The 53376-nt window shown below is 70.6% G+C and carries 60 protein-coding genes (1 of these 60 only partly in view); 30 read left to right on the forward strand and 30 right to left on the reverse strand.

The window, feature by feature from the left end; genetic code table 11:
- From MKK68_RS10820 to xoxJ, 3 genes are all read left to right on the forward strand, one after another.
- On the forward strand, window positions 1-809 hold an 809-nt coding region (locus tag MKK68_RS10820; protein ID WP_409567216.1), incomplete at its 5' end, for a PQQ-binding-like beta-propeller repeat protein.
- Window positions 810-1015: 206 nt separating this feature from the next.
- Window positions 1016-1561, forward strand: a complete 546-nt coding sequence (locus tag MKK68_RS10825) for a c-type cytochrome, methanol metabolism-related (RefSeq protein ID WP_210247496.1) — start codon at window positions 1016-1018, stop codon at window positions 1559-1561.
- Window positions 1561-2415, forward strand: coding sequence for a rare earth element methanol dehydrogenase accessory protein XoxJ (xoxJ, locus tag MKK68_RS10830; RefSeq protein ID WP_147725791.1), 855 nt, complete (start codon window positions 1561-1563; stop codon window positions 2413-2415). Before MKK68_RS10825 ends, xoxJ begins: the two co-directional genes overlap by 1 nt.
- A gap of 77 nt (window positions 2416-2492) precedes the next feature.
- On the opposite strand, the gene folK is transcribed toward xoxJ, so the two are convergent.
- The 13 genes from folK to MKK68_RS10895 all read right to left on the reverse strand — a co-directional run bounded on the left by folK (window position 2493) and on the right by MKK68_RS10895 (window position 13182).
- Window positions 2493-2966: a 2-amino-4-hydroxy-6-hydroxymethyldihydropteridine diphosphokinase gene (gene folK / locus MKK68_RS10835; RefSeq protein ID WP_244030260.1), complete on the reverse strand. Its 474-nt coding sequence runs from the start codon at window positions 2964-2966 to the stop codon at window positions 2493-2495.
- The gene (gene folB, locus MKK68_RS10840) at window positions 2963-3337 is read right to left on the reverse strand and encodes a dihydroneopterin aldolase (protein WP_147725789.1); all 375 of its coding nucleotides are present in this window, start codon (window positions 3335-3337) and stop codon (window positions 2963-2965) included. The genes folK and folB overlap by 4 nt, the downstream gene beginning before the upstream one ends.
- Window positions 3334-4113 carry a dihydropteroate synthase gene (gene folP / locus MKK68_RS10845; protein WP_244030297.1) on the reverse strand — a complete coding sequence of 260 codons (780 nt, stop codon included), beginning with the start codon at window positions 4111-4113 and terminating at the stop codon, window positions 3334-3336. Before folP ends, folB begins: the two co-directional genes overlap by 4 nt.
- 206 nt (window positions 4114-4319) lie before the next feature.
- Window positions 4320-4685, reverse strand: a complete 366-nt coding sequence (locus MKK68_RS10850) for a hypothetical protein (RefSeq protein ID WP_147725787.1) — start codon at window positions 4683-4685, stop codon at window positions 4320-4322.
- A complete protein-coding gene (locus tag MKK68_RS10855; protein WP_147725786.1) occupies window positions 4666-5394 on the reverse strand; it encodes a hypothetical protein in 729 nt (242 codons plus the stop codon). Before MKK68_RS10855 ends, MKK68_RS10850 begins: the two co-directional genes overlap by 20 nt.
- Window positions 5391-6536 carry a pyrroloquinoline quinone biosynthesis protein PqqE gene (pqqE, locus tag MKK68_RS10860; RefSeq protein WP_147842604.1) on the reverse strand — a complete coding sequence of 382 codons (1146 nt, stop codon included), beginning with the start codon at window positions 6534-6536 and terminating at the stop codon, window positions 5391-5393. The genes MKK68_RS10855 and pqqE overlap by 4 nt, the downstream gene beginning before the upstream one ends.
- Complete coding sequence (gene pqqC / locus MKK68_RS10865; RefSeq protein WP_147842605.1) at window positions 6533-7612, reverse strand: pyrroloquinoline-quinone synthase PqqC; 1080 nt, start codon at window positions 7610-7612, stop codon at window positions 6533-6535. The genes pqqE and pqqC overlap by 4 nt, the downstream gene beginning before the upstream one ends.
- Before the next feature lie 151 nt (window positions 7613-7763).
- Window positions 7764-8663, reverse strand: a complete 900-nt coding sequence (gene pqqB, locus MKK68_RS10870; RefSeq protein ID WP_244030261.1) for a pyrroloquinoline quinone biosynthesis protein PqqB — start codon at window positions 8661-8663, stop codon at window positions 7764-7766.
- A 45-nt stretch (window positions 8664-8708) separates the two neighbouring features.
- Complete coding sequence (gene pqqA / locus MKK68_RS10875; RefSeq protein ID WP_055889187.1) at window positions 8709-8798, reverse strand: pyrroloquinoline quinone precursor peptide PqqA; 90 nt, start codon at window positions 8796-8798, stop codon at window positions 8709-8711.
- Window positions 8799-9009: 211 nt separating this feature from the next.
- Window positions 9010-9714, reverse strand: coding sequence for a response regulator transcription factor (locus MKK68_RS10880; RefSeq protein ID WP_244030263.1), 705 nt, complete (start codon window positions 9712-9714; stop codon window positions 9010-9012).
- Window positions 9711-11333: a sensor histidine kinase gene (locus MKK68_RS10885; RefSeq protein ID WP_147725781.1), complete on the reverse strand. Its 1623-nt coding sequence runs from the start codon at window positions 11331-11333 to the stop codon at window positions 9711-9713. Before MKK68_RS10885 ends, MKK68_RS10880 begins: the two co-directional genes overlap by 4 nt.
- 189 nt (window positions 11334-11522) lie before the next feature.
- A complete protein-coding gene (locus MKK68_RS10890; protein WP_147725780.1) occupies window positions 11523-12398 on the reverse strand; it encodes a formate/nitrite transporter family protein in 876 nt (291 codons plus the stop codon).
- A 43-nt stretch (window positions 12399-12441) separates the two neighbouring features.
- Entirely contained in the window at window positions 12442-13182 is a 741-nt protein-coding gene (locus MKK68_RS10895; protein WP_147725779.1) for a competence/damage-inducible protein A, read from the reverse strand.
- A gap of 122 nt (window positions 13183-13304) precedes the next feature.
- On the opposite strand from MKK68_RS10895, the gene sfsA reads away from it, so the two are divergent.
- Together sfsA and MKK68_RS10905 are read left to right on the forward strand one after the other, a co-directional pair.
- Window positions 13305-14021, forward strand: coding sequence for a DNA/RNA nuclease SfsA (gene sfsA, locus MKK68_RS10900; RefSeq protein WP_147859948.1), 717 nt, complete (start codon window positions 13305-13307; stop codon window positions 14019-14021).
- 81 nt (window positions 14022-14102) lie between these two features.
- Window positions 14103-14708: a Uma2 family endonuclease gene (locus MKK68_RS10905; RefSeq protein ID WP_147725777.1), complete on the forward strand. Its 606-nt coding sequence runs from the start codon at window positions 14103-14105 to the stop codon at window positions 14706-14708.
- A 50-nt stretch (window positions 14709-14758) separates the two neighbouring features.
- On the opposite strand, the gene MKK68_RS10910 is transcribed toward MKK68_RS10905, so the two are convergent.
- On the reverse strand, window positions 14759-15589 hold the full coding sequence (locus tag MKK68_RS10910; protein ID WP_147842613.1) for an FkbM family methyltransferase: 831 nt from the start codon (window positions 15587-15589) through the stop codon (window positions 14759-14761).
- 122 nt (window positions 15590-15711) lie between these two features.
- Here MKK68_RS10910 and MKK68_RS10915 point away from each other — a divergent pair, with 122 nt between their 5' ends.
- Entirely contained in the window at window positions 15712-16476 is a 765-nt protein-coding gene (locus tag MKK68_RS10915) for an alpha/beta fold hydrolase (protein WP_243934673.1), read from the forward strand.
- Between the two features lie 16 nt (window positions 16477-16492).
- Here MKK68_RS10915 and MKK68_RS10920 read toward each other — a convergent pair whose 3' ends face one another.
- Window positions 16493-16819 (reverse strand): hypothetical protein, encoded by a 327-nt coding sequence (locus MKK68_RS10920; RefSeq protein WP_147725775.1) that lies wholly within the window; start codon window positions 16817-16819, stop codon window positions 16493-16495.
- Window positions 16820-17179: 360 nt separating this feature from the next.
- On the opposite strand from MKK68_RS10920, the gene rpsD reads away from it, so the two are divergent.
- On the forward strand, window positions 17180-17797 hold the full coding sequence (gene rpsD / locus MKK68_RS10925; protein ID WP_244030266.1) for a 30S ribosomal protein S4: 618 nt from the start codon (window positions 17180-17182) through the stop codon (window positions 17795-17797).
- 315 nt (window positions 17798-18112) lie between these two features.
- On the opposite strand, the gene MKK68_RS10930 is transcribed toward rpsD, so the two are convergent.
- Window positions 18113-19060 (reverse strand): ABC transporter ATP-binding protein, encoded by a 948-nt coding sequence (locus MKK68_RS10930; RefSeq protein WP_244030268.1) that lies wholly within the window; start codon window positions 19058-19060, stop codon window positions 18113-18115.
- 30 nt (window positions 19061-19090) lie between these two features.
- Window positions 19091-19348 (reverse strand): hypothetical protein, encoded by a 258-nt coding sequence (locus MKK68_RS10935; protein WP_243934406.1) that lies wholly within the window; start codon window positions 19346-19348, stop codon window positions 19091-19093.
- 165 nt (window positions 19349-19513) lie between these two features.
- On the opposite strand from MKK68_RS10935, the gene MKK68_RS10940 reads away from it, so the two are divergent.
- The 6 genes from MKK68_RS10940 (at window position 19514) to MKK68_RS10965 (ending at window position 23856) form a co-directional block, all read left to right on the forward strand.
- On the forward strand, window positions 19514-19864 hold the full coding sequence (locus MKK68_RS10940) for a DUF2293 domain-containing protein (protein WP_243934404.1): 351 nt from the start codon (window positions 19514-19516) through the stop codon (window positions 19862-19864).
- An 87-nt stretch (window positions 19865-19951) separates the two neighbouring features.
- Window positions 19952-21007: a tRNA (adenosine(37)-N6)-threonylcarbamoyltransferase complex transferase subunit TsaD gene (tsaD, locus tag MKK68_RS10945; protein ID WP_244030270.1), complete on the forward strand. Its 1056-nt coding sequence runs from the start codon at window positions 19952-19954 to the stop codon at window positions 21005-21007.
- Complete coding sequence (locus MKK68_RS10950; protein ID WP_147729688.1) at window positions 21004-21960, forward strand: GNAT family N-acetyltransferase; 957 nt, start codon at window positions 21004-21006, stop codon at window positions 21958-21960. Before tsaD ends, MKK68_RS10950 begins: the two co-directional genes overlap by 4 nt.
- Window positions 21957-22961 (forward strand): NAD(P)H-dependent glycerol-3-phosphate dehydrogenase, encoded by a 1005-nt coding sequence (locus tag MKK68_RS10955; protein WP_244030271.1) that lies wholly within the window; start codon window positions 21957-21959, stop codon window positions 22959-22961. The genes MKK68_RS10950 and MKK68_RS10955 overlap by 4 nt, the downstream gene beginning before the upstream one ends.
- Entirely contained in the window at window positions 22958-23416 is a 459-nt protein-coding gene (locus MKK68_RS10960) for an opioid growth factor receptor-related protein (protein ID WP_147726024.1), read from the forward strand. The genes MKK68_RS10955 and MKK68_RS10960 overlap by 4 nt, the downstream gene beginning before the upstream one ends.
- 23 nt (window positions 23417-23439) lie before the next feature.
- A complete protein-coding gene (locus MKK68_RS10965; RefSeq protein ID WP_147726025.1) occupies window positions 23440-23856 on the forward strand; it encodes an EVE domain-containing protein in 417 nt (138 codons plus the stop codon).
- A gap of 72 nt (window positions 23857-23928) precedes the next feature.
- Here the strand turns inward: MKK68_RS10965 and MKK68_RS10970 are convergent, their stop codons facing one another.
- Window positions 23929-25476 (reverse strand): sensor histidine kinase, encoded by a 1548-nt coding sequence (locus MKK68_RS10970; RefSeq protein ID WP_147726026.1) that lies wholly within the window; start codon window positions 25474-25476, stop codon window positions 23929-23931.
- Between the two features lie 255 nt (window positions 25477-25731).
- Here MKK68_RS10970 and MKK68_RS10975 point away from each other — a divergent pair, with 255 nt between their 5' ends.
- The 5 genes from MKK68_RS10975 (at window position 25732) to MKK68_RS10995 (ending at window position 30451) form a co-directional block, all read left to right on the forward strand.
- Window positions 25732-26187, forward strand: a complete 456-nt coding sequence (locus MKK68_RS10975) for a (2Fe-2S)-binding protein (protein WP_147726027.1) — start codon at window positions 25732-25734, stop codon at window positions 26185-26187.
- A 99-nt stretch (window positions 26188-26286) separates the two neighbouring features.
- Complete coding sequence (locus MKK68_RS10980; protein ID WP_147726028.1) at window positions 26287-28503, forward strand: xanthine dehydrogenase family protein molybdopterin-binding subunit; 2217 nt, start codon at window positions 26287-26289, stop codon at window positions 28501-28503.
- A gap of 164 nt (window positions 28504-28667) precedes the next feature.
- The gene (locus tag MKK68_RS10985) at window positions 28668-29369 is read left to right on the forward strand and encodes a uracil-DNA glycosylase family protein (RefSeq protein WP_147726029.1); all 702 of its coding nucleotides are present in this window, start codon (window positions 28668-28670) and stop codon (window positions 29367-29369) included.
- Between the two features lie 12 nt (window positions 29370-29381).
- Window positions 29382-30101 carry an orotidine-5'-phosphate decarboxylase gene (gene pyrF / locus MKK68_RS10990; protein WP_147726030.1) on the forward strand — a complete coding sequence of 240 codons (720 nt, stop codon included), beginning with the start codon at window positions 29382-29384 and terminating at the stop codon, window positions 30099-30101.
- 5 nt (window positions 30102-30106) lie between these two features.
- On the forward strand, window positions 30107-30451 hold the full coding sequence (locus MKK68_RS10995; RefSeq protein WP_147726031.1) for a DUF1330 domain-containing protein: 345 nt from the start codon (window positions 30107-30109) through the stop codon (window positions 30449-30451).
- A 10-nt stretch (window positions 30452-30461) separates the two neighbouring features.
- Here the strand turns inward: MKK68_RS10995 and MKK68_RS11000 are convergent, their stop codons facing one another.
- Window positions 30462-31088, reverse strand: a complete 627-nt coding sequence (locus MKK68_RS11000) for a TetR/AcrR family transcriptional regulator (protein ID WP_147726032.1) — start codon at window positions 31086-31088, stop codon at window positions 30462-30464.
- Window positions 31089-31232: 144 nt separating this feature from the next.
- Between MKK68_RS11000 and MKK68_RS11005 the strand changes: the two genes are divergently transcribed.
- Window positions 31233-32003, forward strand: a complete 771-nt coding sequence (locus MKK68_RS11005) for an SDR family NAD(P)-dependent oxidoreductase (protein ID WP_244030272.1) — start codon at window positions 31233-31235, stop codon at window positions 32001-32003.
- Window positions 32004-32090: 87 nt separating this feature from the next.
- On the forward strand, window positions 32091-33839 hold the full coding sequence (locus tag MKK68_RS11010) for a methyl-accepting chemotaxis protein (protein WP_244030274.1): 1749 nt from the start codon (window positions 32091-32093) through the stop codon (window positions 33837-33839).
- A gap of 61 nt (window positions 33840-33900) precedes the next feature.
- Here MKK68_RS11010 and MKK68_RS11015 read toward each other — a convergent pair whose 3' ends face one another.
- The 5 genes from MKK68_RS11015 to MKK68_RS11035 form a co-directional block, all read right to left on the reverse strand.
- Window positions 33901-34098, reverse strand: a complete 198-nt coding sequence (locus MKK68_RS11015; protein ID WP_147726035.1) for a hypothetical protein — start codon at window positions 34096-34098, stop codon at window positions 33901-33903.
- A 353-nt stretch (window positions 34099-34451) separates the two neighbouring features.
- Entirely contained in the window at window positions 34452-35549 is a 1098-nt protein-coding gene (locus MKK68_RS11020; protein WP_147726036.1) for a Gfo/Idh/MocA family protein, read from the reverse strand.
- An 87-nt stretch (window positions 35550-35636) separates the two neighbouring features.
- On the reverse strand, window positions 35637-37433 hold the full coding sequence (locus MKK68_RS11025) for an NADPH-dependent assimilatory sulfite reductase hemoprotein subunit (protein ID WP_147726037.1): 1797 nt from the start codon (window positions 37431-37433) through the stop codon (window positions 35637-35639).
- Between the two features lie 186 nt (window positions 37434-37619).
- Window positions 37620-39392 (reverse strand): sulfite reductase flavoprotein subunit alpha, encoded by a 1773-nt coding sequence (locus tag MKK68_RS11030; RefSeq protein ID WP_244030276.1) that lies wholly within the window; start codon window positions 39390-39392, stop codon window positions 37620-37622.
- A gap of 111 nt (window positions 39393-39503) precedes the next feature.
- Window positions 39504-40019, reverse strand: coding sequence for an Lrp/AsnC family transcriptional regulator (locus tag MKK68_RS11035; protein ID WP_147725948.1), 516 nt, complete (start codon window positions 40017-40019; stop codon window positions 39504-39506).
- A gap of 234 nt (window positions 40020-40253) precedes the next feature.
- Between MKK68_RS11035 and MKK68_RS11040 the strand changes: the two genes are divergently transcribed.
- From MKK68_RS11040 to cysN, 3 genes are read left to right on the forward strand one after another with little or no spacing between them, the layout of a single operon-like run.
- The gene (locus MKK68_RS11040; RefSeq protein WP_147725949.1) at window positions 40254-41048 is read left to right on the forward strand and encodes a phosphoadenylyl-sulfate reductase; all 795 of its coding nucleotides are present in this window, start codon (window positions 40254-40256) and stop codon (window positions 41046-41048) included.
- Window positions 41045-41980 carry a sulfate adenylyltransferase subunit CysD gene (gene cysD, locus MKK68_RS11045; RefSeq protein ID WP_147725950.1) on the forward strand — a complete coding sequence of 312 codons (936 nt, stop codon included), beginning with the start codon at window positions 41045-41047 and terminating at the stop codon, window positions 41978-41980. Before MKK68_RS11040 ends, cysD begins: the two co-directional genes overlap by 4 nt.
- Entirely contained in the window at window positions 41980-43389 is a 1410-nt protein-coding gene (gene cysN / locus MKK68_RS11050; protein ID WP_244030278.1) for a sulfate adenylyltransferase subunit CysN, read from the forward strand. The genes cysD and cysN overlap by 1 nt, the downstream gene beginning before the upstream one ends.
- Window positions 43390-43531: 142 nt before the next feature.
- Here the strand turns inward: cysN and MKK68_RS11055 are convergent, their stop codons facing one another.
- Both MKK68_RS11055 and MKK68_RS11060 read right to left on the reverse strand, forming a co-directional pair.
- Window positions 43532-44548 carry a fumarylacetoacetate hydrolase family protein gene (locus MKK68_RS11055; protein ID WP_244030280.1) on the reverse strand — a complete coding sequence of 339 codons (1017 nt, stop codon included), beginning with the start codon at window positions 44546-44548 and terminating at the stop codon, window positions 43532-43534.
- 173 nt (window positions 44549-44721) lie between these two features.
- Complete coding sequence (locus MKK68_RS11060) at window positions 44722-45744, reverse strand: LLM class flavin-dependent oxidoreductase (RefSeq protein WP_244030282.1); 1023 nt, start codon at window positions 45742-45744, stop codon at window positions 44722-44724.
- Between the two features lie 184 nt (window positions 45745-45928).
- Here MKK68_RS11060 and MKK68_RS11065 point away from each other — a divergent pair, with 184 nt between their 5' ends.
- The 3 genes from MKK68_RS11065 to MKK68_RS11075 all read left to right on the forward strand — a co-directional run bounded on the left by MKK68_RS11065 (window position 45929) and on the right by MKK68_RS11075 (window position 48743).
- Complete coding sequence (locus MKK68_RS11065) at window positions 45929-47131, forward strand: pyridoxal phosphate-dependent aminotransferase (protein ID WP_243950293.1); 1203 nt, start codon at window positions 45929-45931, stop codon at window positions 47129-47131.
- Window positions 47132-47226: 95 nt separating this feature from the next.
- Window positions 47227-48090 carry an NAD(P)-dependent oxidoreductase gene (locus tag MKK68_RS11070; protein ID WP_147843061.1) on the forward strand — a complete coding sequence of 288 codons (864 nt, stop codon included), beginning with the start codon at window positions 47227-47229 and terminating at the stop codon, window positions 48088-48090.
- A 356-nt stretch (window positions 48091-48446) separates the two neighbouring features.
- Window positions 48447-48743, forward strand: a complete 297-nt coding sequence (locus MKK68_RS11075) for a hypothetical protein (RefSeq protein WP_244030284.1) — start codon at window positions 48447-48449, stop codon at window positions 48741-48743.
- 78 nt (window positions 48744-48821) lie between these two features.
- On the opposite strand, the gene MKK68_RS11080 is transcribed toward MKK68_RS11075, so the two are convergent.
- Entirely contained in the window at window positions 48822-49400 is a 579-nt protein-coding gene (locus MKK68_RS11080; RefSeq protein WP_147725956.1) for a type 1 glutamine amidotransferase domain-containing protein, read from the reverse strand.
- A gap of 145 nt (window positions 49401-49545) precedes the next feature.
- On the opposite strand from MKK68_RS11080, the gene MKK68_RS11085 reads away from it, so the two are divergent.
- Window positions 49546-49752: a hypothetical protein gene (locus MKK68_RS11085; protein WP_147725957.1), complete on the forward strand. Its 207-nt coding sequence runs from the start codon at window positions 49546-49548 to the stop codon at window positions 49750-49752.
- A 7-nt stretch (window positions 49753-49759) separates the two neighbouring features.
- Here MKK68_RS11085 and MKK68_RS11090 read toward each other — a convergent pair whose 3' ends face one another.
- Complete coding sequence (locus tag MKK68_RS11090) at window positions 49760-50149, reverse strand: hypothetical protein (protein WP_147843063.1); 390 nt, start codon at window positions 50147-50149, stop codon at window positions 49760-49762.
- 292 nt (window positions 50150-50441) lie between these two features.
- Between MKK68_RS11090 and MKK68_RS11095 the strand changes: the two genes are divergently transcribed.
- A complete protein-coding gene (locus MKK68_RS11095; RefSeq protein ID WP_147725959.1) occupies window positions 50442-50651 on the forward strand; it encodes a cold-shock protein in 210 nt (69 codons plus the stop codon).
- A 187-nt stretch (window positions 50652-50838) separates the two neighbouring features.
- Entirely contained in the window at window positions 50839-51075 is a 237-nt protein-coding gene (locus MKK68_RS11100; RefSeq protein ID WP_147725966.1) for an AsnC family transcriptional regulator, read from the forward strand.
- A 74-nt stretch (window positions 51076-51149) separates the two neighbouring features.
- Here the strand turns inward: MKK68_RS11100 and MKK68_RS11105 are convergent, their stop codons facing one another.
- Window positions 51150-51983: a 3'(2'),5'-bisphosphate nucleotidase CysQ gene (locus MKK68_RS11105; RefSeq protein WP_147725960.1), complete on the reverse strand. Its 834-nt coding sequence runs from the start codon at window positions 51981-51983 to the stop codon at window positions 51150-51152.
- Window positions 51984-52337: 354 nt separating this feature from the next.
- Here MKK68_RS11105 and MKK68_RS11110 point away from each other — a divergent pair, with 354 nt between their 5' ends.
- Window positions 52338-52862, forward strand: a complete 525-nt coding sequence (locus tag MKK68_RS11110) for a DUF6101 family protein (RefSeq protein WP_244030286.1) — start codon at window positions 52338-52340, stop codon at window positions 52860-52862.
- A gap of 4 nt (window positions 52863-52866) precedes the next feature.
- Here the strand turns inward: MKK68_RS11110 and ubiA are convergent, their stop codons facing one another.
- On the reverse strand, window positions 52867-53376 hold the 3' portion of the coding sequence (gene ubiA, locus MKK68_RS11115; protein WP_147725961.1) for a 4-hydroxybenzoate octaprenyltransferase. 441 nt of this gene lie beyond the right edge of the window; only the last 510 of its 951 coding nucleotides appear in the window; its start codon lies off the right edge, out of view — the gene reads right to left on this strand; it ends in the stop codon at window positions 52867-52869.

Raw genomic sequence — 53376 nt, forward strand, 5'->3', positions numbered from 1 at the left:
TCGGCGGCAAGGAGACCCCGCTGCTGACCCACTTCGACCGCAACGGCTTCGGCTACACCCTCAATCGCGCCACCGGCGAGCTCCTCGTCGCCGAGAAGTTCGACCCGGTCGTCAACTGGGCCTCCAAGGTCGACATGGACAAGGGGTCCAAGACCTACGGTCGCCCCCTCGTCCAGGCCAAGTACTCCACCGAGCAGAACGGCGAGGATACCAACTCCAAGGGTATCTGCCCGGCGGCCCTCGGCACCAAGGACCAGCAGCCTGCTGCGTTCTCGCCGAAGACCAACCTGTTCTACGTGCCCACCAACCACGTCTGCATGGACTATGAGCCGTTCCGGGTGACCTACACCCCGGGCCAGCCCTACGTCGGTGCGACCCTGTCGATGTACCCCGCGCCGAACAGCCATGGCGGCATGGGTAACTTCATCGCCTGGGACGGCGTCGAGGGTAAGATCAAGTGGTCGAACGCCGAGCAGTTCTCGGTCTGGTCGGGCGCTCTCGCCACCGCCGGCGATGTGGTCTTCTACGGCACGCTCGAGGGCTACCTGAAGGCCGTCGACTCCAAGACGGGTAAGGAGCTGTACAAGTTCAAGACCCCGTCGGGCATCATCGGCAACGTGATGACCTACCAGCACAAGGGCAAGCAGTACGTCGGCATCCTGTCGGGTGTCGGTGGCTGGGCCGGCATCGGCCTCGCGGCCGGCCTGACCGACCCGAACGCCGGTCTCGGCGCGGTGGGTGGTTACGCCGCCCTCTCGAGCTACACCAACCTCGGTGGTCAGCTCACCGTCTTCGCGCTGCCGAACTAATCGGTCGCACGAAGCCGCTCTGAAATGAGTGCCGGCGCGGGTTTCCGCGCCGGCATTCTTATGATTAGAATGCCCTCAAGAAGGCTGCGAAAGGCCGCCTGAGAGCGGCTCGACCTTCAGGTCCCAGGGAGATTTTTGCGTTGCATTACCTCAGCAAATCCGTCACGCGGCCGTTCCTGGCCGCCCTCGCCCTAGCGTCCGTCTCGATGGTCGCCGTACATGCTGAGGATGCCAAGCCCGCCGATCCCGCCCTCGCCAACTCGCTGAACACCGACGACAAGTCGGCCGAGCCCGACGACAAGCTCCTCAAGAAGGATGCCGCGGTGAAGGTCGAAGAGGGCAAGTACTTCGATGCCGAAGGTCACCCGACCTTCCACATCACCGACGCGGGCAAGAAGTTCGACTGGTACACTTACTCCGGCTACCGCCGCTATCACGCCGAGTGCCACGTCTGCCACGGCCCGGACGGCATGGGCTCGACCTACGCGCCGGCGCTCAAGGACTCGCTCAAGCACCTCTCCTACGAGGAGTTCATCGGCATCCTGGCCGGCGGCAAGCAGGACGTGAGCTCGTCCGACCAGAAGGTCATGCCCGCCTTCGGCGATAACAAAAACGTCATGTGCTACTCGGACGACCTCTACGTCTACCTGAAGGCCCGCGCCTCCGGCGCGATGGGCCGCGTCCGCCCGGGCGACAAGGAAGACAAGCCCGAGGCCGCCAAGAAGGCCGAGAAGGAGTGCATGGGCGGCTGATGCGCCGCGCACGCACCCACGCCGCCGTCGCGATCGCGCTCCTGCCTCTCCTGGTAGGGGTGCGGGACGCGGCGGCGCAGAACGTCCCCGATCTCGTCACCGCAGACGTGCTTCGCGTCTGCGGCGACCCGGGCAACATGCCGTTCTCCGAGCGCAAAGAGGACGGCTTCGAGAATCGCATCGCGGCGATCATCGCCGACGAGCTGAAGATCAAGGTCCGCTACTACTGGCTGACCCAGGGGCCCGGCTTCGTCCGCAACACCCTCGGCACCGGCCTGTGCGACCTGATCGTCGGGTCGGCCCTCGGCAGCGAGGGCGTCCAGAACACCAATCCGTACTATCGCTCGGTCTACACGCTCATCGTGAAGCAGGGCGATCTGGCGGGGGTGTCCGGGCTCGACGACCCCAAGCTCAAGGGCAAGCGCATCGGCGTCATCGCCGGAACGCCGCCGGTCAACCGGATGGGCGACCTCGGCCTGATCTCGAGCATGAAGGCCTACGCGCCGTATCAGCTCGACCCGGCACGCAAGAACCAGACGGTGGGTGCCGAGATCGTGTCCGACCTTGCGGCCGGGCAGATCGACGCCGCGGTGCTCTGGGGACCGTCCGCCGGATGGCTGGCCAAGCAGAGCGGCACGGCGATGGACGTGATTCCGCTCCTGAAGGAGCCGGATCGCCCGCCGATGAGCTACCGCATCGCCATGGCGGTACGGATCGGCGAGAACGACTGGAAGCGGTCGCTGAACACCATCCTGCGCAAGCGCCGCTCCGACATCGAAGCGGTGCTTCGCGACTTCGACGTGCCGCTGCTCGAAGAGGAAGAGAACAAGCTGCTCGCGCCGAACGCGCACTGAACGCGTCGTCGACAGGATATCATAACACTCGCGAAGGGTCGGGCGAACGCCCGGCCCTTCGTCGTTCCGGGATGCGTTCAGTTCCGCTCGATGCCGCTGCGGTCGAGCTTGGCCAGCGCGTCGGCGACGGTCTCGCCGCCGATGACGAGGTCGGGCGCGATCTCGGCGAGCGGCACCAGCACGAAGGCGCGCTCGCGGACGTAGCGGTGCGGAAGGACGAGGCGCTCGTCCGAGACCTCGGCGCCGGCATAGGACAGCACGTCGATGTCGATCACGCGCGGCCCCCAGCGGCGCTCGCGGATGCGGCCGAGATCGCGCTCGACGCCGAGGCAGGTATCGAGCAGGGCGTGCGGGTGGAGGTCGGTCTCGATGGCGAGGGCGCCGTTGAGGAACCAGTCCTGATCGGTCTCGCCCCAGGGCGGGGTGCGGTAGTCGGACGACCGCGCGGTGATCCGGATGCCGGGAACCGCCGCGAGACCCCGCACCGCGGCGGCGAGATGCCCGGCCTTGTCGCCGATGTTGCTGCCGAGGCCGAGATAGGCTTGCGTCATGCCCGGGCCTCCCGCCTGCGGGTGATCAGGACCGCGATCCCGTCGAGGTTCGCGGGAACCGGCGCGCTCGGCTTGTCGACCCGGACGGTGATCGCCTCGAGAGCCGGAAACCGCGCCAGGATCTCGCCGGCGATCGCCTCGGCCAGCGCCTCGATCAGGTCGAAGCGCCGCTCGGTGGCGATCGAGACCGCGATGGCGGCGAGGTCGGCGTAGCTCACCGTCCGCGTCACGTCATCGGAGCGGCCGGCGGGCGCCAGGTCGAGGGCCGCATCGAGCGACAGGTAGAAGCGCTGCCCGAGGCGCGTCTCCTCGGGCAGCACGCCGTGATGGGCGAAGACCGCGATGCGCTCGACGAGGATGCGGTCGCTCATCGGCGGTCTCCCGGGCGCAGGACGGCGTCGACCACGCGCATCGCGTCGACATGGGCGGCGACGTCGTGGACGCGGACGATGTCGGCGCCGAGCGTCGCGGCAAGCGCATGCGCCGCGAGCGATCCGTTGAGCCGGTCGGCCGGCGCGGTCTCGCGGTCGTGCAGCCGGCCGAGCAGCGACTTGCGCGAGACGCCCACGAGGATGGGGAAGCCGAGGGCGCGGATCTCGGGCAGGCGCCGCAGCGCTTCGAGGTGCTGGTTCCAGCTCTTGCCGAAGCCGATGCCCGGATCGAGCACGATGTCGCCGTCGGGGATGCCGGCCCGGCGGGCGATGCCGAGCGAGACCTCGAAGAAGCGCAGCATGTCCGAGACGATGTCGAGGTCGGCGTCGACAGTCTCGCGGTTGTGCATGATCATCACCGGCGCGCCGTGGTCGGCGGCGACAAGGGCGATGTCGGGCTCGCGCTGCAGGCCCCAGACGTCGTTGACGATGCGGGCGCCGGCCGCCAGCGCGCTCTCGGCGGTCGAGGCCTTGTAGGTGTCGATCGAGATCGGGACGGAGAGCCGGTTCGCCAGGGCCCGGATCGCCGGAAGGACGCGGGCCTGCTCCTCCTCGGCCGGCACCGGAACGTGGCCGGGGCGGGTGGACTCGCCGCCGATATCGACAAGCGCGGCGCCCTCGGCAGCCAGCGCGTCGGCCTGCCGGCAGGCGGCTTCCTCGCCGACGAAGCGGCCGCCATCCGAGAAGGAATCCGGCGTGACGTTGAGGATGCCCATCACGAGGGTCCGCCGGCCCAGTTCGGGCAGCAAGCCGGCGAGGGCGGCGGGTCGATGGCTCAAGGGGCGTCGCTTCTCTGGCTCGTCGCGGGCGGCTCCCGCCGCGTCGATGTGGCCGGTTTTTCCGGGCGAAGCAACGGCGCCCGTTGCCATGAGAAAAGGCCGCCCGGTACCGGGCGGCCTCTCCAAGGTTCCTGGGCGACGCCTCAGCCGCGGTAGCAGCGGATCTCGGCCTCGGCCTGGGCGCGGCGGAGGTCGGCGACCTTGTCGTCGAACACCTTGGTCGACTTGAACTCGTTCGAGCGCGCGCCGATGCCCTGGCGCATCGAGAGCACGGTGCTCGCCTGCACGTACTTGTCGTAGGGCAGGATCGCCGCGAGCTGGTCGATCGAGCAGGTGCAGCGCTGCATCGCCTCGCGGGTCTGGCCGTTGGCGGCCATGCAGCCGAAGACGTAATCGACGCGCGCGTCGGTCGGGTAGTCGTTCTCGGCATCCGCCGCGACGACCGGCATCGCCAGCATCGTCAGCGCGACACCGGACAGGGCAAAGCCCTCAACCAGCTTTCTGATCATAGCTCAGCCGCTCCTCCAAGAGTTCGCCGCCCTCGGCATTCTTCGATTGCGCCTCGATCGAGACGATCTCGCCGGGCACCTCGGGAGAGGTGACGAAGGTGTAGGTCATGTTGTCCATGCCGCGCATGCGCTGGGCCATCCCATCGCCGAGGAAGGGCCTGGACACCACCTGCCAGGCGTCGACCGAGCGGCCCTTGTAGTCGACCTTGATCGGCGTGACGGTGGCGCCATCGCGAAGGCCCTTGCGGATCGCGAGCTTCAGGTAGCGCGGGTTGGCCTGCAGCACCCGGGCGAGATTGGTCAGGTGGTTCTCCAGGAACAGCGGGATCACCGGGTTGCCGGACATGTCCTCGAACGGGCCGGCGGGGAACCGGTTGGTGCCCGAGAACATCTCGACGGCGATGTTGCGGCCGTCGCCGCCCGTGCCCGGCTCGAGGGTGAGCTTGATCGTGTCGTCGAGCGGCGGCCCGAACGGGCCCTTCGCGATGCCGGACCGGCGCAGGTAGTCGTAGGTCAGCGTCGAGCCGGCGGCGGCGTTCTTCAGCTGCGGCTGCTCGAACAGCAGGTCGGCCGCGCTCGGGGGCGCCGCGGCGTTCGCCTGTTCCGGCGCGGCTGCGGCGGGGGCAGGAGCCGGGGCGGCGGGCGCCCCCTCGACGGCGAGCGCCGGGGTCGCGGCAAGCAGCGCAGCGACGATCACGAAACACTTCACGAGAGGGCGTCCTCCTTGCGTGGCGCCGGGATGTTGGCCCCGATCGTCCGGTAGGTGTAGTCGGGCGGCGTCTCGGCCGCCTCCTCGACGGCGAGCGCCCGCACCTTGGCGTGCAGGGGCGACAGCGAGCAGGCGGGGTCCGTCGCCGCCGCATCGCCGGCGAGCGCCAGCGCCTGGCAGCGGCAGCCGCCCCAATCCTTCTCGCGCCGGTCGCAGGAGCGGCAGGGCTCCTGCATCCAGTCGGTGCCGCGATAGGCGGTGAAGGCCGGGGCGTTCGCCCAGATGTCGCCGAGCGAATGCTCGGTCACGTGCCAGAACTCGAGATGGCTGATCGTCTCGGCCGCATGGCACGGCAGCACCTTGCCCTGCGGCGTCACGTTGATCAGCTTGCGGCCCCAGCCGCCGGCGCAGGCCTTCGGGTACTTCGCGTAGTAGTCCGGCACGACGAGATCGATGACGAGCTGGCCCTTGAGGCGCTCGCGGGCCGCCTCGACGATGCGGATCGACTGATCGACCTGGGCCTTGTCCGGCATCAGCGCGGCGCGGTTGACGTAGGCCCAGCCGTAATACTGCGTGTGCGCCACCTCGAGGCGCTTGGCGCCGAGCTTCACCGCGAGGTCGATGAAGCCCTCGACCTCGTGGATGTTGCCGCGGTGGATCACCGAGTTCAGCGTCAGCGGCAGGCCGAGCTCGGTCACCTTGGCGGCGAACTCCATCTTCTGCGGCTGCGCGTTCTTCAGGCCGCCGATCTTCTCGGCGTTGGCCGCGTCCACGCCCTGCACCGAGAGCTGCACGTGGTCGAGGCCGACGTCGTAGAGCGCCTGGAGCTTGGACAGGGCGCCGCCGACGCCGGAGGTGATCAGGTTCGAGTACAGCCCGAGCTTGGCGCAGGTCTCGGTGATCTCGACGATGTCGTTGCGCGCCGTCGGCTCGCCGCCGGACAGGTGGACATGGAGCACGCCGAGGCCCGCGGCCTCGGTCAGCACCCGCTGCCAGGTCGCGGTGTCGAGCTCGCGCGAGCGCCGGTCGAGGTCGAGCGGGTTCGAGCAGTACGGGCAGCGCAGCGGGCAGCGGTGCGTCAGCTCGGCGAGCAGCCCGACCGGGGCCGGGATCGCCGCCGCGTTCGGGGTCAGCGCGTTCATCGCTCCAGCACCCTCTTTCCGGCGAGGTCGTTCAGCATGGCCAGCACGTCGACCTCGATCGCGCGCGGGTCGGCGGCGTAGGTCTCGCCGAGCCGGTCGGCGATGGCGGCGACGCTGGTCTTGCCGTCGACGAGGTTGAGGACCGCGACGGCGTTGGCGTCGAGGTCGAAGGTGCGCTCGGGGGCGAGCAGCACGTGCTTGTCGCGGGTCTGGTCGAACCGCATCCGCACGCCGCGGGGCAGGCGCGGCACGTCGGTCGCCGACAGGCGGCCGGTGCCGGGCGCCCCCCCTTGCGTCTCGGCGACGAGCCCGGTGCCGGGCGTCCAGGCGTCGGGCGGGATCATCCCGGGCGCGACGTAGGCGAAGTACAGCGCGTCGAGCTGGGTCCAGAGCACGTTGCACTTGAAGGTCAGCGCCGCCATCGCCTGACGTTGCAGCTCGGGCGTGGTGGCATGGCGCTTGACGTAGTCGAGGGCGAAGTCGGCGTCGCGCGGCGCCTGGGTCATGCGCTTCTCGAAGTACGCCAGCGTCTCCTTGGTGATGAAGTCGTAGTTCTTCAGCATGCCCGAAACGCGCTCGGAGATGATGTTCGGCGAGAACATCTCGGTGAGCGACGAGGCGATCGCCTCCAGCAGCGAGCGCTCCGCGACGAAGTGCACGTAGGCCTCGACCGAGAACTTGGTGGCCGACAGGATGCCGGCGGTCGACTCGACGTAGTCGCGCCGGAAGCCGACGCCCTCGGCGAGCTTCAGCCAGCGCTCGATGCCGCCGTCGCCCGGCGCATCGCCGTCGTGGTCGACGATGCGCTGGCGCCAGACGCGGCGGAGCGCGGCATCGGTCATCCGCGCCAGCACCGCGGCGTCCTTCACCGGGATCATCGCCTGGTAGTAGTAGCGGTTCAGCGCCCAGGCCCGGACCTGATCCTTGCTCAGCTTGCCGTCGTGCAGCAGGCGGTGGAACGGATGCAGGTTGTGATAGCGCCGGGCGCCGATGTCGCGCAGCGCCGCCTCGAGCTCGTCGGGGCTGAGCAGGCGCTCGGACGTGTCGGATTGAGGGGTCGGGAACACTGCGTTCATGGCGTCACCAAGCGTCCGTTCGGAGGCGTTTCCTGGTCGTCTGTCGATCACCGCGTCTGGCGGCGGCTTCGCGGCGCAATCGAATCGCGCACGTCCCGTCATGAGATAGGTCGCGGGGCCGACAAATGCCAACCGCGCCCGGTCGTCGCCGTCAGAGGCTCAGGGTGAGCCCGTCATGGGCGACGACCCATCCGTCCGCCTCGACCGCCGCGCGCTCGGGCGAGCCTTCGACGAGGACGGGGTTGGTGTTGTTGATGTGGACGAAGACGCGCGAACCGATCGCGACGTCCTTCAGGCCGGCGACCGAGCCGCCGTCGCCCCGCATCGGCACGTGCCCCATGCGCCATCCGGTCTTGGTGCCGACGCCGGCGCGGATCATGTCGTCGTCGTGCAGCACCGTGCCGTCGAAGAGCAGCGCGTCGACGCCGGCGATCCGGGCCTTCAGATCCTCGGTGACGCGGGCGCAGCCGGGAATGTAGGCGAGGCGGCGGCCGCCGGCCTCGATCATCGCGCCGACCGTGCTCTCGGATTCGGCGCCGAGCTCGAGATCGGCATCCTCGAGCCAGAGCGGGACCTTGCCGGGCACCGAGAACAGCGTGACCGCAAGTCCCGGCAGCGGCTCGAAGCGCTGGCCGAGCGTGATCGCCTCCCGGACGACAACGCCCTCGGCCATCACGTCGAAGACGCGGTTCTCGGCGACCGAGCCGAGGATGCTGCCGGTGCCGTAGAGCGTGTAGGGCTGGCCCTCGCGCAGCGTCAGAAGGCCGGCGACGTGATCGACGTCGCCGTTGGTGAGCAGCACCGCGCGGATCGGCGAGTGGCGCAGGCCTTCCCGCGGATGCATCGCCGGGTTGTCGAAGAGTTGCTGCCGGATGTCCGGCGAGGCGTTCACCAGGAGCCAATCCCCGCCATCGGTGGAGACGGCGATGCTCGACTGGGTCCGCGGCCTGACGCGGTCGGGCTCGCTGCGAGCGAGCCGGCAGTTCGGGCAGCGGCAATTCCACTGGGGAAGCCCGCCGCCGGCAGCCGAGCCGAGGATCAGGACGCGCATGGAGTGGTCCGATGCAGCCAACAACCCTCAGCTCGGCGCAACACCTCAGTTGAAGGTGTCGATCTCGGCGGACTCGTAGCTGGTGACTTCCATGCCGACGCAGATTTCGGAAACGATCGGGGCAGCCCAGGTCATGGTGTTTCTCCGTCTGATTACGAACATCCGGTGCCGAAAGGTAAACTTAAGAGTACCCTAAGACACTGATGGCGCTTTTGTTTTCCGGCGCGGCACGGGTATCCGCAATTCCGGCCCCGGCATCAAGCACTAAATTGCCTAATGCTCCCAAATTTTTTGTGAGCTTCGGCGTCGCAGGTTCCCGCGGGACGCGACGTCTCCGTGGCGAGCGTCAGTGCCGGTAGTCCGGCCCACGCGAGTCCATCATGAAGCCGCGGCCGCGCACCGTGACCAGAAGCGGGCCGCCGTGCCGGACGAAGTCGGCCATCTTCGAGCGCAGGTAGCCGACATAGACATCGACCACGTTGAGGGAAAGGCCGCCCTGGCTCGCCCACAGCCGCTCGAAGATGTCGGCTCGGGTGACCGGGCGGTTCACGCTCTCCATCAGCATGGCCAGAAGCTCGGCCTCGCGCGGGGTCAGGCGGGCTGAGGCATCGCCGCAGGTGACCTGGCGGGTGTCGAGGTCGAGAACGAGCTTGCCGGCGTTGATCAGCGTGCGCGGCCCCTCCGCCGCCTGCCGGCGCAGCAGGTGCGTGCGCAGCCGCGCCACCAGCTCGTCGAAGACGAACGGTTTTACGATGTAGTCGTCGGCGCCGAGCGCGAGGCCTTCGGCGCGGTCGCGGATCTCGTCACGGGCCGAGAGGAACAGGATCGGCCCGGGATAGCCGCCCTCGCGCAGGCTGCGGCAGACGTCGTGCCCCGAGCCGTCGGGCAGGGTGATGTCGAGAACCACCGCCTCGGGGCTCTCGTTCCGCGCCGACGCGAGCGCGTCGCCGACGCAGCCGGCGGTGCCGACGGAGAACCCCTCTGCCTCAAGGCCGCGGGTGAGAAGGCCGCGGATGTCGATGTCGTCCTCGACCACGAGGATTCGCGTCATGCCGCGTCGTCCTTCCGAATCTGTCGTTCGTCTCGGCTCGTCACGTCGTCGAGCGTCAGGTCGAGGAGCGGGATCTCCAGGGTCACCCGCGCCCCGGCGCCGTTCTCGCCGGCGCCGAGAACGATGGTGCCATCATGCTGCTCGATCAGCCAGCGCGCCAGGGCCAATCCGATCCCGAACCCCATCTCCGCCGGGCGGTCGCCGCGGCGGAAGCGCTCGAACAGGCTCTGCTCGCGGTCGCCGAAACCCGGCCCGTCGTCGGTGACGGTGATGCGGGCCGGCGCCGTGCCGCCGCCGGACAGGGCGACCTCGACCCGGGTGAGGCCGGTGGCATGGCGCAGGGCGTTGTCGATCAGGCTCTCGACGACCTGGCGCAGCCATTCCCGGTCGGCCAGCACCTCCAGGTTCCGCGGGCCCGGCTCGAACGCGAGCGCGACGCGGCGGCGGGCGCCCTCCGAGGCGAGGTTGTCGACCGCCTCGGCCAGGACCGGCGCGAGCTCGAGGGCGCGGCGGTCGAGCTCGATCTCGCCCGATTCCGAGCGCGCCACCCGCAGAAGATCCTCGACGCGCAGCTTGAGGCGCATCGCGCGCTTCCGGATGGTGGCGAAGGCGGGGGCGTGGTCGGTGATGCGCGGTCCAGCGCGGGCCGCGAGGTCGCATTCCCCGAGGATGACGGTGAGCGGAGTGCGAAGCTCGTGGCTGACGTCGGCGAAGAAGCGGCGTCGCGACCGGTCGACCGCCTCGAGGCGCGCATTGGCGGCGCGGAGGTCGGCGGTGCGCGCCTCCACCGTGTCCTCCAGGGCCGCGCGGTCGGCGGCGACGCGGCCCTCGCGCCGGGACAGGCGCGCGGCCATGCGGTTGACGTTGGCGACTAGCAGGCCGAGCTCGTCCCGGGTCGCGACGGAGAGACGCGTGTCGAGCTTGCCGCCGCCGATGGCGCCCGCGGCGCGACGCACCGCCTCGATCCGCGCCAGGGTGGGGCGGGTGATGCTGCGCCACAGCAGCACGACGAGGCCGAGCGCCGCGAGCACCGCCAGCGCGGCCGCGATCCGCAGGCGCTGCGAGAGGTCGCGCGCCGCATCCGAGCCGAGCACCATGCTGCGGCGCTCTGCCTCGATCAGGAACGAGAGCGGCTGGCCGGTCATCGCACCGAAGCCGTTGAGCGCGCCCTTAATGGAGTTCTGACGCTTCTCCGGATCGGTCTGGCGGACGATCTGCGCCACCTGCCGGTCGAGGATCACGCGGGCGGCGCGCAGCTGCGCCATCGGGCGGCTTCGCAGGGCGTACTGCATCCGGTCCTGTGGGTCGTCGCTGCCGGCGACGGATCTCGACAGCGCCTCGTCGACGGTCGTGAGCGCCCGGTCGACGTTGCTGCGCGCGATCCCCATCGCCTCCGGTGCGAGATCGGGATTGCCGATGGTCTCGACCGCCGCCATGCCGAACTGCGTCATCCGGCCCGACAGCTCGGCCAGAAGCTCGAGGCGGCCCTGCGCCGCCAGCGTCCGGTCGATGGTGCGCTCGGCCGCCCCGATCGCCGCGAGCACGCCCGCCGCCGCCAGGACGACGACGAGGGCGATCGACCCGAGCAGCAAGGCGAAGCGGACCTTCAGCGAGCGCATCGTCCCATTCCCGGCCGCATGCGCGGCGCTCCTCGTCCTCGGTTTCCTCAGGGCGCGACCGCGTCGAGAACCGGGCACGGACGCGACCCCCGCATTTCGAGAGAGGGTTTTGGGTCGTTTCAGCGCGAAAGCCAACACGGGCCGCGCCCTGTCACGCCTCTCCGTCGCGAAGCGGATGCAGTCCCCCTCTCAGTCCTGGCTCGGGCCGCCCTCGGCCTCCTCGACCTCGCGGCTCTCCTCGACCTCGGGCGCGACCTGGCCGTAATTCAGCACCGCGACCAGGGTGATGCCGCCGAAGACGTTGCCGAGCAGCGTCGGCACGAAGAAGCGCTCGGCGTACTCGCCCATCGTCGCCGCGCCGGTGACCACGAGGTAGAACGCCTCGACCGAGCCGGCGACGATGTGGGCGAGCCCGCAGAGCGAGACCAGCCAGGTCATCAGGAAGATCACGAACGGCGCCGCGGTCCCGGTGGCCGGCAGGAACCACACCATCAGGGCGATCATCCACCCGGCGAAAATCGCCTTCAGCACCGTGTCCCAGAACGGAAACGCGATGGCCTGATGGCTGATCTCGGCGAAGGCCGCCTTCACCGACGGCTCGAACGCGCCGGAATGGGCCAGCACGGCGGCGATCGCCAGCGTCGCCAGGATGTTGCCCGCAAGCACGACGATCCACAGGCGCAGCACCCGCCACGCGGTCTTGGCCGAGCGGTCGTGCAGCAGCGGCAGGATCGGCGTGATGGTGTTCTCGGTGAACAGCTGCTGGCGCCCGAGCACCACCACCAGGAAGCCGACCGCGTAGCCCATCGTCGTCAGGATCTTGGTCCACTCGCCCTCGGGCAGGTGGGTCTTGAGCACCCCCGGCACGATCAGCGAGAGCGCGATGCTGAGCCCCGCCGCGAAGGCCGAGAGGAACAGCGCCCCCCCGTTCCGCCGCAGTTCCTCGTTGCCCTCGCGCCGGATCACCTCGTGCAGGACGAAGGCGTCGGGGCGACCGATCCCGGCCACCGCCTCCTTGTGCGCGTCGCGCCGAGCTTCCTTGTCGTCCTGCTTCGGCTCGGCCATCACGCAAACGCTCCACGAACCGGATTCAGGGATGGATCGGCCGTCAGCCGCGAAGGCGCGACACCAGCGCCTCGATCTCGGCCCGCGCGCGCGCCACCGAGGCGGCGTCCTTGCCGCGGGCGACGATGCGGTTGGCGAACCCGTCCTTCGTCATCGACGGATAGGAGCCGATCGACACGTCGGCGTAGGCCTTCGCGATCTCGGCGAGGTCGGCGGCGTAGTTGCCCTCGGGCAGGTTGCCGGCCTCCACCGTCTCGGACAGCATCCGCGCGCCGGTCGGCAGCGTCGGGCCGATCTGGTCGAGCATCGCCTGCATGATCGACGGCACGCCGGCCATGACGAAGACGTTGCCGATGCGGAAGCCCGGCGCCTTCGAGATCGGGTTGGCGATCAGGTCCGCGCCGTCCGGGATCCGCGCCATGCGCAGGCGCGCCGCGTTCAGGTCCTCCGGCTTGTGGCGCTCCAGCAGCATCGCCCTGGCGCGGGGATCGACGTCGATGCCGACGCCGAAGGCCTTGGCGACGCAATCGGCGGTGATGTCGTCGTGGGTCGGGCCGATGCCGCCGGTGGTGAACAGGTAGGTGTGGCCGGCCCGGAGCGCGTTCACGGCGCCGACGATGGCGTCCGGCTCGTCGGGGACGATCCGAACCTCGCGCAGGTCGATGCCCACGGCGGTGAGATAGTCGGCGATCGTGCCGATGTTCTTGTCCTTCGTCCGGCCGGACAGGATCTCGTCGCCGATCACCAGGATCGCGGCGGTGATGCTCGTGGAATCGATTGTCATGGGGCTCGCCGTCCTCGGTCCCGCCGCAGATAGCGCGGCGGCGGCTGCGCGACCACCGACGGCGCTTTCATGCGCGGGCGCCTGTCGGCTATGGACCGCCACCGCGACGCAGCCCGGACCCCATGCGCTTTCCCGAACCCCTGATCGAAGGCCGCCTGGTGCAGCGCTACAAGCGCTTCCTCGCCGACGTGGACCTCGCCGACGGCACGCGCGTCACGGCACATTGCGCCAATCCCGGCGCGATGATGGGCCTGAACGCGGCCGGCAACCGGGTGCTGCTCTCGCCGGCCGACGGCCCGACGCGCAAGCTGAAGTATTCCTGGGAGCTGGTGGAGGCCGACCTGCCCGGCGGCCCGCAATGGGTCGGGATCAACACGATGCTCCCGAACGCGCTCGTCGCCGAGGCCTTCGCCGCCGGCGGTCTCGCGCCGCTCGACGGCTACGCGGCATTGAGGGCGGAGGTCCGCTACGGCGCGGCGAGCCGCGTCGACTTCGTGGCGAGCGGCGAGGGGCTGCCGCCGGTCCACGTCGAGGTGAAGAACTGCCACCTGATGCGGCGGGCGGCCCTCGCCGAGTTTCCCGACTGCATCGCCGCCCGCAGCGCGCGGCACATGCGGGACCTCGCCGAGGTCGTCGCGGCCGGCGGGCGCGCGATGGTGATCGTCGTGGTCCAGATGCGGGCGGACGCCTTCGACGTCGCCCGCGACATCGATCCCGCCTTCGACCGGGCTTTTCGCTTGGCGCGTGCGGCGGGGGTCGAGACCTACGCCTATCGCTGCCGAATCGACCGGGAGGGCGTGACGATCGCCGACGCGATCCCGATCGTCACGCCGCCCTGACGCGCGTTTTCCGCGCTCCCCGGCGCATGGTACGGTGGTGGCGAGGCTGCGGCGTGCGCTCCGGCCGCCCGAGGCATCCCGATGGCCGATCGCGCGATCCGTGAACCCGTCCTGTTCGATGTCGCCGACTTCCGCGAGTTCCTCGAGACGCGTCCGTCGGAGGAGCGATGGGAACTGATCGCGGGGCTTCCCATGCAGTCGGCGGCACCGCGGATCGGGCATCAGCGCATCGCCAGCAACTTCGAGCGCCATCTCAACGCGGCGCTCAGGAGCCGCCGCCCGGAATGGCACGCCGACCGCGAGATCGGGATCGAGGTCTCGCCGGATTCGCCCTATCGACCCGAGCCCGAGGTGACGGTGATCGACACCGACATCGACACCGAGCGCAATTTCACGGATCGCTTCCATCTCGTGATGGAGGTGCCGTCGGCGAGCGACCGCGGGCGCATCCTGGCGAGCAAGCTCCGGTTCTATCGGGACCACCCGCCGAACCGCTGCATCGTGATCGTCGACCAGGATGCGGTCGCGGTGACGATCCACGAGCGCGACGCGGCGGACCTTTGGGCGGTCCGGGTGCTCCGCTCGGCCGGCGACGTGATCGAATTCGCCGGGCTCGGCTCGATCTGCACGGTCGGCGACCTCTACGAGAACACGCATCTCGACCCGCGGCGCGCGGCGCCGACCTGATCCTCGCAGGATCGGTGAAACCGGCGGCCGGTTTCGCGATCGGAGCCTGCTCAGGCGCTCCGCTCGAACATCCGGTTCAGCCGGGTGCGGCCGATCTCGCGATAGCCGTGGCCTTCCAGGAGCTTGGGCAGATCGATCTGCCACTGGTCGGTGCCGTCCTCGATCACCAGCAGCGTCGGCAGCAGGGCAGGGGGCGCCTCGCGCAGGAACGGCTCGAGGATCAGGTCCTCGGCGCCCTCCACGTCGAGCTTGATCGCGTCGATCCGGGTCAGGCCCTCGCTGCGCACGAGGTCCATCAGGGTCACCGCAGGCACCTTGATCTGCGCGCTCTCGTTGGTGCCGACGATCTTGAGGCTCGATTCGCCGCGATTGCGCGGATCGACGAACAGCGTCAGCTCGCCGGCCTTGTCGGCGACCGCGCAGGCCACGGCCTTGACCGAATGGAATGCATTCTGCGCGATGTTGAAGGTCAGCCGGTCGAACACGTCGGGCTGCGGCTCGACCGCGACGATCCGTGCCTGCGGGCCGGCGAACGCGGCCACGAACAGGGCGTAGGCGCCGATGTTGGCGCCGATGTCGAGGAAGACGCAGCCCGGCCGAAGCCGCGCCTTGAGCAGGGCGCGCTCCTGCGGGTCGAAGAATTGCGGCGTGAACAGCACCTTCTTCTCGCAGTTGTTGTTGTAGGGGTGCAGCCGCATCCGGGCGCCGAGGCGCTCGACGTCGAGGGGCTTGCCGCGCATCAGCGTGATCGCGAGGCGGCGCAGGAACATCGCCATCCGCCGTCCGCGCCAGGACTCGGGTGAGATCCGCACGGTCCGCCGGGCGATCGCCGCGACGAGGCCGGCCGGGGCGTAGGTGCCGTAGGGCTGAAGGTCGCTCATGCCGGGCTGATGCCAGCCGCGCCGCCCGCGGGCAAGCATCACGCGCGTTGCCGATCGGCGCCGCGGCTCTTACAGCCGGCACGGACCGCGCGGGCCGGTACGCATGACGAGGAGCGGCGACCATGGACAGCTTCGATTCGGACGGCGTGCGCATCGCCTACATCGACGTGCCGGCCTCCGGCGGCAGCGGCGACCCGATCCTGCTCATCCACGGCTTCGCCTCGAACCACGTGGTCAACTGGGTCAACACGACGTGGGTGCGCACGCTCACGCAGGCCGGCTACCGCACCATCGCGTTGGACAACCGCGGCCACGGCGAGAGCGAGAAGCTCTACGACCCGGCCCGCTACGGCTCCGAGGACATGGCCGGCGACGCCGTGCGCCTCCTCGACCATCTCGGGATCGAGCGCGCCGACGTGATGGGCTACTCGATGGGCGGGCGCATCACTGCGCACCTCGCCCTCGACCACGCCGCGCGGGTGCGCTCGGCGCTGATCGGCGGCCTCGGCCTGCATCTCGTCGAGGGCAAGGGCCTGCCCTCCGGCATCGCCGAGGCGTTGGAGGCGCCGGCGGGCGCGAAGGCGGCGAACCCGACGGCCGCCGCCTTCCGCACCTTCGCCGAGCAGACGAAGAGCGACCTGCGAGCGCTCGCCGCCTGCATCCGCGGCTCGCGCCAGACGCTGTCGCGCGCCGAGATCGGGCAGATCGACGTGCCGGTTCTCGTCAGCGTCGGCACCCTCGACACCGTCGCGGGCTCCGGCCCGGGCCTCGCGGCCTTGATGCCGAACGCGCGAAGCCTCGAGCTCGAAGGCCGCGACCACAGCTCCGCCGTCGGCGCCAAGCCGCATCGCGACGGCGTGCTGGCCTTCCTCGCCGCGCGGCCCTGAGGCCGGCGCGGCCGCGTCACTTCAGCTTCGCATAAGCCTCGTCGAAGGCGGACTTCACCTCGGCGCAGGTGGCCGCGTCGGGCGCCGACATCGAGCGCACGCCGTCGGCGACGCCCTCCTTGAAGCGGGTCATCGCAGGGCTCGGGCCGCCGGTGTCGATGCCCGAGCCCGTGAGCATGGTGTCGGCGAGCTGAGAGACCTGATCCTTCGGCATCTTGCAGAAGGTGGCGGCGCCCGTGAACTGGCCGAAGCCGAAGGCGAGCTCCTCGGGCGTCTCGGCCGAGGCGGGGGCCGGGCCGGCAAGCGCGCAGGCGAGCAGGAGCGTAGAGAGGGCACGGTTCATCGATCGTCGTCCAGGCAGTGGCGTGAAGTCCAGCGACGAGGCATGCCGGCCCGGCCGTTCGCGGTCCAGGCGCGCGCAGGCGGTCCCGACGCGTTTGGGACGTACGGTCAAGGATACGGGACGGCGCGTTTCCCGGCGCGGCAGCGGCCGGTCGAGAGGCGCGGGCGGGGGCTTAGGATTGACCGGCCCGGCCGCCTCGACTACGAACCGCTCGTCACCGCGGCTCCTTCAGGGGCCGCTTGGCGTTTTCATACGCACCCGTGAGTCGCCTTCGAGGCGGCTCTGTCGTCCCGGGCCGCAAGGCCGGCGGGAAGAGGAGGGCGCGTTCCTCACTATCTCGTTTGCGAGAGGACACGCGATATGTCGAAGCGGATTCAGGCCAAGCACAAGCTCGACCGCCGCATGGGCCAGAACATCTGGGGCCGCCCGAAGAGCCCCGTGAACCGCCGCGAGTACGGCCCCGGCCAACACGGCCAGCGCCGCAAGGGCAAGATGAGCGACTTCGGCACGCAGCTGCGCGCCAAGCAGAAGCTCAAGGGCTATTACGGCAACATCACCGAGAAGCTGTTCCGCCGCTACTACGCCGAGGCGATCCGCCTGCGCGGCGACTCGAGCGAGAACCTGATCGGCCTGCTCGAGCGCCGCCTCGATGCCGTGGTGTACCGCTCGAAGTTCGTGGCGACGCCGTTCGCCGCCCGCCAGTTCGTCAACCACGGCCACATCAAGATCAACGGGCGCCGGGTCAACATCCCGAGCTACCTCGTGAAGCCGGGCGACCTGATCGAGGTCAAGGAAGCCTCGCGCCAGCTCGAGATCGTGGTCGTCGCCTCGCAGCTCCCCGAGCGCGACGTGCCAGACTACATCGAGGTCGACCACCAGAAGATGACCGCCCGCGTCACCCGCGTGCCGGGCCTGACCGAGGTGCCGTACCCGGTGCAGATGGAACCGAACCTGGTGATCGAGTTCTACTCGCGCTGAGCCGATCGACGGATCACCGTCGTGCCGCTGGGAAGGGTCGTCCGAAAGGGCGGCCCTTTTCCATGTCCAGGGGGCGGACGTGTCGCGCGCGTTCACGCGTCCCTCCGTCGCCCGTCATAGCCGCCCGGCATTTCCGGAGCGCCGGTGGCGAGCCCGGAATTCGGAACCGCAGGTCGTGCTCCCACCTGCCGCTTCGGCGACTCTGGCTTTCGGGCTCCGCTGCGCGGACCCGGACCGACGGCGCGGGTCGGAAGTGCCGGGTCGGGGCAGGCCGGATCGCCTGTGCAGAACCGGCGACGGCCGAGCCGTTCGGTATCAGGCTTCGCGCTTGCCGACCGCGCCCGCCCGCCGGACCGCATCGAGCGTCACCACGTGCGGCCCGGCGGGACCGGCGACCGCGAGCCGGGTGCGGCCGCCTGCCAGCATCATGGACAGCGCATCGCGCAACGTCGCCGTGTCCGCGATCTCCGGCGCGTCGGCGGCCGTTCCGGGCTCGGCGGCTTCGGAGACGGTGAGCAGCGCGAGGCGCCGCAGCGCCCGGTCCTCGCCGACGAAGGAGGCGACGAACGGGTCGGCCGGCGCGGCCAGCAGCGCCTGCGGCGCATCGGCCTGGACGACGCGGCCAGCCCGCATCAGCACGACGCGGTCGCCCATCAGCATCGCCTCGTCGATGTCGTGGGTGACGATCAGCACGGTCTTGGACAGGCGCTTGAGGATCGCGCCGATCTCGGCTTGGAGCCGGCCGCGCGCCACCGGATCGACCGCGCCGAAGGGCTCGTCCATCAGGATCACCGGCGGGTCGGCGGCGAGCGCGCGGGCGACGCCGACGCGCTGGCGCTGTCCGCCGGAGAGCGCGTCCGGGCGGCGGTCGCGGTAGAGCGCCGGATCGAGCCCGACGAGGTCGAGCATCGCGTCGACGCGCGCCGCGATCCGCGTCTTCGGCCAGCCGAGCAGCTCGGGCACGGTCGCGACGTTCCGCGCGACGCTGCGGTGGGGGAAAAGGCCGATGCCCTGGAGCACGTAGCCGACGCCGCGCCGAAGCGCGATCGGGTCGACGGCCGCGACGTCGTGCCCGCCGAGCGTGATGCGGCCGGCATCCGGCTCGATCAGGCGGTTGACCAGGCGCAGGGTCGTCGACTTGCCGCAGCCGGACGGCCCGATCAGCACGCAGGTGGTGCCCTCGGGGATCGTCAGGTCAAGCCGGTCGACGGCGGGGCCGGGCGCCCCGGCGAAGTGCTTGGAGACGCCCTCGAACCGGATCACCGCCGGTGCGGCTCGCTCGGACCCGTGCCCTCAGCAGCCCTTGCAGATCGAGGACATCGAGTTGCGCGTGCGGGCGTCCCAGGCCTTGTCGCGGGCGGCCGAGGCCTTCTGCGCCTTGATCATCTCGGCCTCGTTCGCCGCCTTCATCGCGGAGGCCTTGCTCGCCTCGCTGGCGGGGGGCGCGCCGGACGGCCGCGGCACGGTCGCGCCGGTGGCGGCCTTCTCGGCGAGGGCGGGGGCGGTCGCGAGGGCGGGGATCAGCAGGAGGAAGGCGAGGCGGCGGATCATGGTCGTCTCCGGGGCGTCGCGCGTGCGGCCGGCCGCACGTCCTCGTGCGGATCCCGATCGGGCGCGTCGTCGATGCAACCCATCCTAACGTGCACCTGGTCAAAAACTATGGCACGCCGACATCGAGGCCGGCCGATCGCGCCGGAGCGGAGAGGGGAGCGTCGATTGCCCGCAGCGCGACAGGACGGCGGGGCACCGCGCAACCGTCGCGAGCAGGTCGCCGATGCGCTCGCGCGGCTCGCCCGGCGCCTGCCCGGGTTCGAGGCCGAGGCGATCGTCGATTCGGCGCTCGCCAGCCCGGGCCTGCGCGGGGCGGCGCCCGAGACGGCGGCCCGGCTTGCGCTCGTCGCCTATGCCCGCCACGTCTTCACCGATTACGACGACCTCCTCGCCGAGGGCTACGACCGCGACAGCGCCCGCCACTTCGTCCTCGACGAGCTCAACGCCGTGCTGGCCGGCTGGGGCGCGGCGCCGATCCCGGAGGCCGATCCGGCCGACGACGCCGACGCGCCCTGAGGCGGTCCCGGTCGTTGCCGGGGGGCGTCCGGTGCGGATACACGGGGCGGGCGGGTTCGCGCGGAAACGGAAGCGTCGATCGTCACCATGAACGTGCTGGGCATCGAGACCACCTGCGACGAGACCGCCGCCGCGATCGTCGCGCCGGGGGAGGACGGCCGCGGCGTCATCCTGTCGAACGAGGTGCTGAGCCAGATCGCCGAGCACGCGGCCTATGGCGGCGTGGTGCCGGAGATCGCCGCCCGCGCCCATGTCGAGGTGCTCGACCGGCTGATCGCGCGGGCGCTCGACCGCGCCGGCTTGGCCCTCAAGGACGTGGACGGCATCGCGGTGGCGGCCGGCCCCGGCCTGATCGGCGGGGTGCTGATCGGCCTCGTCACCGCCAAGACCCTGGCGCTCGTGACGCGCAAGCCCCTGCTCGCGGTCAACCATCTGGAGGCGCACGCGCTGACCGCGCGGCTGACCGACGGCCTGGCCTTTCCCTACCTCCTGCTGCTGGCGTCCGGCGGCCACACCCAGCTCGTGGCGGTGAAGGGCGTCGGCGACTACGTGCGCCTCGGCAGCACCATCGACGACGCCATCGGCGAAGCCTTCGACAAGGTCGCCAAGCTCCTGGGTCTGGCCTATCCCGGCGGCCCCGAGGTCGAGCGCATGGCGGAAGCCGGCGATCCGGAGCGGTTCACCCTGCCGCGGCCGATGCTCGGGCGTCGCGACGCCAACTTCTCGCTGTCCGGCTTGAAGACCGCGCTGCGGATCGAGGCGGAGCGCACCGCGCCGCTCGCCGAGCGCGACGTCGCCGACCTCTGCGCCGGCTTCCAGGCCGCGGTGGTCGACGTGGTGGTCGACCGCGTCCGCGTGGCGCTGCGCACCTTCTCCACCGTCGCCGGCCACCCGACCGCGCTCGTCGCCGCCGGCGGAGTCTCGGCCAACGGCGCGATCCGGCGGGCGCTGGCCGCGCTCGCGGGCGAGGCGGGCCTCGCCTTCGTCGCCCCGCCGCTGGCGCTCTGCGGCGACAACGGCGCGATGATCGCCTGGGCCGGCATCGAGCGGCTGCGCCTCGGGCTGACCGACGACATCACCGCGCCGGCCCGCGCCCGCTGGCCCTTCGCCGACGCCCCCCGCCCCGAGGCCAGCGCCGAATGAGCGGCGCCGCCCGCCACATCCTCTCGCGCGGCAATCTCCGCGATCTCCGCGTGACGGAGCCCGAGCCGGAGGCGGCTCCAGCCCCCGTCGGCGAGCCGCAGGCGCGGTGGCGCGAGCTGGTCGACCGCCTCCTGCCGCAGGCCGCGCCGGACCATCCCGACTGGCCCGTCGTGAACGACCACTGCTTCGCCCGCATCCTGCTCGACAACGCCTGCAACGGGCCGTGGCGCGAGAGCGTGGCGGCGCCGGCCTGGGCCAACATGCCGCCCGACCGGCTCGCGGTCGCGATCGACCTCGGCAACGCCGTGCTCGCCGGCCGCGCCGACCTCGCCCTGCTCAACCGCCGCTCCCTGATATGGCGCGGCAAGCGCCGGCTGCCCAAGGCCCCCGACACCCTGGAGACCGGTTCGCTGCGCCTGCGCCGTTGGCGCCGATCGGACGACGAGCCGTTCGCGCGCCTGAACGCCGACCCCGCCGTGATGCGCCATTTCCCGAAGCTGAAATCGCCCGCCGAGAGCCTGACCGAGGCGCGGGCGCTCGACCGCCGCTTCGAGGCCGACGGCTTCGGGCCGTGGGCGGTCGAGGAGCCGGGCGGCCCGTTCCTCGGTTTCGTCGGGGCGATGCGGCTGATGCGGTCGATGCCGTTTTCCGGGGGCGAGCGCCCGGGCAGCCTGATCGAGATCGGCTGGCGCCTGAGCCCCGAGGCCTGGGGGCGCGGCATCGCCACGCGCGCCGCGCGCTTGGCGCTCGCCGACCTGTTCGGCCGCTGCGGGCTGCCGAGCGTGGTGGCGTTCACGGCGCTGGCCAACGCGCCGTCGCGACGGGTGATGGAGCGGCTCGGCATGGTGCGCGAGGCCGATTTCGACCATCCGGCGCTGACCGCCGGCCACCCGCTGCAGCGGCACGTGCTCTATCGGCTCGCGGCGGCGGATTGTTCCGGAGACCCCGCATGAGCAGCGAGAACGCGCGACCCGTCGCGGTCGTCGGCGGCGGCGCATGGGGCACGGCCCTGGCGAACGCCGCCGCCGCGGCCGGGCGCCCGGTCACCCTGTGGCTGCGCGACGCCCGATCCGCCGCCACCCTCGAATCCGAGCGCGAGAACCCGCGCTACCTGCCGGGCGTGAAGCTGCATCCGCGCATCCGGGCGACGGCCGAGGCCGACGACCTCGCCGCCGCCGAGGCGGTGCTGCTGGTCACGCCGGCGCAGACTTCCCGCGCGGTGCTCGGGCAGCTCGCGCCCGCCTTCGCGCCGGGCACGCCGGTGGTCCTGTGCTCGAAGGGCATCGAGCGGACGACCGGCGCCTTCATGAGCGCGGTGGCGGCCGAGGTGCTGCCGGCGGGTACGCCCGTGGCGGTGCTGTCCGGCCCGAGCTTCGCGGTGGACGTCGCGCGCAACCTGCCGACGGCGGTCACTTTGGCGGCCGCGGATGCGGACCTCGCGGCGCGCCTCGCGCGCCTGCTGTCCGGCCCGGCCTTGCGGCTCTACCACACCGACGACGTCCGCGGCGTCGAGATCGGCGGCGCCGGCAAGAACGTGCTCGCGATCGCATCGGGCATCGTCGCCGGGCGCGGCCTCGGCGAGAGCGCGCGCGCCGCCCTGATCGCCCGCGCCTTCGCCGAGCTGATGCGGTTCGCGCGAAGCTTCGGCGGCCGGCCCGAGACGCTGATGGGCCTGTCGGGGCTCGGCGACCTGGTGCTCACCGCATCCTCCGCGCAATCGCGCAATTTCGCCTTCGGCCTCGCCCTGGGGGCGGGCGCCACGCCGGAAGCCGCCGCCGGCGGCAAGCTCGCCGAGGGCGCCTTCACCGCCACCGCCCTGGTCGGGCTCGCCCGCGGGCAGGGGATCGAGATGCCGATCGCGGAAGCCGTCGCGGCGATCGTGGCCGGGCGGGCGAGCGTCGAGGACGTGGTCGCCGCGCTGCTCGCCCGCCCGCTGAAGGCGGAATCCGAATGACTTCGATCCAGGCCTTCCTCGCGGGCGGCGGCACCGACGGCGCCGGCCGCACGCTGGCCACCGTGCTCGCCTTCGACGACGACCGCATTGAGGCGGTCCACGACTTCATCCAGTGGTGCTTCCCCCTCGAGCAGGCGAGCCGCGCGGTGCCCGGTGCGCCGGTGCTGACGCCGGCGGAGGCGGACTCGATCCGTCGCGATCCGGCCGCCCGCGAGGGCCTGAGCGCGGCGCTCGCGCGGATGCGTCGGTTCTACGCCGACACCGATCGCTGGCTCGCGCCCCACGACCACAACCACCTGCGCATCACCCGCATCCTCACGGCGATCCGCGACCTGCTCGGCGAGGCGGAGGCGCAAGACTTCTACGCGTTCGCGACCGCGCGGAACGCAGGGGCCGGATCGCCGATCAACCCGGCGAGCCTCGCCTTCTGGGCCGCGGCGGTCGGCCGGTCCTGATCTTCGAGCAAGCGACGAGACGCATGCCCCACTGGCTCTACAAGTCCGAGCCCGCGACCTGGTCGTGGGCGCAGCAGGTCGCCGCCGGGGAAACCGGTACGCACTGGAACGGGGTGCGCAACCACCTCGCCAAGAAGCAGCTCATGGCGATGCAGGTCGGCGACCTCGGGTTCTTCTACCACTCGAACGAGGGCAAGGCCGTCGTCGGGATCGTGCGGGTGATCAAGCCGTACTACCCGGATCACACCGACGCGAGCGGCCGGTTCGGCATGGTCGACCTCGCCGCCGTCGAGACGCTGCCGAATCCCGTCACCCTCGACGCGATCAGGGCCGAGACGGCGCTCAAGGACATGGTTCTCGTCAACAACTCGCGCCTCTCGGTGCAGCCGGTGACGGAGGCCGAGTGGGCGCTGATCCGGGCGATGGGCGGGCTCGGCTGATCGCCTGATAGGGCATCGTGCGGGATCGCATCCGCCTCGCGCGAGCCGGACCTCATCGCGCCTGGGGATGCGTCAGGCGGCCCTGGCGGCGGGCTTGGCACGGACCGACGCCGCGGGCTTCTCCGGCTCCGGTCCGACGGCGACGGCGGCGAGCGTGTCCATCACCCGGCTCGCCGGCAGCGTGACGATCACCTCGGTGCCCTCGCGCGGCTTCGACTTCAGCGTGAAGTTTCCGCCATGCAGGTCGACGAGGCCCTTCACGATCGGCAGGCCGAGGCCGGAGCCCTGCTCCGCGGTCTTGATCGCCAGCGAGCCGCGGCCGAACGAGGACATGACGGTGCCGAGCTCATCCTCCGGGATGCCGGGGCCGCTGTCCTTGACCGCGACGTACTGGCCGCCGGAGCTGGTCCAGCCGACCTTGATCGTGATCTCGCCGCCCGGCGGCGTGAACTTCACCGCGTTCGAGAGCAGGTTCAGCACCACCTGCCGCAACGCCCGCTCGTCGGCCCAGAGCCGCGGCAGGGTCTCGTCGACGAAGTCCAGGAAGGTCTGGTTCTTGCCGCGCGCCTTGAGCCCCATCATGTGGCGGCATTCCTCGACGATGTGGGCGAGCTTCACCGCCTCCTCGTTGAGCTCGTAGCGGCCGGCCTCGATCCGCGAGAGGTCCAGGATCTCGTTGATGAGGTTCAGGAGGTGCATCCCGCTGTCGTGGATGTCGTTGGAATACTCGCCGTAGCTCGGCGCGGTGTGCGGGCCGAACACCTCGTTCTTCATCACCTCCGAGAAGCCGAGGATCGCGTTGAGCGGCGTGCGCAGCTCGTGGCTCATGGTGGCGAGGAAGCGCGACTTGGCGAGGTTCGCCTCCTCCGCCCGGCGCCGGGCCTCGTCGGAATTGGCCTTGGCCTCCTCCAGCTCGCCGAACACCGCGTCCTTCTCCGCCCGCGACTGCAGCGCGCCGATGGTTGAGGTGTAGATGCGGCGGGCAAGGCCGAGGAAGAAGATCTGCGAGCCGATCGCCATCGCGACCAGCATCACCGCGTCCATTTGGCGAGTGAAGGCGAGCAGGCACAGGGTCGCCAGGGCCAGCGGCACCAGGGCGGCGACGGCGGCGGCGGGAACGGTGGCGGCCACCATCGTCGCGACCGCCGCCGCGATCACCAGGCCGAACATCGCGAAGTGCCAGCCGCCGACCGCGCCGAGCCCGATCAACGCCGACCAGCTCAGGCTCTGCAGCACCTCGCCGAAGGCGAAGCGGCGGCGCCAGCGCGCGAGCGACACCGTGTCCGGCTCGGCGCGCAGGAAGCTCCGGCTCATCGACGCGTTGAGGGTGATCATCAGGAAGGCGCACAGCGCCCAGAGCGACGCGACCAGCGGCTCGACCCAGAAGCAGGCGGCGCCGGCCAGCGCCATCGCGAACAGCCCGAGCGGGATGCCCGCGCCGGCGCGATACTGCGCGTAGAGGCGCAGCAGCTCGTAGTCGAACGCCCGTTCGAGGCCCGTCTTCGAGGTCAGCTTCTCGCGGACCGAGCGCATGTCGCGCGCGACGCCACGGCGGCGCACGGCCTCCTCCGACGAAGGACCGCGGCCGCGCTGCACCATCTCGACCGTCAGTTCGGACATCGGCCTCTTCGAAGGCTGGACGTAGGGGGCGCCGGTGCGGGGTGCCCGACCGCAACATGCGGCGGATCGACGATGCGCGGGATGTGTTAAGAACGGCCTGCCGCGAGGGCGAGGATTGTCGCCATCGCGCGAAGCGTGCACTGACGTTCCGGACCGTTCGCGGTTCGTGCGCGGTTCGTGCGCGGACGCACATCTTGTGGATGCGTCCGAGGATTAGCCATCGACGGCATAAGTTCTGCGCGCGGGAGATCTCGGATGTTGAACCTCACCGTGAACGGCGTCCGGCACACCGTCGACGCCGATCCCGAGATGCCGCTGCTCTGGGCGCTGCGCGACCACCTCGACAAGACCGGAACCAAGTACGGCTGCGGCATCGCGCAGTGCGGCGCCTGCACGGTCCATCTCGACGGCCAGCCGGTCCGCTCCTGCCAGACGAGGATCGGCGACGTCGGCGAGGCCAAGATCACGACGATCGAGGGCATCTCGGGCCGCGTCGCGGAGGCCGTGCAGGGCGCCTGGCGCAAGCTCGACGTCGTCCAGTGCGGCTACTGCCAGTCCGGCCAGATCATGTCCGCGATCGGCCTTCTCACCGACAACCCGAAACCGTCCGAGGCCGACATCGACGGCGCGATGGACGGCAACATCTGCCGGTGCGGCACCTATCAGCGCATCCGCGCGGCGATCCACGAGGCCGCCCGCACCCTCGCCTGATCCGGCTCGTCCGCGCGTCCCTTCGCGCGGATCGCACGGCCCGTCGCTCGCCCCCTTCGAACGCCCTTCGCCCGTTCCCGAACTGACCGGAGCCACGCCATGCTGAAGATCCGTCAGACGGACCCGCGCTCTCCCCGCGCGACCCGCCGCAGCTTCCTCGCCGGCGGCGCCGCCGCGACGGGCGCGATCGTCATCGGCTTCCGCCTCGATCTGAAGAACACCGCCCGCGCCGCCGCCGGTCCCGACCTGTCGGGTGTGAAGGCCGATCCGAACGCCTTCGTGCGGATCGGCGCCGACGACACCGTGACGGTGATCATCAAGCACCTCGACATGGGGCAGGGCAACACCACCGGCCTCGCCACCATCCTCGCCGACGAGCTCGATGCGGACTGGTCGCGGGTGCGCACCGAGTTCGCGCCGGCCGACGCCGCCCGCTACAACAACCTGCTGATGGGCCCGATCCAGGGAACCGGCGGCTCGACGGCGATCGCCAATTCCTGGTTCCAGCTGCGCAAGGCCGGCGCCGCCGCCCGCGAGATGCTGGTCGCGGCCGCCGCCTACCAGTGGAAGGTCCCGGCGGCCGAGATCACCGTCGCGAACGGCGTCGTCCGGCACGCGGCCTCGAGCCGGCAGGCCCGGTTCGGCGAGCTGGCGGCCTCCGCCGCGACGCTTCCGGTGCCGCAGGAGCCGCGCCTGAAGGACCCGAGCCAGTGGACGCTGATCGGCCAGCGTACGCCGCGCCTGGATTCCGCGGCCAAGACCGACGGCAGCGCCGTCTACGCCCTCGACATCCGTCGGCCCGGCCAGGTCACCGCCGTCGTTGCCCGCCCGCCGCGCTTCGGCGGCACGGTGAAGAGCTTCGACGACGCCGCGACCCGCAAAGTCGCGGGCGTCGTCGACGTCGTCGCGATTCCCTCCGGCGTCGCGGTCGTCGCCAAGGACACCTGGTCGGCGATGAAGGGCCGGGAGGCGCTGAAGGTGGTGTGGGACGACGGCGCGGCCGAGACGCACTCCTCCGACGCGATCCTCGCCGGCTACCGCGAGCAGGCCAAGCGCCCCGGCCTCGTCGCCTCCGAGCGCGGCGACGCGGAGGCCGGCATCAAGGGCGCAGCCAAGGTCCTGGAGGCGGAGTTCACCTTCCCCTACCTCGCGCACGCCGCGATGGAGCCGCTGAACGCGACGATCGAGCAGGCGCCGGACGGCGGCTACGACGTCTATGCCGGCCTGCAGTTCCAGACGATCGAGCAGGCCACGGTCGCCGCGGTGATGGGCACCACCACCGACAAGGTCCGCCTGCACACGCAATGGGCCGGCGGCTCGTTCGGCCGGCGCGCGACGCCGACCGCCGACTACATCGCCGAGGCCGCGACCATCCTCAAGGCGACCCGGGCCAAGGCGCCGGTCCACCTCGTCTGGACCCGCGAGGACGACATGTCCGGCGGCTACTACCGCCCCACGGTCTACCACAAGGTCCGCGCCGGGCTCGACGCCAAGGGCGGGATCGTCGGATGGCAGCACGTGATGATCGGCAAGTCGATCATGATCGGCTCGCCGTTCGAGGCGATGATCGTCAAGAACGGCATCGATTCGACCACCGTCGAGGGCGCCTCCGACACCGCCTACGCGCTCCCGGCCTACCGCTTCGAGGTCCACAACGCCCGCGAGGGCGTGCCGGTCCTGTGGTGGCGCTCGGTCGGGCACAGCCACACCGCGCAGGCGATGGAGGTGTTCATCGACGAGCTGGCGCATGCCGCCGACGTCGACCCGCTCGCCTACCGGCTCTCGCTTCTGACCGGAGCCCCGCGCCTCTCGGGCGTCCTCAAGCTCGCCGCCGAGAAGGCGGACTGGGACGCCGGCAGCAAGGCCAACGGCAAGGGCCGCGGCCTCGGCATCGCCGCCCACGAATCGTTCGGCTCCTACGTGGCGATGGTCGCCGACATCACGGCGGAGGACGCCAAGGTGAAGGTCAACCGCATCGTCGCGGCGGTCGACGTCGGCGTGGCGGTGAACCCGGACGTGATCCGCGCCCAGGTCGAGGGCGCGGTCGGCTTCGCGCTGTCGTCGGTGCTGCGCAACCGCATCACCCTCAAGGACGGCGTGGTGCAGGAGAAGAACTTCGACACCTACGAGCCGACGCGCATGAGCGAGATGCCCGTGGTCGAGGTCCACATCATGCCGTCCTCGGCGGCACCGACCGGCATCGGCGAGCCGGGCGTGCCGGTGCTCGCGCCGTCGATCTCCAATGCGATCTTCGCCGCGACCGGGCAGCGCCTGCGCTCGCTGCCGCTCGACCTGGCCGGCTTGAAGGGCGTGTGAGGTTCGACACGCCGCGGATGCGGGGCAGGGCGTAGCGTCGGCCCGCTTCCCAGAGCTTCGAACCCAACTGCAACCACGGCGCGGGCCTCGTCCCGCGCCGTTTCTTTTGGTCGCGTCGGTCCGGGCTCGCCGAAGCGCGACGCGGTGCCCATGTCGCATCCAGCATGGACACCGCCTTCGACCGCACCGCCGCGCGCCTGCGCGCCTGCCGGATCTGCCGCGACGCCCCGCTCTACGGGCCGCCGCTGCCGCAGGAACCGCGCCCGATCGTCCAGGGGACCGCCACGGCGCGGCTGTGCATCGCCAGCCAGGCGCCCGGAACGCGGGCGGACCGCACCGGCATCCCGTTCATGGACCCGTCGGGGGTGCGCCTCCGGTCCTGGCTCGGTCTCGACGAGTCCGCCTTCTACGACGCGAGCCGGGTGTCGATCGTGCCGATGGGCTCGTGCTTCCCGGGGCTCGATGCCAAGGGCGGCGACAAGCCGCCGCGGCGCGAATGCGCCGAGCGCTGGCGCGACGAGCTCTTCGCCGGCCTGCCGCATCTCGAGCTCGTCCTGGTGATCGGCCAGTACGCGCAGGCGTGGCACCTCGGCAAGATGCCGGACGGGCTCACCGGCACGGTGCGGCGCTGGCGCCAGATCCTCGCCGAGCCGCGTGCCCCGCGTGTGCTGCCGCTGCCCCATCCGTCCTGGCGCAACAACGGCTGGCTCAAGCGGGAGCCCTGGTTCGAGGCCGAGCTACTGCCGGTGCTGAAGGCCGAGGTGGCCCGCGTCATGGCGGGCGGGGTCACGGCGAACGGAGTCATGGCTTCCGGTGTCATGGCTGCCCCCGCGGGGGCGCGATTGACACCGCACCCGGCCGCGTGATCGGGAACTGCGATGCGAGATCAGCCCAACCCGAGCCCGACCGACCCGCGCGACCGCCTCATCGTCGCCCTCGACCTCGACGACCCGGCGGCGGCCCGCGCGCTGATCGACCGGATCGGGGACGCGGCGACGTTCTACAAGATCGGCTACCGCCTGGCCTATGCCGGCGGGCTGTCGCTGGTGCCGGAACTCGCCGCGCGCGGGCTCAAGGTCTTCCTCGACCTCAAGCTGCACGACATCGGCAACACGGTGGAGGAGGGGGTGCGTGCGCTCTCCGGCCTCGGCGCGACCTTCCTGACGGTGCATGCCTACCCGCAGACCATGCGCGCGGCGGTGCGCGGGCGCGGCGCGTCCGACCTGAAGATCCTCGCGGTGACGGTGCTCACCTCCTACGACGAGGGCGACGCGCGCGAATCCGGCTACGCGCTGCCGATCTCCGACCTCGTCGCGCACCGCGCCTTCCAGGCGGCCGAGGCCGGCATCGACGGCATCGTCTGCAGCGCCTTCGAGGCGGAGGCCGTCCGCACCGTCGTCGGCCCGGGCAGCCTGATCGTGACGCCGGGCATCCGCCCGGCCGGCAGCGCCGCCGGCGACCAGAAGCGGGTGATGACCCCGGGCCAGGCGCGCGCGGCGGGCATCGACCACGTCGTCGTCGGCCGCCCGATCACCGCTGCCGCAGATCCGCGCGCCGTGGCACAAGCGATCCTCGCCGAGATGGCAGCACAGGAGTGACGAGAATGACGCGCGGCTACTGGATCGTCCGGGTCGATGTGCGGGACGCGGAGGCCTACAAGGACTACGCCGCCTCGAACGGCGCCGCCTTCGCCGAGTTCGGCGGCCGCTTCCTCGTGCGCGGCGGACGCTTCGAGGCGGTGACCGGGACGGCGCGTGCCCGCAACGTGGTGATCGAGTTCGCGAGCTACGACGACGCGCTCGCCTGCTGGAAGTCGGACAGCTACCAGGCCGCGCGCGCCAAGCAGAAGAACGGCGCCGATGCCGACATCCTGATCATCGAGGGCTACGACGGCGAGCAGCCGAACGTCGGCATCGCGCCGGAGCCGGCCAACCCCGCATCGGAGTGACCGACCCGTCTTAGCGGCCGGCCGGTCGCAGGCTTCGCAGCAGGAACGCGATCATCACGTCGAGGTCCGGCACGGGGGCGTCGGGATACTGGCTGACCAGCAGCGGATGGCTGTAGCGCGCGATCGCCGTGTGCAGGCAGCGCGCCGTGCCGGCCGGATCGTCCGTCTCGAACTCGCCGCGCGCGACGCCGTCGACGACGATCCGCTCGAACACCGCCCCGATCCGGTCGACGTGATGGCGGCAGACCTCCCAGCTCTCGCTCATCGCCGCCTCGATCATCTCGTGCATGCGCGGGAAGGCGCGGCAGCGCTCGGAGGTGTCGCGGTACAAGGCCCCGATCACCGCCGTCAGGCGGTCCGCGGCGCGCGAGCCCGGGGCGTCGGCGATCGTCGAGATCAGCGCCTCGACCTCGCCGACCAGGCGCTCGACCACCGCCTCGTTGATCGCCTTCTTCGAGTCGAAGAACCGGTAGACGTTGGCCGGGCTCATCTTCAGCGTCTTGGCGATGTCGGCGACGGTGGTCTTCTGGTAGCCGATCTCGCGGAACGAGCGCTCGGCCGTCGCCAGGATCCGGCAGCGCGTCGTCGGCGCGCTCTCGTCGCTCTGGATGCGTTCTAGGTCGACGGCGATGGTCATGGACCGAGCGTATGCCGCAATCCGGCAAAGCGTCAAAATGTCGGACCGCGCACCTGTGAGGAACCGGGCCGCGACGCCCGAATTGGCCCGCTGAAACGGCCCGATGGCGGGGCCGGACCACCTCCAGCAGCGAAGCCGGCACCGATGAAGCTCGAAGGCAAGAAGGCCCTGATCACCGGTGCGGATTCCGGGATCGGCCGGGCCACCGCACTCCTGTTCGCGCAGCGCGGCGCGGACGTCGCGATCACCTACAACACCGACGCGGACGGCATCGCCGAGACCGCGCGCCTGGTCGAGGAGACGGGGCGCCGGGCGCTGGTGATCCAGAACGACGTCGGCGACCCGGCCTCCGTCACCGCCACCTTCGACCGCATCGCCAGCGACCTCGGGCCGATCGACATCCTGGTGGCCAATGCCGGGCAGGCGATGAGCGGGATGGCGGTGGCGGACATGGAGGATGCGCGGCTGGAGCAGATCCTGCGCGTGAACCTGATGGGGCCGCTGTTCTGCGCCCGCGCCTTCATCAAGATGCGCCGGGTGCAGGGCGGCCGCGGCAAGATCGTGATGGTCTCGTCGGTCGCGCAGCACCTGCCGACGCCGGAAAGCGCGCCCTACGGCATGTCGAAGGCGGGCGTCGGATCGCTTTGCCGAAGCCTGTCGCGCGAGCTCGCCGAGGACAAGATCAACGTCAACAACGTCGCGCCCGGCCTGATCGAGACGCCGATGACCGCCGACCGCTTCGAGGACCCGAAGGTGCTCGACAAGTCGCTCGAGCGGATCCCGTGGCATCGCGCCGGGCAGCCCGACGACATCGCCAAGGCGATCCTCTACCTCAGCAGCGACGATGCCGACTACGTCACCGGGCACACCCTCGTCGTCGACGGCGGCCTGACGATGCAGTGGGGCGGCGCCTGAACCGCGACCGGCCGTTTCGACCGCGTCCCTCGCATGATCCCGGCAGCGTTAACAGGATGGTAGCGGACTTCAGTCACATCTGAGGGTATGCTGTTCCAGTTCAGAACCAGAGCCCCAGCGCGCACCATCGACGCCTCCACGCCAGTGGAGGCGATCGAGCAGCCCAAGCCCGTGGCGCCCGTGGCGGCCGTCGCGGCGCGTCTCGACGGCGACGTCGTGAACGCCATCGAGGAAGACGTCCGCTCCGCGATCGAAGGGGTGAGCCGCTCGATCGAGACCGCGCAGAGCGACGTCGCCGAGATGAAGGGCGGCCTCTCTGCGATCCGGGCGCAGATGGACGACCTCGTCCAGGTCTCGCGGAACGCGGCCGCCGCGACCGCGAGCCTCGCCGGCCAGACCGGAAGCCTGTCGACCCTCGCGAGCCAGACCGCCGCGGCCATGTCGCAGGCCGGCGGTCATCTCGACCATGCCGGCGATCGCGGCTCCGAGGCGCGCGCCCTGATCGCGACGCTGGCCCAGGCCGGCAACGAGATCGCCGGCATCGTCGACACGATCGCCGCGGTGGCGCGGCAGACGAACCTGCTCGCGCTGAACGCCACGATCGAAGCCGCCCGCGCCGGCGAGGCCGGGCGCGGCTTCGCGGTCGTCGCCGCCGAGGTCAAGGCGCTCTCGGTCGAGACGGCGCGGGCGGCCGAGGAGGTGCGGACCCGCGTCCTGCGCCTCCGGGAAGGCGCCGCCGCCTCCGGCGCCGCGATCGAGGCCGCGGCCGGGGCCATCGAATCGGTCCGCCCGTCCTTCGCCAGCGTCCGGGAGATCGCCGACATCCAAGCCCGCACGGTCACGAGCATCGTCGACGAGGCGACCCGCACCTCGGACCTCGTCGCGCATCTCGACGCGGATGCGGGCTCGGCCAGCGCCGCCGCGTTCGACCTCGACCGCCAGGCGGAGCGCATGCAGTCGGCCACCGCGTCCGCGGCCGAGCAGGCCGGCCGCCTGGGCCAGCGCTTCGTCACCGTGGTCCGCCAGAGCGAGCTCGGCAACCGGCGCCGGTTCGATCGTTACCCGGCCGACCTCCAGGTCCGCCTGCCGGATGGGCGCAGCACCCGCACGGTTGATCTGAGCGAGGGCGGCGTCCTGCTGCGCGCGCCGGAGGGGGAATCCATCGCGGTCGGGGCCGGCATCGCCATCGCGATCGACACCGTCGGCGTGGTCCAGGCACAGGTGGTGGCGACGAGCGCGATGGGGGTGCACTGCGCGTTCCAGGCGAACGACGGCGCGTTCCGCGACAAGCTGCTGGCAAAGATCGCGTCGATCCACGCGGAGCACGCGCCGCTGATCGTCAAGGTCCAGGCCCTGGCGGCGCAGGCCGCGTCGATCCTCGAAGGAGAGCTGGCCGCGGGGCGCGTGTCGGAGGCGGCCCTGTTCGACACCGACTACCGGCCGATCGCCGGCTCAAACCCGGCGCAGTTCATGACGCGCTCGGTCGAGCCGATCGTGCGGTTGCTCGGACCGATCCTCGAGGCGGAACTCGGGCGCGACGAGCGGATGATGTTCTGCATCCTGACCGACCGCAACGGCTTCCTGCCGTTCCACAACCGGGTCTACTCGCAGCCGCAGCGGAGCGACGACCCGATGTGGAACCACGTCAACGCGCGGAACCTGCGCATCTTCGACGACCGGACCGGCATCACGGCGGCGCGTTCAATGCGGCCGGTGACGCTTCAGGTCTACCGACGCGAACTCGGCACCCAGATCATCATGGTGACCGAAGTCGACGCACCGCTGAAGATCAAAGGGCGCCACTGGGGCGGCTGCCGGACCGCCTATCGCTTGTGACCGACGCGGGCCAGAGGGCCCGCATCACCCTGATCGATCGAACGCCGAAAAAGCAGACGGCTTACGAACCGAACTGCGAGCCGAGCTGCTCGAGGTATTCAGCGAGGTCGACGCCGCCGACGCGCTTGCCGTAGTCGAAGCGCATGCCCTGGCGGATGTCGACCGCCGCGCTCTTGGTCGTCAGCGTGAACGGACGGACGCAGACCCAGGCGCCGTCGCGGCGGTGTTCGAAGTATCCGAGGATTTCGTGCTTGCCCATGTCTCGGTCCCGTATGGATTTTCGGGATAACGAGCACGGCCCCACTTCGTTCGACGCGCGCGGAGATTTATCCGCATCTTACCGTCAAGCTTTGGTCTTTGCAGGGCAGCACGTGTTTGCTGCGAGGCAACATGGCGACGCATGACGAACCTTGTTCCGACGCGCATGAGCTGGGCGCTTCGTCGATCGCCGCCTCCCGCGCGTCCCTGGTGCCGAGATGCCGCGCAGCGACACCGCAGACGGCCGCGTGATCCCAAGATCATGCTGCTTACGAGGTCCACTCGGCGCGATCACTTCAGCACGCGGTGATGGGTAAGAGCGAGGCCGGTCGCATCGCCGGCCGCTCGCTGCGTTCAGCCGCCCGGCTTGGCGGCGTTGACGAGGTCCGGGGGCGTGATCTCGGGCAGCGCGATCGCCTGCGACGCGTCCGGCCGCGTCCGGCGTCGCATCGGCGCAAGGGCCTGCGGCTGGCCGGTCTCGAGCGCGCGCTCGATCGCGGCAAGGATGCGGACGTCGGCCAGCCCCTCCTCGCCGTCCGGCTCCGGCACGCGTCTGTTCAGTATGCAATCCGAGAAGTACCGCGTCTCGGCCCCGAACTGGTCGACGCTCGGATAGGACAGGGCTTCGGTCTCGCCGCCACGGGTCAGCTCGCCCGCGAGCGACTGGCCGAAGGTGAAGCCCGGCGCCATCAGGAGGTCGCCCTCGGTCCCGGCGATGCGGTAGGCGTCGACCGAGTCGGTCTCGTAGGAGACGGTGAACTGCGCGAGGCGGTCGCCGGGGAAACGGAGCGTGACCGCGACGGTGCCGTGGAAGGCGTAGGGGCTTCCCGGCCGGCGGGCACCGTGGGCGTGGACCTCGACCGGCTCGTCGGCGAACAGGTTGCGCACGGCGTTGATCGGATAGGTACCCATGTCCGGCACCGGCCCGGCCCAGTAGCCCTGGTGCGCGCGGTGGTTCTCGGTCGCGACGTGCTGGCCGAAGGTCGCGGTGAAGACCAGCGGCTCGCCGATCGCGCCGGTCCGCACCCGCTCGATCGCGTCGAGGGAGCCGGGCTCGAAGTGCAGGCGGTAGGCCAGCATCAGCCGGGCGTTGCCGCGCTCGGCCGCGGCGATGATCGCCTCGCACTCGGCGACGCTCGTCGCCATCGGCTTCTCGAGCAGCACATGGATGCCGGCCTCCAGCGCGGGCACGGCGTAGTCGCGGTGCATCGCGTTCGGCAGCGCGAGGTAGACCGCATCGAACAGGCCGGAGGCCAGCGCCTCGGCGTAGCGGTCGTAGGAGAAGGTGGTCAGGCGATAGCGTTCGCCGAGCGAAGCGGCCTTCTCCGGATCGCCGGTGACCAGCGCCGTGATCGTGGAATTGCCGGTCTGCGCCACCGCCGGCATGAAGGCGGCCTGCGAGATCCAGCCGCCGCCGACCACCGCGTAGCGGATCGCCTTCGCATCACTCATGGTCGCCCCCGGGTTACGCCGATGCAGGCGCAACGCGAGGTGCGAGCCGAGGTTTCCGAACGCTCGCGGCGCGGAGGCGGTTTCGCGTCAGGCGGCGGGCTTCAGCGCGCCGATGTTGTCGTGGAAGTCGGGCCCGTTGGTGGTCTTCGCCACGTGGCCGGCGCGGACGAGGTAGTCGCCGAAGCGCTCGCCCGGATTGCGGCCGCGCGCGTAGTCGGCGAAGAGCGGGTCGAGGGTGTCGCGGATCTCGTCGGCCTTCACGTCCTCGCGGTAGAGCTTGCCCAGGCGCGAGCCGTCGAAGGCGGCGCCGAGGTAGAGGTGGTAGCGCTCGGGGCCGCGGCCGACGAGGCCGATCTCGGCGATGAACGGGCGGGCGCAGCCGTTCGGGCAGCCGGTCGAGCGGATCGTGATCTCGTCGTCCTGCAGGCCGTGGCGGGCGAGGCTCGCCTCGAGCTCGGTCATCAGGTCGGGTAGGTAGCGCTCGCTCTCGGCCAGGGCGAGGCCGCAGGTCGGCAGCGCGACGCAGGCGATCGAGTTGCGCCGCAGGGCGCCGGCGCCCTTGGTCAGGCCGTATTCGTCGACCAGCGCCTCGATCGCCGCCCGCTTCTCGGAGGGCACGTTGGCGATGATCACGTTCTGGTTGCCGGTGAGGCGGAAGTCGCCCTCGTGCTCGGTGGCGATCCGGCGCAGGCCGCTCAGGAACTTGGGGCCGTCCTCGTAATCCTTGATCCGGCCCGACGGCACGTACAGCGTCAGGTGATGGCGGCCGTCGTCGCCTTCGGTCCAACCGTAGCGGTCGCCGTTGCCGGTGAAGGTGAACGGCTTCGGGTCGGCGAAGGCCTTGCCGACGCGCTTCTCGACCTCGGCGCGAAACGCCTTCAGGCCGTAGCGCTCGATCGTGTACTTGAGCCGGGCGTTCTTGCGGTTGGTGCGGTTGCCCCAGTCGCGCTGCACCGTCATCACCGCTTCGGCGACCTTCACCGCCTCGTCCGGCTTGCAGAACAGCATCAGGTCGGCGGTGCGCGGGAAGGTGTCCGGCTCGCCGTGGGTCATGCCCATGCCGCCGCCGACGGTGACGTTCCAGCCGGTGAGCTTGTTGGCCTTGTCGAGGATCGCGATGAAGCCGAGGTCGTGCGCGAAGACGTCGACCTCGTTCGAGGGCGGCACCGCGACGACGATCTTGAACTTCCGCGGCAGGTAGGTCTTGCCGTAGACCGGCTCGAACTCCTCCTCGCCGCCGACGACCTTCTCGCCGTCGAGCCAGATCTCGCGCCAGGCGTTGGTCCGCGGCAGCAGCGAATCGGAGATGTCCTTGGCCAGCTCGTAGGCCGCGGCGTGCGCGTGGGTCTGGGCCGGGTTGGTCGCGGCCATGACGTTGCGGTTGACGTCGCCGCAGGCGGCGATGGTGTCGAGCAGCGCGGCGTCGATCGCCGCCATGGTGCGCTTGAGGTTCGACTTGATCACGCCGTGATACTGGAAGGTCTGGCGCGTCGTCGCGCGGATCGCGTCGCCGGCATAGGTCGTGGCGATGTCGTCCAGCGCCAGCCACTGCTTCGGGCTGATGACGCCGCCGGCGATGCGCAGGCGGATCATGAAGGCGTAGGCTTTGTCGAGCTTCTTCTTGGTCCGCTCCGGGCGCAGGTCGCGATCGTCCTGCAGGTACATCCCGTGGAACTTCACGAGCTGGCCGTCATCGTCGGAGATCGCGCCGGTGGCGTGCTTGAGCAGCCCGTCGGCCAAGCCGCCGCGGAGATAGCCGCTCGCGATCTTCAGGTGCTCGTTGTGCGCGAGCCCCGCAGCCCGCGCGGCCTCCGCCTCGTCGATCGGGCGGCCGGTCGGCGGGGTCTCGTAGACGCGCTCGGAAGCAGGCTTGTGGTCGTCCATGGCGGTGATCCGTCTCGATTCATTTCGACTGCCGACGCATCTCCCTCCCCCCTTTGCGGGGGAGGGTGGCCCCTGCGTCAGCAGGGGTCGGGAGAGGGGAGCGCCGTATCCGGCATCGTCGCTCCCCTCTCCCGACCCGCTTCGCGGGCCACCCTCTCCCGCAGGGGGGAGAGGGAAGAGGTGGCGTCAGTACACGTCCTGCTGGTAACGCCCGGCGCGCTCAAGGGCCGACACCGCCGCTGCGGCATCGTCGGCACTCAGGCCCTTCACCGCCGCGTAGGCGTTCTCGACCGCGACGCGGACGTCCTTGGCCATCGCCTTGGCGTCGCCGCAGACATAGAGGTGCGCGCCGCCCTCCAGCCACTCCACCAGCTCCTCGCGATGCTGGTCGATGCGGTGCTGCACGTAGAGCTTCTCCGGCTGGTCGCGCGAGAACGCCACGTCGATCTTGGTGAGCGAGCGGTCCTCCAGCGCCTCCTGCCATTCGAGCTGGTACAGGAAGTCGTGGGTGAAGTGCCGGTCGCCGAAGAACAGCCATGAGCGGCCGGTGGCCTCGACCGCGCGGCGCTCCTGCACGAAGGCGCGGAACGGGGCGACGCCGGTGCCGGGCCCGACCATGATGATGTCGGTCGCCGGGTCGGCGGGCAGGCGGAAGTGGCGGTTCGGCTTCAGGCGGACCCGGAGCTTGGCGCCGTCCGACATCCGGTCGGCGACGTGGGTCGAGGCGACTCCGGTCCGCGCCCGGCCGTGGGTCTCGTAGCGCACGGCGGCGATCACGAGGTGGACCTCGTCGCCGACTTCCTTGCGCGAGGACGCGATCGAGTAGGCGCGCGGCGGCAGCGGACGGGCGATGCCGCCGAGATGCTCGGCGGTCAGGGCCGCCGGGTAGGTCTCGATCAGGTCGATGAGGTGGCGGCCCTCGATCCAGGCGCGGACCTCGCCGCTCTCGATCAGCCGCTTGGCCTCGTCGTGCCCGGTCGCCTTCACGAAGCGCTCGACCGTGGCGGCCGAGAGGGTGGTGATGTCGCGCTCGGCGAGCAGCGAGCGGCGCAGGGCCTCGTCGCCGGTCAGGCCGGTCGCCTTCAGGATCTCCTCGACCAGGGCCGGGTCGTTCTCCGGGTAGATCTCGAGCGAGTCGCCGGGCTCGTAGGCGGGCGCGCCGTCCTCGAAGGCCAGCGCGAGGTGGATCGTCTCCTTGTCCGAGCGCGACGAGTTGAGGTTCACGTGCTCGACCACCTCGACCACGACTGGCTCTCGGCTCGGCTCGGCATCCTCGTCCTCGGCAGCCGTGGCGCGGGCGAAGTCGACCGCCACGACGTTGTCGGCGGCGACCGGGGCCGGCGCCAGCGCCTTCAGCGTGTCCTTGATCCAGGCGGCGGCCGGCCTCTCGTAGTCGAGGTCGAGGTCGGCGCGCTCGGCCGCCCGCTTGCCGCCCAGCGTCTCGAAACGGGCATCGAGCGCCTTACCGATGGCGCAGAACTCGGCGTAGGAGGTGTCGCCGAGCGCGAGCACCGCGAACTCGACGCCGTCGAGGCGCGGGGCGCCGTCGCTCATCAGGGCGTTGTAGGTGTGGGTCGCGCGGGCGGGCGGCTCGCCTTCGCCCCAGGTCGCGGCGATGGCGACGAGCTTGCCGGCCTTCGGCAGCACGGCGAGGTCGAGGTCGGCGAAGTCGATGACCTTCGGCTTGAAGCCCTGCTTGCGCGCGAGCTTGGCGACGGTGCCGGCCAGGGCCTCGCAGTTGCCGGATTCGCTCGCGTAGATGATCGTCAGCGGCTCGGCGGCCTTCGGCGGAGCGGCCGGTGCCGCCGCAGGCTGCCCGCCGGCCGCGTCGATCCCGGCGAGGAAGCCGGCGAGCCAGGCGCGCTGGATCGCGGTGGCGCTGCCGAGCACGGCGTCGAGGCTGGCCCGCTCGCTGTCGCCGAACGGCGCGGTGCGGGGAAGAAGGCTTTGGCGTGACATCGGAAGACCATGTCGTGGGGCGGAAGGCCCCTGTCAACGGGAAAACGTCCGTTTTACAGAACGCTTGATTTGGAGAAGGAGTCGATCGTCGTTGCGGCGCAAAAAAGAACTTTATTCTCCGACCGCCACGAGGGTCGGCGGCAATCCCTGGATCTGGCGGCCGTTCGTCGGTGGCGCGGGCAGCGGCAGGGCCGTCGTCGACTTCACCTTCTCCATCGCGAAGCGCGAGGTGACGTTCTTCAACGGCAGCGTCGCGATCAGGCGCTTATAGAACGTGTCGTAGGCGCTCATGTCGGCCACGACGACGCGGAGCATGTAATCGACGTCGCCGGCCATGCGGTAGAATTCCAGCACCTCGGGCATCGCCGAGACGGTGCCGGCGAATCGCTCCAGCCACTCGCGCGAATGGTCGGCGGTCTCGATCGAGACGAACACGGTGAGCCCGAGGCCGAGCTTGACCGGGTCGAGCACGGCGACGCGGCGGTCGATCACCCCGTCGGCCTCGAGGCGCTGGATGCGCTTCCAGCATGGTGTCTGCGACAGGCCGACCCGCTCGCCGATCGCGGCGATCGACAGGGTCGCGTCCGTCTGCAGCAGTGCCAGGATCTTCAGATCGATCGAATCCACGGCCAACCTCGCATCTCGACGTCGCTTCGCCATGCGGCCCATGCAGGGCGCCCATGAGAAGGAACTTCCATTTTCGCGCAACCGATCCCGATTGCGGCGTGTTGCCAGGGCTTACTGCATCGCAGCGTAGGGCATCCGGGCCTCGCGGCGGCGCCTTGACACCGTTCGTTATAGCGAACATCTCAGGGAACAACCAGTGCCCCTGGCACGACCCGGCCCGCGAACGAACAGGCGATGACCCTTCCCACCCCCCAGGCGGCGGCCGATCTCGCCGCCCAGCTCAAGCCCCTCGACCTCAAGGGGCGGATCGCGCTGATCGAGGCGACGATCCCCGGACGCCTCGTCTTCACCACGAGCCTCGGCATCGAGGATCAGGCGCTGACGCACGCGCTCGCGATGGCCAAGGGCCGGACCGAGATCGTCACCCTGGATACGGGGCGGCTGTATCCCGAGACCTACGACGTCTGGGCGGAGACGGAATCGGCTTACGGCATCCGCATCCGCGCCTACGCCCCCGAGCGGCGATCCGAGGAAGCGTTCGTGCGCGAATCCGGCATCAACGGCTTCCGCCATTCGATCGAGGCGCGGCAGGCCTGCTGCGGCTTCCGCAAGGTCGAGCCGCTGGGCCGCGCCCTCGACGGGGCGGCCGGCTGGCTCACCGGCCTGCGCGCCGGCCAGTCTGCCAACCGCGCCGACACGCCGCTCGCCGAGTTCGACGAGAGCCGCGACCTGATCAAGCTCAACCCGCTGGCCGACTGGACGCGCGAGGACGTCGACCGTTTCGTGCGCGACAACTACGTGCCCTACAACGTGCTGCACGATCGCGGCTTCCCCTCGATCGGCTGCGCCCCGTGCACCCGTGCCGTCCGTGTCGGCGAGCCCGAGCGTGCCGGCCGCTGGTGGTGGGAGCAGGAATCCAAGAAGGAATGCGGCCTGCACGTCCACGTGCCCGAGGCCGACGTCGCGCCCGGCGAGGAAGCCGCGGCATTCGAGACCACGCAATCCCACAGACCGGAGATGGCCCGATGAGCGCCGCACCCGCGATCCAGGCGCAAGCCGGTAGCCGCCTCACGCACCTGCAGCGTCTGGAAGCCGAGAGCATCCACATCTTCCGGGAGACGGTCGCCGAGACCGAGAACCCGGTGATGCTCTACTCGATCGGCAAGGATTCGTCGGTGCTGCTGCACCTGGCGCTGAAGGCGTTCGCCCCCGGCCGCCTGCCGTTCCCGCTGATGCACATCGACACGACTTGGAAGTTCCGCGAGATGATCGCCTTCCGCGACGCCCGCGCGAAGGAACTCGGCCTCGACCTGATCGTCCACACCAACCAGGACGGGCTCGCCCGCGGCGTCGGCCCGATCAGCCACGGCTCGGAAGTCCACACCGACGTGATGAAGACGCAGGCGCTGCGGCAGGCGCTCGACAAGCACAAGTTCGATGCGGCCTTCGGCGGCGCCCGCCGCGACGAGGAGGCCTCGCGCGCCAAGGAGCGGATCGTCTCCCTGCGCACGGCCCAGCACCGCTGGGACCCGAAGCGCCAGCGGGCCGAGCCCTGGCACCTCTACAACCTGCGCAAGAAGCGCGGCGAGAGCCTGCGCATCTTCCCGCTCTCCAATTGGACCGAGCTCGATATCTGGCTCTACATCGAGCAGGAGCGGATCCCGATCGTGCCGCTCTACTTCGCCGAGCCGCGGCCGGTGGTCGAGCGCGACGGGCAGCTGATCATGGTCGACGACGACCGCCTGCCGCTGAAGCCCGGCGAGACGCCGACCTTGCGCAAGGTCCGCTTCCGCACGCTCGGCGACTATCCGCTCACCGGCGCGGTCGAGAGCGGCGCCGACACGCTGCCGGCGATCATCGGCGAGACGCTGGCCGCCCGCACCTCGGAGCGGCAGGGCCGGGTGATCGACAAGGACGGCGCCGGCGCCATGGAGCGCAAGAAGCAGGAAGGCTACTTCTGATGACGGTCCACCCCTCCAAGGACGCGTTCGACGCCCCCGAGTTCGGCTACGCGTCGTTCCTGGCCGCGCATCAGAGCAAGGAAGTCCTGCGCTTCATCGCCTGCGGCTCGGTGGACGACGGCAAGTCGACGCTGATCGGCCGCCTGCTGCACGACACCAAGCAGATCTTCGACGACCAGATCACCGCGCTCCAGCGCGATTCGAAGAAGCACGGCACGCAAGGGCAGGAGGTCGACCTCGCGCTTCTCGTCGACGGCCTCCAGGCCGAGCGCGAGCAGGGCATCACCATCGACGTCGCCTATCGGTTCTTCTCCACCGACAAGCGCTCGTTCATCGTCGCCGACACGCCCGGCCACGAGCAGTACACCCGCAACATGGCCACCGGCGCCTCGACCGCCGACGTGGCGGTGATCCTGGTCGACGCCCGCCAGGGCCTGACCCGCCAGACCCGGCGCCATGCCCTGCTGGTCTCGATGCTCGGCATCCGCCGCGTCGTGCTCGCCATCAACAAGATGGACCTCGTCGGCTGGTCGCAGGCCACCTTCGACGGGCTGGTGGCAGGCTTCTCCGCCTTCACCCGCGATTTCGGCTTCGTCGAGGTCCGGGCGATCCCGCTCTCGGCCAAGAACGGCGACAACGTCGTGCTGCCGGCGGTCTCCGCGCCGTGGTACCAGGGCGGCCCGCTGCTGGCCTATCTCGAGAGCGTGCCGGTGCACGAGGAGGCGCTGGCCGCGCCGTTCCGCATGGCGGTGCAGTGGGTCAACCGGCCGAACTCTGAGTTCCGCGGGTTCTCGGGCCTCATCGCCGCCGGCACGGTGAAGCCGGGCGACGCGGTGGCGATCGCCCCGTCGGCGCGCACCTCCACGGTGGCGCGGATCGTCGGCCCGGACGGCGATCTCGCCAGCGCCCAGGAGGGCCAGTCGGTCACCCTGGTGCTCGCCGACGAGGTCGACGCCTCGCGCGGCAGCGTCATCGCCGCCGCCTCGCATCCGATGCAGGTCTCCGACACCCTCGACGTGCGCCTGTTCTGGGCCGCCGAGACCGAGCTCGCCCCCGGCACGGCGCTGCTCGCCAAGGTCGGCACCGTCACGGCCAACGCCGTGGTGGACCGCATCCGCAACCGCATCGACCCCGAGACCGGGCAGCCCGGCCCGGCCGAGAAGCTCGTCGCCAACGACATCGCCGACGTCACGCTCAAGCTCGACCGCGCGGTGCCGTTCGACCCCTACGCCGAGACCCGCGACACCGGCGGCCTGATCCTGATCGATCGCGAGAGCACGGACACGGCGGCTTTGGGCCTGGTTCAAGCGCCGACGCGGGCGGCCGCGACCGCCCCAACGAGCGCCGCCGCCGCGACGACCCCGACCGGCGGCTTCCTCAGCCGCCTGCGCGGGTTGTTCAGCGGCTGAGACGCGGCGGCCTCGGCCCTAGACGACAGAGAGGACCGCGCGGTGATCCGCGCGATCCCTCGGTTGCCGGTACGGAGCCACGTCGTTCCCGCAAGCGGTAAGGACTGCGGAGTGCGGGCGGATAGGTATTTCCGAACGCTGGTCAGACCAGGCTGAACTGCAGCTCGCCCAGCCCTTCGAGGCTCGATACGATGACGTCGCCCGGCTTCAGCCATTGCCGCTCCGCCCGCGGGATCTTCTCGCCGAAGATCACCCCCTGCGGCGTGCCGGTGTAGAAGACGTCGCCCGGCTTGATGGTCATCACCTTCGAAGCGAAGCTGATCAGCTGGCGGCAGTTGAAGATGATGTCCGCGGTCGTCCAGTCCTGCCGCACCGCGCCGTTGACCTTGGTCACAAGGCGCAGATTGTTCGGGTCGGGCACGCGGTCGGCGGTGACGAGGTAGGGCCCGAGCGGCGCGAACCCGTCCGAGGTCTTGCCGATCATGAACTGCGCGGTCAGCGTCTGCAGGTCGCGGGCGCTGAAGTCGTTGCCGGTGGCGTAGCCGGCGACGTAGTCGAGCGCGTCGGCCTCCGAGACGTCGCGGCATTCCCGGCCGAAGACGATCACCAGCTCGGTCTCGTAGTCGAACTCGCGCGCCGCCTGCGTCGGCAGCCGGATCGTGCCGCCGTGGTGGTTGAGCGTGTTGTTGTACTTGTTGAACAGCGGCGGGTCCTTCGGCGGCGGCGTTCCCGTCTCCTCGGCGTGCTTGCGATAGTTGAATCCCATCATGATGATCTTTTCCGGCCGGGTGACCAGCGGCGCGTAGGCGATCCGGTCCTCGGGGATCGTCAGCCGCGGGTCGGGGGCCGCCTCGACCGCGTCGATCACCGCGCGCAGCATCGGGCCCTTCCCGTTCTGCAGAAGGTCGTCCATGTCGGCCGGCACCGGCAGGCCGACCGCCTTCCCGGCGGCGGCGACGTCGAGCACGCCGTCCGGGGTCTTCAGGCCGAGGCCGTAGCCGCCGTCGCGGCGCAGGTTGATCAGGATCATGTCGCGCGGCATGCCGAAGGCGGTCGGCGCGGGCGGCCCCTTCTCCGCGGCCCGTGCCGCGACCGGGGCGGCCATGGCGGTGGCCGCGAGACCGGCCGTCGCCTTCAGGAAGTCGCGTCGATCGCACATCGTTCTCTCCTCCCGAGATCGTCGATGCCTGGGTGGCGGCCCTTCGACGGGCCATCCGCGTGCCCGACGCCGCGAAGCCGCGTCGAGACCGCCAGGATGCGCCGATCCCGGATCGATGTCAGGAGCCCGGGACCGGTCGAGGCGACAGGCTGGTCAGGATGTCGTCCGGCGATTCACGCGGCCGCGGCCGTCTCGGCGAGTCCCCAGGCCTGCGCCAGCAGGCTGTAGGAGCGCCGCCGGGCCTCCTGATCGGGAACGGCGCAGACCACCATGATCTCGTTGGCCTGCGTCGCCTCGGCGAGGCCCGAGAGCAGGGCGCGCACAGTCTCCGGCGTGCCGACATGCAACCGGTCTCGGCCGCGGGCGATGCGGGCGCGCTCGGCATCGCTGTAGGGATAGGCTTCGGCCTCGGTGAGCGTCGGGATCGGAGCGTACTCGCCGCGCTCGCGCCGGAGCGTCGCCAGCTGGGTGCTGAGCGCCAGGCGCTCGGCCTGCGCCTCGGTCTCGGCGCAGACGGCCGCGACCGCGAGGATCGCATGGGGCCGGGTGCCCCACCGCGAGGGCTGGAAGCCGCGGCGATAGTCGAGCATCGGGCCACGCGCGTCGAACGAGGCGAAGTGCTGGGCGAAGGCGAAGCCGAGCCCGAGGCGTGCGGACAGATGCGCGCTGTAGTCGGACGACCCGAGCAGAAAGATCGGCGGCAGCGGCACGCCGGCCGGCATCACGGTCACGGTGTTGAACGGATGGCCCTCGGGGAAGCCGCCGGTCTCCCACAGCATCAGCTCCTGCAGCCGCTCGAGGAAGTCGTCGCCGCCGCGCGGCGCCTCGCGCCGGCGCAACGCCTGGGCGGTGATGCCGTCGGTGCCGGGCGCGCGCCCGAGGCCGAGGTCGATCCGCCCGGGAAACAGCGCCTCCAGCACCTTGAAGCGCTCGGCGACCATCAGCGGCGCGTGGTTCGGCAGCATGATCCCGCCCGAGCCGACCCGGATCGTCCGGGTCGCGGCCGCGATCTGGCCGACCATGATGTCGGGGGCCGGGCTCGCGACCGAGGGCAGGGCATGGTGCTCGGCGAGCCAGTATCGCCCGTAACCGAGGCGGTCGACGTGGCGGGCGAGGTCGAGGGAGTCGCGCAGCGCCTGAGCCGGGCTGGAGCCGGAACCGACGAACGACAGGTCGAGGACGGAGAGCGTTGCCATCGCCAGGAGATGGTGTCGCCGGAAGCCGCCGTCGAGGCGGCGGCCGAGCACGAGCCCTGCACCCCGTGCGTGACGTTTGCCGGCGAACCCCGAGCCGGCGCCTTGCTCGTCCCAGGAGCCGCGACTACGGTCCCGCCGCCGTCACGGGACGGCGAAACCTGCATGAAAACCGGAGCACCCGACCATGGGCTTTCTCGCCGACGCCCTCTCGCGCGTAAAACCATCCGCGACGATCGCGATGACGCAGAAGGCGCGCGACCTGAAAGCCGGCGGCATGGACGTGATCAGCCTGTCGGTCGGCGAGCCCGACTTCGACACGCCCGAGCACATCAAGCAGGCCGCGATCGAGGCGATCGCCCGGGGCGAGACCAAGTATCCGCCGGTGTCGGGCATCGTGCCGCTGCGCGAAGCGATCGTGAAGAAGTTCAAGCGCGAGAACGGGCTCGACTACAAGGTCTCCCAGACGATCGTCGGCACCGGCGGCAAGCACGTGATCTACAACGCGCTGCTGGCAACGCTGAACCCCGGCGACGAGGTCGTGATCCCGCGCCCCTACTGGGTGTCCTACCCGGAGATGGTGGTGCTCTGCGGCGGCACGCCAGTCTTCGCCGAGACCGACATGGCGCACGACTTCAAGCTCCAGCCCGAGGAGCTGGAGCGGGTGCTGACGCCGAAGACCAAGTGGATCATCCTCAACTCGCCGTCGAACCCCTCGGGCGCCGCCTACAGCCATGCCGAGCTGAAGAAGATCACCGACGTGCTGATGCGCTACCCGCACGTCTGGGTGCTCACTGACGACATGTACGAGCACCTGACCTACGGCGACTTCGAATTCGTCACCCCGGCGCAGATCGAGCCCGGCCTCTACGAGCGCACGCTGACCATGAACGGCGTCTCGAAGGCCTACGCGATGACGGGCTGGCGCATCGGCTACGCCGCCGGCCCGGAGAAGCTGATCAAGGCGATGGACTTCGTCCAGGGCCAGCAGACCTCGGGCGCGTCCTCGATCTCGCAATGGGCGGCGGTGGCCGCGCTCGACGGCACGCAGGCGCACCTCGCGCAGTTCAAGGCGGCGTTCCAGGAGCGGCGCGACCTCGTGGTCTCGATGCTGAACCAGACCAAGGGCCTGCAATGCCCGACGCCGGAGGGCGCGTTCTACGTCTACCCGTCCTGCGCCGAGACGATCGGGCGCACGACCCCGTCAGGCAAGACCATCGCCACCGACGAGGACTTCGTGACCGAGCTGCTGCAGGCGGAGGGCGTCGCCGCCGTGCACGGCTCGGCCTTCGGCCTCGGCCCGAACCTGCGCATCTCCTACGCCACCTCGACCAAGACGCTGGAGGAAGCGTGCAACCGCATCCAGCGCTTCTGCGGCTCGCTGCGCTAGCACGACGACGGCGGGCACCATCGGGTGCCCGCCACTTCGATACGGATCCGCCGCGGATCGTCCCTGTGGTTCGGGCCATGGCTTGAGGTGATTCGATGCCGACCATCGCCGTCATCGCCCCGGGCGCCATGGGAAGCGCGGTCGCCCGCCGCCTCACCGAGAACGGCGTCCGCGTCCTGACATCGCTGACCGGACGGAGCGCCGGGACCCGCGACCGCGCCCGGGCCGCCGGCATGAGCCACGCCGACGATGCGGAGATCGCCGCGGCCGACCTGATCCTGTCGATCGTGCCGCCGGCCGATGCCGCCGGCCTCGCGGCCCGCCTCGCCCCGAGCCTGGCGGCTCAGCCGAAAAAGCCGGTCTACGTCGATTGCAATGCGGTGTCGCCGGCGACGGTGCACGGCATCGCCGCGATCATCGCGGGCACGGGCGCGCCGTTCCTCGATGGTGCGATCCTCGGGCTCCCGCCCGAATCCGGCGCGAAGGGGCCGCGGGTCTACGTCGCCGGCGACGACCTCGCGCCGCTGATGGCCCTGCGCGCATGCGGCCTCGACATGCGGGCCTGCGCGGGTGGCGTCGGGGCGGCGTCCGGCCTGAAGATGGCCTATGCCGGCATCAACAAGGGCCTGAAGGCGGTGGCCGCGGCGATCGTCCTCGGCGCAGAGCGCGCGGGCGCCGCCGACGCGCTGCGGGCGGAGCTGATGGAGAGCGAGCCGGAGCTGCTCGCCCGCTTCGCCGGCGGGTTTCCCGACATGATGCCGAAGGCCTACCGCTGGGTCGCGGAAATGCACGAGATCGTCGACTTCCTGGCGCCGGACCCGGCCGGCGGCGCGATGTTCGCCGGGGCGGCCGAGACCTTCGCGCATCTCGCGGCGCCCGAGGGCGAGGACGACGTCGCCACGCTCCTCGCCTTCGCCGAAGCGGCAGGCGGATCGTCGCGGACGCGCGGATCGTCCTGAGCATCGGTTGCCGGCTCTTTGCACTTCACCTACATCGGCGGTCCCCGCGGCCGATGCGCCTGAAGGTTTCGCGAGCCCGCTCGGGCCTGCATGGACGCGGGGTCGGCAGTGACGGGGCGGCCCGGACCAGTTCTCTGGACCGCTCCTGTGAATCCTGGTGGGCCGGGGTGCTGCAGGCGTGTCGGAGGCGCGGGGAACAGGAACCGCGGACCCGGCGCATGGCCCACACAAGTTTCGCCCCGTTCCGGGACGGCAGCCGGTGCCGACCTTCGGATTTCGTTCACGCTCATCGGCAACAGTGGCAATGGGCCGGGGAACCGGTCGTGTGTCACTGCGTTTTGTCGGGCTTGACCATCATGCGGGGGTTCCTCACCAGCGGGGTCAAGGCGATCCTGGCGATCGCGGCGCTGTCCACCGCCGCCCATTGGGTGCTGCGGGTCCAGCGCGATCCGGCGCCGAGCACTCAGGTTCTGGCGAGCCTGCCCGATCCGGTGACCACCGGGTCGATCGAGCCGCGCAAGCCCGAGCGCGTCGCCGCCCAGCCGGCGCAGAAGGCGGCCGCGGACCTCGACCAGGATCACCTCTCGGCGCTGATCGCCAGCACCACCGGCCTGAAGCCGAAGGCGCAGAAGGCCGTCGTCGCCAAGCGCTGAGCGGAGAACGAGGCTTCCATTCGACGAAAAGGCCGCCCGCCGAGAGGGCAGGCGGCCTTCTCTGGTGTCGTCGCGCGATCAGGCGGCGAGGGAGCGGGGCTCGTGCCGCCCTTCGGCGATCTCCTCGATGATCTTCGCCGAGAACGCATCGAGATCGCTGGGATTGCGGCTGGTGACGATGCCGTGGTCGGTCACGACCTCGCGGTCGTGCCAACGGGCGCCGGCATTGATCACGTCGGTACGGATCGAGGAGAACGAGGTCAGGTCACGGCCCTTCGCCGCGCCGACCTCGATCAGCAGCCACGGCGCGTGGCAGATCGCGGCGACGACCTTTCCCGAGGTCACGAAGGCCTTGATCACCTCCAATGCCTTCGGCTCGAGGCGGAGCTTGTCCGGGTTGATCTGGCCGCCGGGCAGGACGAGGGCATCGTAGGCAGACGGATCGACGGTCTCGAGGTCGAGGTCGACCGCGACGTTCTTGCCCCAATCGGTCTTGTCCCAGCCACGGATCGATTCCGGCTTCTCGCGCGATTTCGGCGACGCGACGTGGACCGTCGCGCCGGCCTGCCGCAGCTTGGCCTGCGGGACGGTGAGCTCGGTCTCCTCGAACCCGTCGGTGGCGAGGATCAGGACCTTGGCTTGCTTGATGTCGGGCATGGCGGTTCGCTCCGATGGATGACGTCGGCCGGCAAACCGGGATGTCTCCCCGCGGTTCCCCGACGATCCGGCAACCCAGGAATGCGCGGAACCCTCGCGCAGGCGATCCGTTGGCTAGCTCATTCCCAACTGCACGAGGCAGCGCATGGCCAATCCCGGCCTTCCGACCCCCGAACCGACCCCCGGGGACCTTCCGCCGCCCGTCCCGCCGGACGAGATGCCCGATATCGGGCCGACCGGGCCGCGCACGCCCTATCCGGTGAACGATCCCGGCATCGACGAGCCCGGCGGCCCCGGCTCGGAGCCGGACGTGTTTCCCGGCGCCCCAACCGATCCCGGCGTCAGGATGTAGGACCGGCTCAGTGGCCGCCGTGCGACGCCCGCACGTCGCGCGGGGCCGCGAGGATCTCGGAGAGGCTCGTCGCCACGTGACGGGCCTCTTCGTCGGTCAGGCGCAGCTGGAACGGCGGCAGGGCGCCGGCCTGGAGCGCGACGACGGCCTGGCCCTGGTCGTCTGTGCCGATCTCGATCGCGGAGGAGGTCACGTCGAGCATCGCGATCTCCTCGTCGCCCATCTCCTCGGCCATGTCGGGCTCCTCAGGTTCGTCGATGGCGGTGAGCAGTTGCCCGACGGCGCGCACGAGGGCGCGGGCGGCGCGGGCATCCATCACCACGGCGGTCGCCTGATCGTCCTTCTGGAAGGAGAGCTGGATGTTGGCCCCTTCCAACGAAACCGAGATACCTGCCATGGATCGCCTAAAAGCCTGAGCGCGAACCCTTATATGCACTGGGGCCCACGAGAATCCCAGCCGCCGGGCCTCCGCTTTTGCCCGGGCACGCCGAGAACCTGCATCCCTGCCTTGTTGCGGCCGCAGGGAGCCCTTAGATAGGGTTTTGGGGGGCCCAAACCCTGGGACGGACGCCGGTTACGGGTTCCTTGCCCGACGCCCTGCCACCCATACCAGACTTAGAAGTCAGTCGATCCGTTCGCGCTTTCACGAGCGCGAGGGCTCGACCCATCGTCGATACGAGGTTCTCTACGTGAATACCGGTACCGTGAAGTGGTTCAACGAGACCAAGGGCTACGGCTTCATCCAGCCGGATGACGGCGGCAAGGACGTGTTCGTCCACATCTCCGCCGTCGAGCGCGCCGGCATGCGCAACCTGATCGAGGGTCAGAAGGTGTCTTACGAGATCCTGACCGACAAGCGCAGCGGCAAGGACGCCGCCGGCAACCTCCAGGCTGCCTGAGGCCATCGGTCTCCCATCCACGCGGCCGTGAACACGGTCGAAACCATCCGACGCTGCCATCCTCCGGGAGCGGCCGCGCCGGACGGTCAAGGTAAACGCAATCTTAATCGCAACATCACAGAAACAGAGCCGGGCCCGCCGCGTGGCGGAGCAAACCCAGTCACATCGGAAGACAATCAAACACACCATGTTGTTCGAATACACCCGACGCCGTAGCGTCCGGTCGCCCGTCACGGATTCAGCGACCTTCAAGGTGGGGTGCATCAAGCAGAGCGCGACGTCGGACGCCCCGACCCTCGACCTCTCCCACCTCATCGATCGATCCTACAATTATCATTCGCCCCGAGAGTTGCGCTGGCATCTCGCCGACCGCCTCGGGCTCGCGCCGGCCGCTCTGGCCCTTCGCGAAGCCGCCCACGCCTGACCACGCCGAGCCGATCCTGCAAGATGCAGGATCGGCTCTTCTTCGTTTCGGGCCCGCTCAAGCCCGCGAGATCGTCACGACCGGCCCCGGTCCCAGGCCGACACGACGACGTTGCGCAGGTCGTTCGGCAGCGCGACCAGCTCGCCATGCACCGGATCGGTCCGGTTGTAGACGGTCGCGACGCCGGACATGTCGCAGACGGAGCCGCCCGCCTCGCGCAGGATCAGGTCGGCCGCCGCGAGATCCCAGTCGCGGGCATCCGAGGAGACCAGCCCGACATCGACCGAGCCTTCGGCGACGCGGGCCACGCGCAGGGCCAGCGACGGAATCCGGTCGATGCGCTCGAAGGTGGCGTCCCCCAGATCGCGCGAGACGCCACGCCCCAACCGGTCGATCATCGGCTTCGGGCCGGTGACGCGGGCCGTCGGCAGTGCGACGCCCTGCCGCGCGCCGATCGGCTCGCCGTTGCGCGTCGCGCCCCGCCCGTGGATCGCCTCGTAATCGTGCCCGAGCGCCGGCGCGTTCACGAAGCCGATCACCGGCTCGCCGGCCTTCAGCAGCGCCACCGCGATCGACCAGTCCCGATGCCCGGACAGGAAGGCGCGGGTCCCGTCGATCGGGTCGACGATCCAGACGAGGTCGTGACCGATCCGCACGGCGTCGTCGGCCGTCTCTTCGGACAGCCACGCCGCCGCCGGCACGATCTGGCTCAGGCGGATCTTTAGGAAGGTGTCGACGGCGACGTCGGCTTCCGTCACCGGCGAGCCGCCGGCCTTCGACCAGATCTTCGCCGAGGTCTGGCTGCCGGCGCGGAAGAAGGGCAGGGCGAGGGACGCCGCCTCGCGAAGCGCCTCGCGCAGGTCCGGCATCAGGGCGTGCACGAAGTCCGCTGAGATCGTATCGGTCATGGCGGTCCGTGTCCGGCGACGGGAGGGGGGATCGGCGTCGCGGCTCGCGCCGACCCGCGCGCCGATGCGACGTGCGGATGGTCCCGATCGCGACAGGGGGGCGGCGCGCCGGAGCGCGCGACCGCACCGTTGTAGGGTCTGCCCCGGAGCGCCACAAGGATCGCGAGGCCGCAGCGCGGAACCGGCGGTTTTCATCGATCGCGGCAAGGAACCGTTGAGCATTCCGAGCGCGAACGCGCTGTCCACGATCGCTTAACGCTCACTCTTAAGGCACCGTGGGGAGGTTAGACGCCAATCTGCTTGGCATAACGGACGACCCGAGCAGGTCGCCACTTGCAAATGGACGGCGGGCAGATGAACACGTTCGACACCATGGACCGGAACCCGACCGATCATCTTGCCGAGACCGATCGTTTCGATCGCGACGGCGCCGCGCCGGCGCGCTTCGCCTTCGACGCCTCGCCGCTGCCGGTGTTCGGCGCCGCCACCGCGACGTCCAAGGCCGCCGGCATCGCGCTCACCTTCGCGACCGACGAGGCGGAGAGCTGCGGCGAGGACCGGTTCGACCTCTGCCTCGTCGACGCCGCCGGCGCCGTCGTCGCCCGTCTCGGGCCGTTCTGCGAGGAGGAGGTCGTCGCGATCTGGCGGGACCTCGCCGCCCGCACCGGCTTGCCGCGGATGATCGTGCGCGAGGACGGCGTGCTCGCAACCGTGTCGGCGCAGGTCGGCCGGCTGATGCTCGGCAAGACCCGCATTCGGCGCCGGCACGGCTCGCTCGGCGACCGCCGCCCGCGCTTCCTCGTGCGCCGCAAGACCGGCCGCCTCCCGGTCCGCCCGCAGATCCACCGCGGCGAGAACGAGATCATCGCCCGCTCGTGAGCGCTCAGCCCGGCCAGCCCTGGTTGATCGTATCGGCGGCGAGCCCCGCGAACAGGATGAGCCCGGCCCCGCGATTCGAGCGGAACAGGGCCAGCGCCTCCCGCCCGTCCCGCGCCTTGAGCCGCCAGACCTGCCGGCCGAGATGGCTCGCGAACGCGGCGACGCCCAGGAAACCGAGCAGTCCCGCCCCGGCCCCGTAGGCCGCCGCGCCGATCAGCAGCACGGCCGCCCCGTAGCAGGCCCCGACGGCGACCCGAAGCCGGCCGCCGAAGAACCGCGCCGACGAGCGGATGCCGGCGATCTCGTCGTCCTCGATGTCCTGCACCGCGTAGATCGTGTCGTAGCCGACCACCCAGGCGATCGTGCCGGCGTAGAGCAGCCAGGCCGGTGCGGCGAGCTGATCGAGCAGGGCGGCCCAGCCCATCAGCGCCCCCCAGGAGAAGGCGAGGCCGAGCACCAGCTGCGGCATCGACATCACCCGCTTCATGAACGGGTAGATCGCCACGGGGATCAG

This window comes from Methylobacterium sp. E-016, from assembly GCF_022829745.1.
Classification (GTDB): Bacteria; Pseudomonadota; Alphaproteobacteria; order Rhizobiales; family Beijerinckiaceae; genus Methylobacterium.

Bases quoted from the DNA above. Each gene is read 5' to 3' on its own strand.
- MKK68_RS10825 (WP_210247496.1), top strand. From the start codon at position 1,016: ATGGTCGCCGTACATGCTGAGGATGCCAAGCCCGCCGATCCCGCCCTC.
- xoxJ (WP_147725791.1), top strand. From the start codon at position 1,561: ATGCGCCGCGCACGCACCCACGCCGCCGTCGCGATCGCGCTCCTGCCT.
- folK (WP_244030260.1), bottom strand. From the start codon at position 2,966: ATGACGCAAGCCTATCTCGGCCTCGGCAGCAACATCGGCGACAAGGCC.
- folB (WP_147725789.1), bottom strand. From the start codon at position 3,337: ATGAGCGACCGCATCCTCGTCGAGCGCATCGCGGTCTTCGCCCATCAC.
- folP (WP_244030297.1), bottom strand. From the start codon at position 4,113: ATGGGCATCCTCAACGTCACGCCGGATTCCTTCTCGGATGGCGGCCGC.
- MKK68_RS10850 (WP_147725787.1), bottom strand. From the start codon at position 4,685: ATGATCAGAAAGCTGGTTGAGGGCTTTGCCCTGTCCGGTGTCGCGCTG.
- pqqE (WP_147842604.1), bottom strand. From the start codon at position 6,536: ATGAACGCGCTGACCCCGAACGCGGCGGCGATCCCGGCCCCGGTCGGG.
- pqqC (WP_147842605.1), bottom strand. From the start codon at position 7,612: ATGAACGCAGTGTTCCCGACCCCTCAATCCGACACGTCCGAGCGCCTG.
- pqqB (WP_244030261.1), bottom strand. From the start codon at position 8,663: ATGCGCGTCCTGATCCTCGGCTCGGCTGCCGGCGGCGGGCTTCCCCAG.
- pqqA (WP_055889187.1), bottom strand. From the start codon at position 8,798: ATGACCTGGGCTGCCCCGATCGTTTCCGAAATCTGCGTCGGCATGGAA.
- MKK68_RS10880 (WP_244030263.1), bottom strand. From the start codon at position 9,714: ATGACGCGAATCCTCGTGGTCGAGGACGACATCGACATCCGCGGCCTT.
- MKK68_RS10885 (WP_147725781.1), bottom strand. From the start codon at position 11,333: ATGCGCTCGCTGAAGGTCCGCTTCGCCTTGCTGCTCGGGTCGATCGCC.
- MKK68_RS10890 (WP_147725780.1), bottom strand. From the start codon at position 12,398: ATGGCCGAGCCGAAGCAGGACGACAAGGAAGCTCGGCGCGACGCGCAC.
- MKK68_RS10895 (WP_147725779.1), bottom strand. From the start codon at position 13,182: ATGACAATCGATTCCACGAGCATCACCGCCGCGATCCTGGTGATCGGC.
- sfsA (WP_147859948.1), top strand. From the start codon at position 13,305: ATGCGCTTTCCCGAACCCCTGATCGAAGGCCGCCTGGTGCAGCGCTAC.
- MKK68_RS10905 (WP_147725777.1), top strand. From the start codon at position 14,103: ATGGCCGATCGCGCGATCCGTGAACCCGTCCTGTTCGATGTCGCCGAC.
- MKK68_RS10910 (WP_147842613.1), bottom strand. From the start codon at position 15,589: ATGAGCGACCTTCAGCCCTACGGCACCTACGCCCCGGCCGGCCTCGTC.
- MKK68_RS10915 (WP_243934673.1), top strand. From the start codon at position 15,712: ATGGACAGCTTCGATTCGGACGGCGTGCGCATCGCCTACATCGACGTG.
- MKK68_RS10920 (WP_147725775.1), bottom strand. From the start codon at position 16,819: ATGAACCGTGCCCTCTCTACGCTCCTGCTCGCCTGCGCGCTTGCCGGC.
- rpsD (WP_244030266.1), top strand. From the start codon at position 17,180: ATGTCGAAGCGGATTCAGGCCAAGCACAAGCTCGACCGCCGCATGGGC.
- MKK68_RS10935 (WP_243934406.1), bottom strand. From the start codon at position 19,348: ATGATCCGCCGCCTCGCCTTCCTCCTGCTGATCCCCGCCCTCGCGACC.
- tsaD (WP_244030270.1), top strand. From the start codon at position 19,952: ATGAACGTGCTGGGCATCGAGACCACCTGCGACGAGACCGCCGCCGCG.
- MKK68_RS10950 (WP_147729688.1), top strand. From the start codon at position 21,004: ATGAGCGGCGCCGCCCGCCACATCCTCTCGCGCGGCAATCTCCGCGAT.
- MKK68_RS10955 (WP_244030271.1), top strand. From the start codon at position 21,957: ATGAGCAGCGAGAACGCGCGACCCGTCGCGGTCGTCGGCGGCGGCGCA.
- MKK68_RS10960 (WP_147726024.1), top strand. From the start codon at position 22,958: ATGACTTCGATCCAGGCCTTCCTCGCGGGCGGCGGCACCGACGGCGCC.
- MKK68_RS10965 (WP_147726025.1), top strand. From the start codon at position 23,440: ATGCCCCACTGGCTCTACAAGTCCGAGCCCGCGACCTGGTCGTGGGCG.
- MKK68_RS10970 (WP_147726026.1), bottom strand. From the start codon at position 25,476: ATGTCCGAACTGACGGTCGAGATGGTGCAGCGCGGCCGCGGTCCTTCG.
- MKK68_RS10975 (WP_147726027.1), top strand. From the start codon at position 25,732: ATGTTGAACCTCACCGTGAACGGCGTCCGGCACACCGTCGACGCCGAT.
- MKK68_RS10980 (WP_147726028.1), top strand. From the start codon at position 26,287: ATGCTGAAGATCCGTCAGACGGACCCGCGCTCTCCCCGCGCGACCCGC.
- MKK68_RS10985 (WP_147726029.1), top strand. From the start codon at position 28,668: ATGGACACCGCCTTCGACCGCACCGCCGCGCGCCTGCGCGCCTGCCGG.
- pyrF (WP_147726030.1), top strand. From the start codon at position 29,382: ATGCGAGATCAGCCCAACCCGAGCCCGACCGACCCGCGCGACCGCCTC.
- MKK68_RS10995 (WP_147726031.1), top strand. From the start codon at position 30,107: ATGACGCGCGGCTACTGGATCGTCCGGGTCGATGTGCGGGACGCGGAG.
- MKK68_RS11000 (WP_147726032.1), bottom strand. From the start codon at position 31,088: ATGACCATCGCCGTCGACCTAGAACGCATCCAGAGCGACGAGAGCGCG.
- MKK68_RS11005 (WP_244030272.1), top strand. From the start codon at position 31,233: ATGAAGCTCGAAGGCAAGAAGGCCCTGATCACCGGTGCGGATTCCGGG.
- MKK68_RS11010 (WP_244030274.1), top strand. From the start codon at position 32,091: ATGCTGTTCCAGTTCAGAACCAGAGCCCCAGCGCGCACCATCGACGCC.
- MKK68_RS11015 (WP_147726035.1), bottom strand. From the start codon at position 34,098: ATGGGCAAGCACGAAATCCTCGGATACTTCGAACACCGCCGCGACGGC.
- MKK68_RS11020 (WP_147726036.1), bottom strand. From the start codon at position 35,549: ATGAGTGATGCGAAGGCGATCCGCTACGCGGTGGTCGGCGGCGGCTGG.
- MKK68_RS11025 (WP_147726037.1), bottom strand. From the start codon at position 37,433: ATGGACGACCACAAGCCTGCTTCCGAGCGCGTCTACGAGACCCCGCCG.
- MKK68_RS11030 (WP_244030276.1), bottom strand. From the start codon at position 39,392: ATGTCACGCCAAAGCCTTCTTCCCCGCACCGCGCCGTTCGGCGACAGC.
- MKK68_RS11040 (WP_147725949.1), top strand. From the start codon at position 40,254: ATGACCCTTCCCACCCCCCAGGCGGCGGCCGATCTCGCCGCCCAGCTC.
- cysD (WP_147725950.1), top strand. From the start codon at position 41,045: ATGAGCGCCGCACCCGCGATCCAGGCGCAAGCCGGTAGCCGCCTCACG.
- cysN (WP_244030278.1), top strand. From the start codon at position 41,980: ATGACGGTCCACCCCTCCAAGGACGCGTTCGACGCCCCCGAGTTCGGC.
- MKK68_RS11055 (WP_244030280.1), bottom strand. From the start codon at position 44,548: ATGTGCGATCGACGCGACTTCCTGAAGGCGACGGCCGGTCTCGCGGCC.
- MKK68_RS11060 (WP_244030282.1), bottom strand. From the start codon at position 45,744: ATGGCAACGCTCTCCGTCCTCGACCTGTCGTTCGTCGGTTCCGGCTCC.
- MKK68_RS11065 (WP_243950293.1), top strand. From the start codon at position 45,929: ATGGGCTTTCTCGCCGACGCCCTCTCGCGCGTAAAACCATCCGCGACG.
- MKK68_RS11070 (WP_147843061.1), top strand. From the start codon at position 47,227: ATGCCGACCATCGCCGTCATCGCCCCGGGCGCCATGGGAAGCGCGGTC.
- MKK68_RS11075 (WP_244030284.1), top strand. From the start codon at position 48,447: ATGCGGGGGTTCCTCACCAGCGGGGTCAAGGCGATCCTGGCGATCGCG.
- MKK68_RS11080 (WP_147725956.1), bottom strand. From the start codon at position 49,400: ATGCCCGACATCAAGCAAGCCAAGGTCCTGATCCTCGCCACCGACGGG.
- MKK68_RS11085 (WP_147725957.1), top strand. From the start codon at position 49,546: ATGGCCAATCCCGGCCTTCCGACCCCCGAACCGACCCCCGGGGACCTT.
- MKK68_RS11090 (WP_147843063.1), bottom strand. From the start codon at position 50,149: ATGGCAGGTATCTCGGTTTCGTTGGAAGGGGCCAACATCCAGCTCTCC.
- MKK68_RS11100 (WP_147725966.1), top strand. From the start codon at position 50,839: ATGTTGTTCGAATACACCCGACGCCGTAGCGTCCGGTCGCCCGTCACG.
- MKK68_RS11105 (WP_147725960.1), bottom strand. From the start codon at position 51,983: ATGACCGATACGATCTCAGCGGACTTCGTGCACGCCCTGATGCCGGAC.
- MKK68_RS11110 (WP_244030286.1), top strand. From the start codon at position 52,338: ATGAACACGTTCGACACCATGGACCGGAACCCGACCGATCATCTTGCC.